Genomic DNA, 57,671 nt, shown 5'->3' on the forward strand with positions numbered 1-57,671 from the left:
TTATACATCAACGAATGTCATGATGAAGAAATTAAACCGGAACTGGGCGATTTCTTAACAGAATTCCTATTGGTTGAAGAGGATGAGTTTCAGGATGAATTCCATATCTATGAAGATCTGATCAGTAACCAGCAACTGGCAGAAAGCAGTATCGAAGATATCTGCAGCCATAAAAACATGGTAGACCTGGGAGAAGAAATAGAGGATATGTTTGTTCCTTTTATGGCTTTCTTCAATCAGCCTAAAGCTACAGCAGAAGCTTATGCAGAACTGGCAGAATTTAGTACCAACAAAGAATTTGAATCTGCTGTTTACGCGTTAGTTACCGCATTCCACGAAAAATATTAATTGCATAAATATGGAAACAACTACTGGAAATCCGTCCGTCCTTAAAGGAGAGGCAGTAAAAAATGGTCTGATCATGGCTGCTGTAAGTCTCGTCATTTTTTTAGTCACTAATTATGTAATGCCCGAATTATTAGGCAGTACTGCATTTTCCATATTGAGTATAGTAATTGGTTTGGGGCTTGCCGTATTTTTCAGTATAGATATGCGTAAAAAAGCCGGTGGCTACTGGACTTTCAGCGAAGCACTTTTGCATATCTTTATTATGTTCCTTGTTTCTGCTGGTGTGGTATATATATTTACTATTCTTTTCGGTAAATACATCGATACAACTTACCCGGAGCGAATGAAAGAGATGATCTCTGCAAAAACAGAAGATATCATTAATAAATTTGGGATGGGTGAAGCGCAAAAAGATGAGATGCTGGAAAAACAAGCCCAGCAATTGGAGCAGCAATTCAATCCCACCTTTTTTCAGGCAATTGTAGGTTTTGGTATTCAGGCCATCATGTATGGTATTGGTGCTTTAATTTTTGCCGCCATCTTCAAAAAAACAAAACCACTGTTTCCACAAAACGTGGACTAGGATAAAAACTCGTTAACGTGCAGGTTTTGTCATTTAAATTGACAAAATTTGCACGTTAATTTTTTAAGCTCATTTTACAATTCATGGATATTTCTGTTGTAGTTCCCTTACTTAATGAAGAAGAATCATTGCCCGAATTAACTTCCTGGATTGCCAGGGTAATGAAGGAAAACAACTTTACTTATGAACTGCTGTTTGTAGATGATGGTAGTACTGATGCTTCATGGCAGGTTATTGAACAGCTAAAAAGAGAATTTCCGGCAGTTAAAGGCATCAAGTTTCGCCGTAACTACGGGAAATCGGCAGCACTCAATGTGGCTTTCGAAGCCGCTCAGGGTGATGTAATTATAACCATGGATGCTGATCTTCAGGATAGTCCTGATGAAATCCCAGTACTTTTTAGCCGGATCAAGGACGAAAAATTTGATCTGATCTCTGGCTGGAAGAAAAAAAGATACGATCCAATTACTAAAACTATCCCTACAAAACTGTTCAATGCCGCTACACGTAAAATGTCTGGTATACAACTGAACGACTTTAACTGCGGACTCAAAGCTTACCGCAGCGATGTCATCAAGACAATCGAAGTATATGGCGAGATGCACAGATACATTCCTGTCATCGCAAAATGGGCCGGATTTAAACAGATAGGGGAGCAGGTCGTAGAACACAGGGCCAGGAAATACGGTGTCACGAAATTCGGACTCAGCCGTTTTATCAATGGCTTCCTCGATTTACTGTCTATATTTTTTGTCGGCAAATTCGGTAAACGCCCGATGCACTTTTTTGGATCTATGGGTGTACTGAGCTTTCTGATCGGTACTATCATGGCCTTATGGATTATTGGCGAAAAGCTTTACCATATTTCTATGAGCATCCCTTATAAAAGAGAAATAACCGATCAGCCTGGTTTTTATATTGCGCTGGTTGCTATTATCGTAGGATCCCAACTCTTTTTAACAGGATTTGTGGCAGAATTAGTTACCCGCAATGCGACGGAACGTAACCAGTACCTGATAGAAAAAGAAATCCTCTAAACATGTTTTTCTCGATTATTATTCCCCTTTACAACAGACCGCAGGAAATAGATGAACTGCTGGCTACACTTTGTCTGCAGACTTATATGCAGTTCGAGGTGTTGGTGATAGAAGATGGTTCTGTGCAATCGGCAAAGGACATCGTAAATGGTTATACTGACCGCCTGGATATTCATTATTTCTACAAAGAGAATGCAGGGCAGGGCTTTGCAAGAAATTATGGTTTCGAAAGGGCAAAAGGAGACTATTTTGTGATCTTTGATTCAGATTGTCTGATTCCCGAAGATTATCTCGAAACGGTAAAAGACTATTTGTATGATCATCATCTGGATGCTTATGGTGGTCCGGATGCTGCCCATCATAGTTTTACACCTGTTCAAAAAGCCATTAGCTATGGTATGACTTCACCGTTTACAACCGGTGGTATCAGGGGTAATAAAAATCATGTCGGCCAGTTCCATCCGCGGAGTTTCAACATGGGGGTTTCGCGTGAGGTGTGGGAGAAAATCGGCGGTTTTATTTTAACCCGGTTGGGCGAAGATATAGAATACAGCATTCGCATCCATGAAAATGGGTTTAAGATCGGGCTGATTCCCGGGGCAAAGGTATTTCATAAAAGGCGGACCAGTCTGCTGCAGTTTTACAAGCAAATTCACTTCTTCGGTCGCGCGCGAATAAATATTTATAAACATTTTCCTGCAGAGCTGAAATTAGTGCATTTCTTCCCTGCAGTGTTCACCATAGCGTTTATTGTGAATATATTATGTAATGTTTTCTGCAAGCCGCTGGCCTATTTAGGCAATACGGTCTTTGTAGTCTATTTTATGTTGATATTTTTTCATTCGCTAACCATCAATAAATCATTAAAAGTTGCACTTTTGAGCATAATATCCTCATTTATTCAATTAACTGCTTATGGCTTGGGATTTGTGCAGGATTTTATAAAAAGAATAGTACTGAAATGACAATGATAAATTTTTTAAAGGAGAGCACTTTTACTGTAAATGAAGTAATTGGGAAAGCGTGGCTGGTGACGAAGAGAAATTATTTTTCTATCGCTACTTTATGTTTTCTGATGTTTATTACTTCAAATGCCTCCGGATTAATGGCGTTTTTCTTAAAGGATGTGAATAAGGCGCTGAGTGTATTTATGGCCTTGCTTTTTGCATTTCTGTATTTCACATTAAATCTTTCATTGCTTAAATATATTTTCCATTTACTGGATGATGAGGAGCACGAAGTGAGTATAGTCAGTACCTTGCCTACCAGGCAGCAGATTATCCGTTTTGTGATTAGTATGTTTTATTTTATGCTGGTCATCGTTGGCGTTTACGCAGTAGTCATCCTCATTGCTTTCCCCTTCATTTATACGGGAATTAAAATTCAAATCGTTACCAATGTGGCTATAGCAGTGGGTATCGTTGCCATTTTCATCACCTGGGTGCGGATTTCATTCTTCCCATTTTTCATTATTGATAAAAACCAGCCACCTTTTGGCTCACTGAAATTCAGCCTGGCCATAACTAAAGGCAATTTTACCAAGATTCTGTTGTTATTATTGGTGCTGGGTGGGTTTTACATTGTAAATCTGTTTGTAAGCCTCTTACAATGGCCTGTGATGGCATTTTTCATCAATATCCTCAGTTCCTTTATCATTGTACCATTATCCAGTGTAGCATTAACTATTGCTTATAGAAAGATGATGGGAGAATACAATTCAGATCAGGAGCCTGATATTTTTCACAATATTGTTTAAAACCTGTATATGGGATTAAAAGCGGCATTAAGCAAACCATTTGCGGCCTTAGTGGTCAGCAATATAAATAGATGGAAAAAAAATGCACTAGCAGCACAGGAATCCACACTCAAACAGCTGATTGCTGCTGCGAAACATACCAGTTTTGGCAAAGACCATCAATTTTCTGCAATTAAAAATTACGAAGATTTCAAACGTCTGGTTCCTGTTCGTGATTATGAAGAACTCAGACCATATATTGACAGAGTTGTTGCTGGTGAGAAGGATGTACTCTGGAAAGGAAAACCTGCTTATTTCGCTAAAACTTCCGGTACCACTTCTGGTGCAAAATATATTCCCATCTCAAAGGAATCTATGCCTGAACATATCAAAGCGGCACGAAATGCATTGCTTACTTATGTACATGAAACCGGGAATACCAATTTTGTGAACGGTAAAATGATCTTCCTGCAGGGCAGCCCGGTGATGAGTACAAAAAACGGGATTAAAGTGGGCCGTTTATCGGGTATCGTTGCCAATCTGGTGCCTGCCTATCTGCAAAAAAACAGGTTACCTTCTTATGCGACCAATTGTATTGAGGACTGGGAAGAAAAAGTTGACGCTATTGTTGAAGAGACCTACCAGGAAGATATGACCCTGATCTCAGGAATTCCACCCTGGGTACAGATGTATTTCGATAAGCTAACAGAGAAAACCGGCGGCAGGCAAATCAAAGACATTTTTAAAAACTTTCAGCTGTTTGTGTATGGTGGCGTAAATTATGAACCTTACCGGGCAAAAATTGAAGCCAGTATCGGCCGTAAGGTAGACGCTATAGAAACTTATCCGGCTTCTGAAGGCTTTATCGCTTATCAGGACAGTCAGACAGATAAAAGTTTATTGCTGCTGGCCAAAGCAGGTATGTTTTACGAATTTATTCCTGCGGATGAGTATTACAATGAACATCCAACCCGTCTATGTCTGGAAGAAGTGGAACTGGAAAAAAACTATGCCCTTATTCTAAATACAAATGCAGGATTATGGGGATATAGCATAGGCGATACGGTGAAGTTCGTTTCTAAAAATCCTTATAAAATTTATGTAACGGGCAGGATCAAACATTTTATTTCCGCTTTCGGTGAGCATGTGATTGGCGAGGAAGTGGAGCAGGCATTGTTGTCCGTTGCCAATGAAGAAGGAGTAGGTATCACAGAATTTACTGTTGCTCCCCAGGTAAACCCTCCTGCTGGACAATTGCCTTATCATGAGTGGTTTGTTGAGTTTGCTACAGCTCCGGCCGACCTTCCTGCTTTTAGTAAAAAAGTAGATGAGGCCTTACAAAAGAAAAATATTTACTACTTTGACCTTATTGAAGGTAAAATCCTGCAGCCACTCATTATACGGTCGCTGCAAAAAGATGCTTTTGTAAACTATATGCGTGCAGAAGGTAAACTGGGTGGACAAAATAAGGTCCCGCGTTTGTCTAACGACAGAAAGATTGCAGAAGGCCTCATTAATTTGACTACATAAATTTGAAAAATATAGCTATACTGGGCTCCACAGGCTCTATCGGTACCCAGACCCTTGATGTAATCCGGGCAAATCCAGCACTGTACAATGTTATTGCTCTTACAGGCCATGCCAATGCAGAATTGCTGGTTAGTCAGGCACTGGAGTTTAATCCAAAGCTGGTCGTAATTGGTGATGAACAGTATTACGCTGCGGTAAAAGATGGTCTGTCGGGTACTTCAATTAAAGTTCTTGCTGGTGAGGCCGCTCTGTGCGAAGCTGCCAGTGTTCCGGAAGCGGATTTCGTGCTTACAGCATTAATGGGGGCTGTAGGTCTTCGTCCCACCATCGCTGCTATTAAAGCAAAAAAAACAATAGGATTGGCCAACAAAGAAACGCTGGTGGTTGCCGGCGATCTTGTTACCCGGCTTGCTGCTGAAAATGGGGTGAAGATACTGCCTGTAGATTCGGAACACTCGGCTATTTTCCAATGTCTTGCAGGAGAGGATTATGAATCTATTGAGAAGATTTATATTACTGCTTCGGGCGGACCATTCAGGGGTAAAGACCGTGATTTTTTGGCTAATGTGACTAAAGAACAGGCTTTAAAACATCCCAATTGGGTAATGGGAGCCAAGATTACAATCGATTCGGCTTCTTTAATGAATAAAGGACTGGAGGTAATCGAAGCAAAATGGCTGTTCAATCTTGCTATCGAACAAATCGATGTCATTGTCCATCCACAATCTATCATCCATTCTATCGTTCAGTTTAATGACGGATCTATGAAAGCACAGATGGGCTTAGCGGATATGAAACTGCCTATTCATTATGCTTTGGCTTACCCTGATCGGGTAAGTACTTCATATCCAAGATTTAACTTTATGGATTATCCCGAACTTACTTTCTCTAAACCCGATTTGGTGACTTTCCGCAATCTGGACCTGGCCTACGCGGCTTTAAGAAGTGGGGGTAATATGCCTTGTATTATCAATGCGGCAAATGAAATCGTAGTGAATGCCTTTTTACATCATCAGATCGGTTTTCTGGAGATGAGCGATGTAATTCAACAGTGCATGGCCGACTTACCTTTTATCCAGCATCCAAGCCTGAATAATTATTTAGAAACAGACGAGCATACACGTATATTTGCCCGTGAGCTTGTAACAAAAAAATATTTAGCTATCTAATTTAAAATTAAAACACACAAGAATAATATATGAACGGATTGATTATGGTTGCCCAGTTATTGCTGGGATTATCAATATTAGTAATCTTACACGAATTAGGACATTTTTTAGCTGCACGTGCATTTGGGATTAAAGTAGAGAAGTTTTACCTGTTCTTTGATGCCTGGGGCTTTAAATTGTTCAGCATCAAACGTGGAGATGTGGAATACGGCATAGGCTGGCTGCCACTTGGAGGTTATGTTAAAATCGCCGGAATGATAGATGAGTCGATGGATAAAGCGCAGATGGCTTTACCGCCGAAACCATGGGAATTTCGCAGTAAGCCGGCATGGCAACGGCTAATCGTGATGCTGGGTGGTGTTTTTGTAAATATCGTTGTTGGTATCTTCATCTTTTGGATGTTAACTTTCAAATTCGGTGAAACCTACATCGCAAACAGTTCCGTTAAAAGTGGAATCAATCCTGGTTCAATCGGAAAAGAAATAGGTCTTAAACAAGGGGACAGAGTAATAGCGGTAAATGGTAAAAAAGTAATCCGCTTTGATGAATTGTTAAGTTCTAAAGTTTTACTTGGCAATACAACACTTACGATCAGTCGTGAAGGTAAGGCCATAGATATTAAAATTCCTGATAATATACTCAACAAGGTGTCTGATCTTGGGATTGAAGAATTTATCAGTCGTACGCCCTTAATTACTTCTACAATTGATACGGTAGTGGCAGGAAGGCCTGCGTTCAAGACCGGTATGAAAAAAGGAGATAGAATCGTTGCTGTTAACGGTACTCTTGTAAAATACAATGTAGATGTGATTAAAGAGATGCGTAAGCTGAAAAGCAAAACTGTTAATGTGGAAGCAGACAGGGCAGGTCAGCGCATGACATTTATGGTGCCTACAGATACAGCTGGAACAATTGGTATCGGTTTCAATGTGAATGAAATCAAAGAAGAAACGATCAATTACGGATTCTTTCAGGCACTGCCAATTGGTGTGAACCAGGCATGGATCTCTTTCAGTGATAATGGTAAGGGAATATGGAAGGTGCTTACAGGTAAAATCAAGGCAAATAAAGCTTTCTCCGGTCCTGTAGCTATTGCGCAGAAGGTTTATGGTGGTGTTTGGATCTGGTCTCATTTCTGGGCTTCTACGGCATTAATCTCCATTGCACTTGCATTTATGAACTTATTACCAATTCCAGCATTGGATGGTGGTCATGTTGTCTTCCTGATTGTCGAAATGATCAAAGGAAAACCACTGGGCGATAAGTTTATGGAAGGCGCACAGATGGTAGGTTTCGTGATGCTGTTATGTTTGATGGTATTTGTATTGGGGAACGACATTTTTAAGGCCTTTATACAATAAAGGCATCCTTAAATTAATCATGAGCACAGATGTTTAATCTGTGTAAAAAATAAAGAAAACCGGGCATAGCTGTTCCGGTTTTTCTATTTTTGAACAAATCAATTTATATGAGCACATTATCCATTTTTAAAAAGGTAGCTATTGCTGAAGGTATTTCATATCTGGCTTTGCTCTTTATCGCTATGCCCCTGAGGAAATTTGCAGGAATGCCATTGGCAGTAAAATATACAGGCTGGGCACATGGGTTACTTTTTATACTCTATGTGATCCTCGTGATTATGTGCTGGATGGAGTATAAATGGAAAATAGGGAAAACTTTGCTGGTACTTGTATGCTCATTGTTACCTTTTGCACCCTTTATTGTAGAAAAACGTTTGCATGAAGGTGCTGATGATCAGGTAAAAGCATCTTAATCCTGTTTTATTTTCAATTCTTTTAAAATAACCTTTGGATATATAGTACTGAATATATAGATTTGCATCCCGCTTAACAAGCAATGCCCGGTTGGCGGAATTGGTAGACGCGCTGGTCTCAAACACCTGTGGGAAACCGTGCCGGTTCGACTCCGGCACCGGGTACTTGGCCGTAGTTAAATCTTATTTTAGATTTAACTACGGCTTTTTTCTTTTGTAACTTACTGTTTATTTGGTATATAAGTAGTGCTGCTAAATTCACTTTTCCGGTTCGATTGTAGTATTTATGGTAGAAGTGCAAAATCCGCCCATAGTGTGATGAGAAGTGTCTCCGGATTTCTGGAAGACAGTCTAAAGCTGAAGATGAACAGGAAAAGAGCAAAGTCAACAGGCAAAGCAAGAGTAGTCTACTCGGGTTCTCATTCTAAGGGAGCAACAAAGATTGGAAAATATGTGTTGCACCCAAATCCTTAAAGTCAATCAAGGTGAAAATCCGGGACATACAATGCGTAGCCAACCGACTCCACTGGCTGAACAAATATCAAAGCTTGGGGAGATTATCACTGGTTGGGTGAACTACTTCTCTATTGCAGAAGCAAAGAGACATATGGAAAAGCTATGAAATGATAAGAACCAGGCTACGTATTGTATTATGGAAACAGTGGAAAAGTATTACGGGCAGGGCACGTAATCTGATGAAATTGGGGCTTGTAAGGACACAAACCTATCGAGTGGCTAACGTCCGGAAAGGATACAGTAGGATAGCCCACAGTCCTAAAACTGGAAAACTTCTGTGGTGCTTTGTTTAACTAAATTAAGTAGATTAGCCCAAATGGAATGAACACACTAAATTGAATCAATGCTCAGTAATATTGAATACGTCATCTCTTCCTCTGAAGATATTGAGGAAATATTAATTGAATCGGTCAGGGATTACTTTCTTCGTGAAGTATCCGAAGATCCGGATATGGGGAACATCATCGGGGAGTTTTTGGATGGTTTCAGAGATGACCTTTATTTTGTAGTAGAATATCCTTATGTAGATAAGGTTTATCGGGACAGTTACTATCATTACTACGCTTCTAAGCATTCTGCCTACCAGCGGGATTGTATCCGGGTACTGATCTTTGAAAAGGAAGTAAAGATCACCGAATTTTCTAATCCAAAAAAATTCAAAAAGTTACAGGATGATTTTTTAGGGTATTTTGTGCTTAGGCCTCTTAGGACCATTATCGGCAGGTCTTTGATCAATCCTGCAGCATTTGAAGATAAAAATGTAAAAATCTGCCTTCAGAAAAGTGAGTGTCTAGTGTTAGGCATCAAGCTTACCGTCCAGGGATTTCCGCACAGTTCACAGGACAGTGAGACCATAACCTGCGCGGAAACTACCATTTGGTCGGCAATGGAGTATTTTGGTACTAGGTATTCAGATTATAAACCAGTGCTGCCCTCTACAATTATTAAAACAATGGAGCGGATAGCGGTTCAGCGCCAGTTGCCCAGCAATGGTCTGACAATGGAACAAATATCTTTCGCGCTAAAACAGTTCGGATTTGGAACACGTATTTATTCAAAGGAGCAATACGGTCAAGAACTTTTTGATATTATTGATACCTACATAGAATCTGGAATCCCGGTAATGACTGGTTTGGAATCTGATGAAGGTAGCTTGGGTCATGTCGTGGTACTAATTGGAAAGCAATATGAGAACGGAGTCGAGAAATTTAACAGAATTAAACAGAGAAAGCTGGCATTATCAGGCAAGTCGGTCTCATACCATGATATCGTGCAATTGCCTGGCAAGTATGTCGTTCAGGATGATAATCTCGCTCCTTATCAGGTGATAACACTTGATCGGCCTGGCGCGCATTATGACGATTCAGCATCTCAGGCTTATCAGATTGATAGTATCGTGGTGCCCTTGTATCCCAAAATCTACTTAGAAGCTTATGTCGCGAAAAATTTGATACTGCAAATATTGAAAGATTCGGTACTTGGATTCCAATTTAATAATGGGTTTGTGTTGAGGTGTTTCTTGGCTTCAAGTAGGTCTTTTAAGAACCATATTGCCAAATCAATGGCGATTGGTAAAGATATTAAAGGGACTATTCTGGTGTCAAAGATGCCGAAATTTATATGGGTAGCAGAGATTTACGATAAAAATGCATATGTTCCTTTCACGGGAGAAGCTAAAGGTCTTGTTGTTCTTGATGCTACTGAAGCCAATTCAACTAGTATTGATACACTTATTCTTGCTGCTTATCCTGATAGAGCTATTGCAATTGATCAAAATAAATTCATAACTTTGGAACAGAAGTTGCTGAACTATAATTATTACAGTAACTTACAATAAGAAAGATCATGAGTAAAAGGATAAAGTTTTCATTCAGTTCCGTTAATAGCGGTAAGATGACTGCTATTAAAGCAGAAGATATTGCTGCATCCAGTCAAAGGATCAAGGAGGAGATGAAGCCAGTAGTAAGAAGATATAAGAGAAACGAGACTGCTTCTGTTAAAGATGCCCGCAGGCTGGTACTCAATGCGTAGTAATCTTAAGTTTTATTATTTTTAGTGCATTGCTCAATTTATTCCTTACAGTTTTATCAAACACTTTCATTACAGCTGCGATTTCTTTGTTACTGAGGTTTTCAAGTTTACTCAATTCAAATATTCTTTTCATCTTTTTCGGGAGTCTTGCGATTGCTTTGTCGAGGGCAGGTTGTAACTCTTTTTCACGTATCTTTTTGTCTGCGGTAAAATTGCCTTGTTCGATGATGGTACTCAGTGAAGCAATGTATTTGTCTTGTGATTTCGATGCTCGATATAACTCAGTATTTTATGTCTGACTGCGGTATATACGTAAGGAGCGATTGGTGAATTGTCCCTGAGTTTATCGCTGTTCTCCCAGATATACTTCATGACTTTCTGAACAACATCTTTTGCGACATCTGGATCATTGAGTGTCTTCTTGTAGTATTGTACTTTAATTGTTTTATTAAAGATCAAGTTGAAATAGATATTAATTACGGAATTCCGTAATTAATATCTATTTGCTGTTTATATTTTTGTTTATATTAAATGAAAGTTTAGCTCATGAAAATAAAATTGTTAACGCTGTTATGTGCTTCTGTTCTGGTATTTATGTCCTGTGGGAATAATGCTAGTAGTACTGAATCAACAGATACTGCTTTGGTTGGTGGAGGAATTACTGACCAATCTGCGATTGTGAATACAGGTAAAAGTGCGGATGAAGCATATGAAATGCTGCATGTGGTATTTGAAGGTAATCCTGAAAAGGAGGCTTTGAAGAGGTTGATGTCTGCGGTGATGGCCAAGTATGATATTGTAGAGAATTATGAGAACCTGAACAGGTGTGGTTCTGCGTTGCTGAGTATGAAGAAATCCAGTGCAATTGGGGTGACTGAAATGCAGATTTTAAAGCACATGTACCAGTATGGTGATGCTACTCAGAATTTTCCGAACCAGGCTGCGATTTCTGCGGTGTTACTGGAACAAAATAATTAGGATGCTTAGTTTGTCGATTGATTTATAGGTATGAATGGAATGAGATTGCGTAAAAGCTTAATAGGTATTTGTTTAGTTTCTGGGATTGTATTTGTTTCCTGCGGTTCAGGTGTCGAGTCTAATAATACTGAGGATGAAGATATTTCGGTTTTCACGGCAAAGATCTATGGGATTGATGCAGAAGATGTAGCGATCAGAACCGGTCCTGGTAAGAAATTCGGAAAACTGGTCAATGAAAAAGCGACCGCTAATTTAGGAGAGCCGCATTATTGTGAAGTGGATTTCTCGACGAAGGTTGAAATACTGGAGGAAAAAGGGGAATGGGTAAGAATCAGAGTGGTTGATCCGGAGTGGCTGGCGGATACTTATATCGGCTGGATTCCCAGGAATGTGATTGTCTCTCCGATAGAACAACAGAAGCAGGAGTTGGGGCAGCCGGATCCGGGAGAGTACGAGATTCTTAGAACTGATCACAACCGGACGGTGCAGAATTTTGACGTACTGCTGAAAAGGAAAAAGTTTGACAAGACCTATGCTTACCAGTTCATAAAGGCCTTCCGAAAAGAACATTGTGAGGGCAACTGTAATGTGTGTTTATACGATAGTAAATCTATTATGTCTTTATTGGGAATTTATCCGTTGGAAGGCCAGGATTACTTAAAGATGGCTGACCATTTAATTTCATTGTCAACTTTTGATGCCACGGGAGTGAGGGACTGGTATCCATATCAGGACTTCCATTATCGCGAATTAGGCGGGAAGAACTGGAAGAAGAAACCTGTTAATTAGTATGATTTGTGAATTGGGTCAATGTTAGTCAATTTCCTTCTCAAAATAAATTGCCATATCAATAAGACTAAAAAATTGGTTTGTTGGGCTGAGGATATATTGGGTGGCTTTAGTGATTATTAGAAGATGCGCTAAGAATATAAGCGGTTCGACTCTGGCACCATTTGAACCCATACTCGAAAATGCAATACCAAGTATCGTTACTATCCTGATAAATGCTCGTGAAGAATTTTGGATTGAAACCTTGCTTTAGAAAGTCTTAACAGTCATAATGGAGTTGGCAATGCCAGTCATAATATTGTCCTCTCGAAAGCCTTAGAGAAATCTAAAGCTTTTGGTATTTAATTATTCGTGTTGATAACTACATACTTTCTAACATAAAGCTCTACCTCAGGGATGGAACAGAATAAAGGAGCGTGGTGATTTTTGTGATAATCCACAAATTCTTCAGAACTCAGATGTAGTAGTTTGTTTACTAAAAATGTAAATTTGATCATTGTCTATATGTATAATTTCAGACAAACTTATTTCATTACATACAATGCCGCAAGTACGCACAAATTTGTGCTTATTTGCTTTGACAATAGATTGACTAAGCGATGTACAAAAAGAAAATTCCTATTAGGACGGATTGTGGCCTGCACGTATTTAAGGAACTTTTGAATGGAAAGTGGAAACTGATGCTGATTTATTACATTTCAGACGGGGGTAAAAAGGCCAAGTGCATTGCAGAAGAAAATTGCCGCAGATAGGCGGGTAATGACTAGGCAACTGGATGAATTGGTGAAGGATGGGTTTGTCGATAAAATCTCTTTCGATACTAAAATTCCTAAAGTTGAATCTTATTTGATTAAGATTCACATCGATGTTTAGCTTTACAGCATAAGAGATGTCCTGGTTTTACAAGAAATCACTACGGTTGCTCATGACGATTTAGTCAAGTATTTTAAATCATTCCATGGATTCTTCCATATCATTTTTATATTTATCCCTTGTGGTGGCAACAGATCATCAAAATTATTCATGCCGAAATTCAACATCAGTATTGTCGACTATATTCCTTTTAAAAGAAAAAATCCTTTTAGGTATGATCTGATTGGTGCTACGGAGGCGTTTTCTCTTGAAAGCAGAATATTCCATTCTGTTAGTGTAGGGTTGATTATTCTGGCTGGTATCTATGCGCCGTATAACTTTTATGCGGGGCTCTATATCGGCTCCATTTCAGCTCTTCTGCTTGGCTCGTTTTTCTTTTACCAGTATTATTATTCCAGGTTTCATGGCAGAAAACATAATAGTACAGTATTCGCATTCACAGGGATACTCCTTTTTGGCTTTAATTATTTCGCCAATTCGGGTATAAATGGTTCCACGGATCTTATATGGCCCGCATATTTGTTGCTGGTGTTTGCAATTTCTCCCTACCGGGATCATGGTAAGTTGTTAATATTATATGTCTTATGCTTTCTTATTATTCACGTTATTGAATATTATTACCCTTCTCTGGTGCAATATCCTTTTACTGCTGGTAAAGGACAGTTTATTGATCGGATCACTGCGTTTCCTATGCCGGTGGTAGCTATTTACATTATTATCAAGTTCCTGAGACGAAGCTATGATAAAGAAAAGCAAGCCACGGAAGAAAAGACCATTGCCGTGGAGCAGAGTAAGGAGCAACTTTTGATACAGAAAGATTTGCTAGAACAGAGTAATTGTGAAAAGAACAAGCTGATGTCCATTATATCACATGATCTTCGGACGCCGCTGATGAATGTGCAGAACTACTTGGAATTATTGAATGATAATGCCGTAGATGGTTCCGAACGGCCGGTATTAGAAAAGGCTTTGCTCAATTCTACTAATAATGCCATGCAAATGCTTTCCAGTCTGCTGCATTGGACAAAGTCTCAAATGGAAGGACCCAATATCCAGCTGGCAGAGCTTAACCTTCTTGCCATTTTAGCAGGTACTTTGGAAATAGAGAAAATACATGCGTCGAAAAAAGACATCATGCTTAATTATCAGATTTCTCCGGAATTAGTGGTAATCGCGGATATAGACATGCTTCAGCTGGTTATCCGGAACCTGATCAGTAACGCGGTAAAATTTACCCCTCATGGCGGACAGATCAATGTGGAGGCAGAACTGATACCAAATGAATGCAGAATTACCGTTCGTGATAATGGAACAGGAATTCCGCCGGAAAAACAGGAAGGAGTCTTTTCTGTCAAAGCAGAACCGGCATTTGGAACCAACAATGAAAGAGGGGTTGGTCTTGGTTTGGTTTTGTGCAAAGAATATATCGAGAAACAGGGCGGTAGGATTGGCTTTGAAAGCACCCATGGCTCCGGTTCCAGCTTCTTTATTTTTATACCTTCCCCAGAACTGGAATAATCAGCTGAAAACTGGTCTAATCAGACAATCTTCACTCCATCTTTAATGGCTGATTAATGTAAATACCCAGGTAAGGATGAATTGTTTAAAAATTATGCAATCGGTTGCAATTATATGAAGTTAATTGTACTTTAGTAATTCAAAAGCAGAACATCATGTTCTAAATGCATATGCAAGATAAGGAAATAACGATATATGATCTAGCTAAGAGGTTAGATATCTCAGCTACCACAGTAAGCAGAGGCCTGCAGGATCATCCTGCAATAAATAAAAAAACCAAAAAAAGAATCTTTGATCTCGCAGCCGAGCTGGGCTATCGCTCCAATAAATTCGCAAGTAATCTCAGGACGCAGAAAACAAATACTATCGGAGTAATTGTTCCCCGGCTAAATAGCTTATTCATGTCTTCTGTCATCTCTGGTATTGAAAAAATAGTGAATAATGCCGGCTATAATCTCATCATCAGTCAATCTTTTGAGCAGGAGAAAAAAGAGAAAGCGAACACAACAACCATGTTCAACAGCAGGGTGGATGGTCTGATTGTCTCTCTTGCTTTGGATACAGAAGACCTGAGCCATTTTGATACCTTCATCAAGAAGAATATACCCATTATATTTTTTGACCGTGTAACTGAAGATATTGAGTCGACGAAGGTATTAATTGATAATTTTAAGGCAGGGTATAAAGCCACAGAACATTTGATTGAACAGGGCTGCAAAAAAATTCTGCACCTTACGGGTAGCACAGCCAGAAATGTATACAAGGATAGATTTGAGGGTTATAAAAAAGCACTGAGTGATCATCACCTTCCTTTTGATCCTGAATTATTCATTTCCAATGATCTTTCTGAACAGGCAGTACAGGACGCACTGGTGAATGATGTGTTAAAAAGGGATAAACTGCCGGACGGCCTGTTTATCACAAACGATTCTTCGGCAGCTTTTGCGCTGACCATACTTAAGGAAGCAGGACTAAGCATTCCTGAAGACATTGCTATCGTAGGATTCAACAATGACTTAATCTCGAGAGTAACCCAACCCGCAATCACTACTATAAACTACCCGGGTAATGAAATGGGAGAAAACATAGCCCGGATCCTGATTAACCACCTGGATGGTGAAGGCGACCTGAGTTTCACCAGTACAGTAATTCTCAATACAGAGTTAATGGTTAGAGGATCATCATTAAGACAAGTATAAATGAGCAGACAAATTGCTATAGTTACGGGTGGGGCAGCAGGATTAGGTTTTGCAATCACTAAAAAATTAGTCGCTGAAGGAGTTCAGGTAGTGATGATCGGAAGGAATGAGGACAAACTGAAAGCTGCAGCGGAGGAATTTGGTGAATTATCCAGCTACAGGAAATTTGATCTGCGGAATTTAAAAGATATACCTGCATTAATTGAAGATATTATAGTGGAATTCGGGAAGATTGATATTCTGGTGAATAATGCCGGGATTAATATGAAAAAACCTTTTGTAGAGGTAACTGATGAAGATTTTGCAAGTGTCATTCATAGTAACCTTTCTGCGGTCTTTGCCATCAGCAGAGAGGTGGTGAAAAAAATGATTGAAGTACAAACTGGCTGTATCGTTAATATCAGCTCCATGGCCGCACAATATGGTATACCGAAGGTGATTGCCTATTCAGCTGCTAAGACGGGTATTGAAGGGATAACAAGGGCGATGGCCACTGAACTTTCGCCACTTGGAATTCGCATTAACTGTATTGCGCCGGGATTTATAAAAACGGCTATGTCGGCAAAAGCACTGGATGCTGATCCTGAGCGAAAACATAAAGTCTTTTCCAGGACGCCAATGGGTAAAATGGGAGATCCGGAAGATGTAGCCGAAGCAGTTTATTTCCTTTGCTCTGATGGAGCAAAGTATATTACAGGTGTAGTGATGCCTGTTGATGGTGGAAACGCTATCGGATTTTAAATTTGAATTGAAGGTCATGCTAAATGGTTTGAGGTATAATCACTCCGCTATAAGCTACTCCTGCTTTTGAAATAATGAATAACCAGATATATGCCCGGGAATCCTGAATCGTCAGGTATGGAAGGATAATGGATAATTTTAATCCTGGTTTTTAGCCCTGCAGCATATTGATTACGTCAATTTAAAACCAAATATAATGAAGAAAATTGTCCTGTTCATTGTTCTGCTGATTAGCTTCAGGGCTGTCTGTTACGGCGCCGGCGCAGATCCATTTGTAGCGAAGGAATATAGCAAAGGAGGCTTTCCTGTGGCAGCAAAGGGAAAAGTCGCTGCAATTATGGTCGACCACCAGGAGTGGCCCGGGGTGAAGCTGGCGACCACAAATCTACAGATAGATCTGGAAAAGGTTACCGGAATCAGACCTGAACTGGCGACGGACAAGGTCTCCGGAATGGTCATCATTATCGGGACAATAGGCAAAAGCACACTCATCGATGGTCTGCTCCGTGACCATAAAATTAATGTCGGTGGCATAGCAGGAAATTGGGAAAGTACTTTAATTCAGGTGGTCAGCAATCCGCTTCCGGGTGTAGATTCCGCTTTGGTTATTGCAGGTAGTGATAAACGGGGAACGATCTATGGTATCTACGAACTATCGGCTCAAATAGGCGTCTCGCCCTGGTATTATTGGGCAGATGTGCCTGTCAGAAAAAGCAAGACACTATTCGTAATTCCAGGAAGGCACATAATTTCATCACCCGCGGTCAAATACAGGGGTATCTTCTTAAATGATGAAGCACCGGCTTTATCCGGCTGGAGCAAAAAAGAATTCGGGGGATTTAACAGCAAGTTTTACGTAAAGGTATTTGAACTCATTCTGCGTTTGAAAGGCAATTATTTATGGCCCGCCATGTGGGGAAGCGCGTTTAATGATGATGACAAAATGAACCCGGTACTGGCTGATGAATACGGGGTGGTGATCGGGACCTCACATCATGAACCTTTGTCCCGGGCACATGATGAATGGAAAAGGTATAAAGGGGGCAAATGGAATTATGACCAGAATCCGCAGCAATTAAGGGAATTCTGGGAAAGTGGTTTACAGCGCGTAGCGGATAAGGAACAGATCATAACAGTAGGTATGCGCGGCGATGGAGATGAACCCATGACTGAGGGGACAGCGACAGCTCTACTGGAAAAGATCGTCAGGGATCAAAGAACTATTATAGAAAAAGTGACTAAAAAACCTGCAGTAGAAACGCCGCAGCTTTGGGCCTTATATAAGGAAGTCCAGGCCTATTATGATCAGGGGATGAAAGTCCCGGAAGATATCACGCTGTTGTTATGTGACGACAATTGGGGGAATATCAGGAAGCTGCCTAAACTGGGTGAAACACCAAGAAAGGGTGGTTATGGTATTTATTACCATTTTGATTATGTGGGAGATCCCAGAAATTATAAATGGATCAACACCAATCCTATTCAAAAAGTATGGGAGCAGATGAACCTGGCTTATGCGTACAATGCTAATCAGATATGGATTGTGAATGTGGGCGATTTAAAACCAATGGAATTTCCGATCTCCTTCTTTCTGGATTATGCCTGGTCGCCGTCAGCAATCCCGGCAGAGAAATTGAAACAGTATATGATTGACTGGAGCGGCAGACAGTTTGGCGAAAACTATGCTGCTGAAATAGCAGATATCCTGGATCTGTATACTAAATATAATGGAAGGGTCAAGCCGGAGCTGCTCAATGCAAACACTTACAGCCTGATCAATTATAATGAGCTGGAAACTGTAGTGGGGGATTATAAAAAGCTGGAAGAGCGGGCAAGATACATTTACGGGAAAATTCCGGTCGAACAGCGCGCTGCTTATTATCAGCTGATCATGCATCCGGTAGAGGCCAGTTCTAATTTATACGAGATGTACTATAAAGTTGGCAAGAATAAATTATATGCTAAACAGGGTCGTTTTGGTGCAAATGCTTTAGTTGATACGGTCGGTCTTCTATTTAAAAAAGACCAGGAAATAACAAATTATTACAATAAAATATTGGCCGGAGGCAAGTGGGATCACATGATGGATCAAACGCATATCAGCTACACTTACTGGCAACAACCGGAAAAAGATTCTATTCCTGAAACCGAGGTCTTGGTATTTACCGGCAATCTGGATAAAGCAGAAATGGGCATCGCAATTGAAGGCAGTGATTCTTCCTGGAAAGGTAAAGAAAAAGTGAATGCTGCATTACCCGCTTTCGACTACTATACCTCTGGTGTGCATTATATCGAGCTTTTTAATAAACAAAAAGGAACATTCACTTATACGCTCAAAACGCCTGCTTTTATACAGGCCAGTTCCCTGAAAGGAAGTGTAGGTAGTCAACAGAAGATCTTTTTGAGGGTCGACTGGGCAAAAGCACCTGCAGGAAAATCATCTTCTTCTATTACCGTTTCAGGAAGTGATGGCGCCAGAATAACTCTCCCTTTGTTGCTGGATAACAGAAGGTTCAGGGATAAATTGATTAACGCCTTTTTACCACAAAGCGGTGTGATCAGTATGGAGGCACCAAATTATAGCAGGGCTCCTGGCAACCGGCCTGTACAATGGAAAACACTGCCCAATTATGGCAAAACACTTGGAGGGGTAATGCCGGTGCCTGTAACCTCAGCTGTTCAGCAGCTGGATACAAATGCTGCTCATCTGGAGTATGATCTTTATATTCATGATACAGGCACATTTGACCTAAACACGTTTATCTCGCCGACTATTGATTTTACCAATAGTGAGGGACTCAAATTTGCAGTTTCCATAGATGATCAACCACCGGTAACGGTAAACATCAGTACAGATTACAGCACCGAGACTGCCTGGAGGCAATCTGTTGCAGATAATATTAAGATCTTCAAAACACCATTGAAATTTCACAATCCAGGTAAACATACTTTAAAATACTGGATGATCAGTCCCGGTGTAGTGCTGCAGAAATTAGTCCTCGATCTTGGTGGTTTGAAACCCTCCTTTTTAGGACCACCGGAGACTTTTGTAAGCCGGACCCAATAACGCATAAGCCAAATAACCATTTATAAAACCAATTGAACCTATGAACAATTTTAAAAACTTATCAGGTATAGCACTAATAATGATGGTGGCTGCGGCAAGCGCCTGCCAGCAGAATACGAAAACTTCGGCGAAAGAGACTGCTACTACAAATGATAGCAGTAAAGTATCAAAATTCCTTTCTGAACCGCTGATCAGCAATATTTATACGGCAGATCCTTCTGCTCATGTTTTTGATGGAAAAATATATATTTATCCCTCACATGATGTCGAGTCCGGCACAAAGGAAAACGACAACGGGGATCACTTTGATATGAAAGATTACCATATCCTCAGCATGGATAGTATCAATGGAACAGTAAAGGATAATGGAATTGCCTTAAGTGTCAAAGATATTCCATGGGCGGGGCGTCAGCTCTGGGCACCGGATGTGGCAGTTAAGGGTGGAACATACTATCTGTATTTTCCCGTAAAGGATAAAAACGATGTTTTCCGCATTGGAGTGGCCACCTCAAAAAATCCTGCAGGGCCATTCAAATCTGAACCAAAGCCAATTGAGGGCAGCTTTAGTATTGATCCGGCCGTTTTTACGGATACGGATGGTAGTACGTATATGTATTTCGGTGGCATTTGGGGTGGCCAGTTGCAGCGCTGGAAAAATGGGAAATATGACGCAAACGGTTCCAAAACAGATTCCGGAAAAGAAAATGAACCGGCTCTGCCCGCTAAAGTGGCTAAGTTAACGCAAAACATGCTTGGCTTTGATGGCGCTGTTAAAGATGTGGTGATTCTGGATGAGACAGGTAAGCCATTACTAACTAAGGATCATGACAGGCGATTCTTTGAAGGTGCCTGGATGCATAAATTCAACGGAAAATATTATTTCACTTATTCTACCGGTGATACACATTTCCTGGCATCTGCCATCGGTAATACCCCATATGGCCCTTTTAAATACCAGGGTACATTTATGAATCCTGTAGAGGGCTGGACTACCCACCATTCTATTGTAGAGGTTAAAGGGAAATGGTATATATTCTACCACGATACGCAGCTTTCCGGTAAAACACATTTAAGAAATATAAAGGTAACTGAACTTACGCACCAGGCAGATGGCACCATTGCGCTGATAGAGCCGGTGAATAAATAATGAGTTTATCCTAAAGGATGTTACCTTCACACGCTAATCAAGATGAATAAAATTACTTCATTAATTACGCTGATGTATACGCTGCTCACTACATCAGCTATCGCTCAGCCTTATTTAAAGCAGCAGGGAAAGGTTAAACAGCTTTATGTGCATGACAAACCTTATTTAATTTTAGGTGGAGAGCTGGGCAACTCCAGCTCTTCCAGTACTGAATATATGCAGCCGGTCTGGTCAAAAGTAAAAGCACTAAATCTGAATACCATTCTGGCACCTGTTTACTGGGAACTCATAGAGCCTGAAGAGGGTAAGTTTAATTTTAAGCTGGTAGATGACCTGATCAGAGATGCCAGAAAAAATGATATTAAATTGGTCTTGCTCTGGTTTGGCGCTTGGAAAAACAGCATGTCCTGTTATGCACCGTACTGGGTTAAAAAAGATCAGGACAGATTTCCCCGTGCTTACAGTAAAAGTGGAGCCGGGCAAGAAATCCTGAGCCCTTTTAATGCAAATACCCTAAATGCCGATATCAAAGTATTCAAAGCATTGATGAGCCATATCAAAAGTATAGACGCTAAAGAGCAAACGGTTCTGATGATTCAGGTAGAAAATGAAATAGGTATGTTACCTGATGCCAGGGACCATAGTCCTTCCGCTAGGGTAGCTTTTAACAAACCCATCCCGGCAGCATTCTTCAGTTATCTCAACAGCAATAAAGAAAAGCTGATGCCGGAGTTTAAAGCGGTATGGGCTAAAAATGGCTACAGGTCTACAGGAAACTGGGAAGTTGTTTTTGGGAAGGGGCTGGCGACCGATGAAATATTTATGGCCTGGTATTATGCGGACTTCATCAATAAACTGACAAAAGCGGGCAAAGAAGGATATGATATACCCATGTACCTGAACGCTGCATTGAACTATAAAAAAACAGCGAAACCGGGTGAGTATCCAAGTGCGGGACCTCTGCCGCATATCATAGATGTGTGGAAAGCCGGTGCGCCGACTATAGATTTACTAGCTCCGGATTTTTATAACCCTGATTTTAAATACTGGAATGATCTCTATGTAAGAGGGAACAGCACTTTATTTATACCTGAAATCAAATTTGAACAGGGAGTGGGCGGCAAGGCATTTAATGCAATAGGGCACTACCATGCTATTGGTTTCTCCCCATTCTCCATAGAAAATGGAGATGAAAAAATGAATGCGGAGATCTCCGGGACTTACCAGGTGCTGAATCAGATCGGTCCTCTGATTTTGCAGCATCAGGGGAGCGCGACTATCAATGGAGTATTATTTGATAAAACGGATGAAAAGCAGGAATTGCGGATGGGAGATTATATCCTCACCTTCTCACACGACTTATCACTGGGCTGGTCTCCAAAAGCCAAAGATGAAACCTGGCCTATTACCGGAGCTACTGTAATTCAGCTTGCCAAGGATGAGTTTATTGTCGCAGGTACCGGAGTAGTGGCCACTTTTAAGCCCCTTAACGAAAAATTCAATGCAGGAATAGCGAGTATTGATGAAGGTGTATTCAAGGATGGTAAATGGATCCCCGGGCTAAGACTGAATGGCGATCAAAGTCACCAGGGCAGACATCTGAGAATTCCCGAAGGCAGTTACAGTATTCAAAAAGTGAAGTTGTATTCCTATAAATAACACCGATATGAAATCTAAATTACTATGCTTCTTTTTGATGGTGACCGGCTTTAGTGTTACCGCACAAATCAGGTTTCCCAGGTTGATTAGCGATGGTATGATTTTGCAGCGTGGAGATACCATAAAAATATGGGGATGGGCGGGCGCAAAGGAATACATCGGGCTAAAATTCGGTCATAAATCTTATTCCACACAAGCTAATACGAAGGGCGAATGGGAACTAAAATTACCTCCTCATAAAGCTGGAGGTCCTTATGAAATGGTATTTACAGGCACCAATACAGTAACAGTCAAAGATATCCTGTTCGGTGATGTCTGGCTCTGCAGCGGACAATCCAATATGGAATTACCGATGAGCAGAGTAATCGATAAATATCCCGGAGTAATTGCTGCGGCAAACAATAAAAATATCAGACAGTTTCTTGTACCTGATGAATACGATTTTAAAACTCAGTGTAAAGATTTTTCTTCAGGGACATGGGCATCTGCCAGTCCGGAAAGCGTGCTCGATTTCTCTGCGGTAGCGTATTTTTTTGCGCTGGATATATACCAGAAGCAACAGGTTCCGATAGGGATCATCAATGCCGCCTTAGGGGGTTCTCCTGCACAATCCTGGATGAGCGAAAATGCAATCAGGAGTTTTGATGACTTGTATAAAGAAACGCAGCGTTTTAAAAATGATGACCTGATCAGGCAGATAGAAGCAGCTGATCAGGAAGCTTCAGAGAATTGGCGTAAAACAGTAAACAGCAATGATGAAGGCTTAAAGAATAACTGGAGAGCAACCAAAGCTGATCACACCTGGTTAAGTATGAATGTGCCCGGTTATTGGTCGAACGAATCCCTGGGCAAGCTGAATGGTGTAGTATGGTTTAAAAAAGAAATTGACGTGCCGTCAGCAATGGTTGGTCAGCCGGCAAAACTACTTTTAGGAAGAATAGTTGATGCAGATTCGGTCTTTATCAACGGATATTTTGTCGGGTCCACAAGTTATCAATATCCTCCCAGAAGATATCTTTTCAAGGAAGGTATACTTAAAAAAGGTAAAAATGAGCTCACCGTCAGAGTAATTAATAGTGGAGGCAATGGCGGTTTCGTAACGGATAAAAACTATGAACTGATTGCAGGAAAGGATACGCTTAACCTGGCAGGTAAATGGAAATATAAACCAGGTACAAAAATGGAACCCGCACCATCCCAGACCTTTATCCGATGGAAACCTGTAGGTTTGTACAATGCGATGATCGCTCCTTTGCAGCATTATCAGATTAAAGGCGTGTTATGGTATCAGGGAGAAGCAAATACTTATAATCCGGAAGAGTATGGCCAATTGATGCAGGGCCTGATTGCGGATTGGCGTAACACATGGAAGAAAAGTAAACTGCCTTTTCTCCTGGTTCAGTTACCGGAATATATGGAAGCCAGAGATACACCCTCCGAAAGCAAATGGGCAGAACTCAGGGCTGTTCAGCAAGCGCTGGCTAAGCTTCCTGATGTAGCCATGGCAGTTACATTAGGATTGGGGGAATGGAACGATATCCATCCATTAGACAAAGCCAATGTTGGTCACCGCTTAGCTTTACAGGCAGAACGTTTAGTGTATGACCACACCAGGATAGTTTCTTCCGGTCCTGTATTCAGATCTGTTACAACAGACAAAGGAAAATTGATCCTTAGTTTTGATGATACCGGGTCCGGACTTGTTGCGAAAGACGGTCAGGAACTAAATTACTTTGCAATTGCTGGCGCAGATAAAAAATATAGCTGGGCCAAAGCCAGTATCAATGGTAAAAAAGTTATTGTCTGGAACAGTACCATTGCAAATCCAAAATATGTACGTTATGCCTGGGCGGATAATCCTGAAGGCGCAAATCTTTTCAATCGTGAAGGTCTTCCTGCATCACCATTTGAAGCAGAAATTAAATAATAGTATTGCATTAAAAAGCCATTCCAATGATAAAACAGGAATGGCTTTTTGTTTTTGATTTCTTTGAATTTCTTACTGACCTTTCAATGCCTGCAGCACGGCTGCAAATGCAGATTTCTTCGCATAGTTGCCATTGAACAATAATGGTGCATCATTCTTGGCAAGACTTGTGGTAATCCAGCTGTCGGTATCGGCAACACCCCATATGGTAATTCCGCCGCGCTGTGCTTCAGGTACATACTTCAGATAAGCTTTAACAACATAATGATACATCGCTGCCTGCAAATTGAGTAAGGTAGGCGAGGTGGCCACACTACCAACTTTTTCTGAGGGATTTAAACGTACGTCGAGTTCTGAAATCCGCACTTTTAAACCCGTTGCAGCCAGTTTCTGAAACATGTTGTTGATCTGGTTGTAAGAAGTATTGATATTACAATGCATTTGCGTACCAACACCTGTAATGCCTGTATTTGCCGACTTTAATTCTGTTGCTAAAGCAATAAAAGCATCCAGCTTCGCCACGCTTGACTCCAGATTATATTCATTCATATACAAATCTGCACTCGCATCTGCAGCCCTTGCATAAGCAAAAGCTTTAGCCGCATATCCTCTTCCAAGGTAGTTTTGCCAAACAAAAACAGATACTTTTGTCAGGTCCGTAGTAGGTGTATTGGTATTGTTGCGCAATTCTCCTGCATCACTGAAAGGCTCATTCAGCACATCCCAGGCCGTTATCTTTCCTGCATACCGGCTAACGACTGTCTGAATATGTTTTTTCATTTCATGATCAACTATCGTTGTCAATGCATCACCAGAAGGCGGCGCAACAACAGCTGCATCGGTAATACTCACATCATCCAGATACAGCGTATTTAAAGTCCCCCCAAGATCAAATGCCAGCTGTAGAGCTGTTACGCCAGCCGGAACAGCGTAATCATAAGAGACCTTCGCATAATTCGTTGTCACGGGTTTACCGCCCTGGTAATTTACTGAACCTGCTGCAGCTCCTGAATAGGGTCTGATTTCAAACTGGATATTCTGAGCAGCAGCGCCCTTGATATAATAGGAAATAGTATAGGTTTTACCCGCTACCACAGGAACCTGAGCTTTTGTGATCAGCTGGGTATTGTAATTCTGCCCTCCTGCAGGCACATTGACCTGTAATGCTTTGGCACCGGTGTTTGTATTGCTCGTGGTGCTCACAAATTGTCCGGCACCGTTCAATACCTGCCATCCATCTGCAGGTTCGGCGGTAGTCGCAACTGTAGTCGTTTCAAATCCCGGATTCACGGCCAGGTTTGTGATTGCAGGACCATTTCCTGTATTACCAATCAGGCTGTTGTAATAGTTGGCTCTTTGCTGTGAGTGCCAGACCAGCGTATGGCCGAAAACCTTAATTCCGGCAGCATTAGCCAGCTCATAAAACCGGTCTGCAGTACTGAAATCATAAGAGCCATCTGCTTTAACGACGGCATTGTTTTTTAGTTCGTTGCCAAAGGTAATCCAGCCGGCTTCGCGTTTTACGATCGACCAGTAAGTAGTGTTCCCGGAGGATAGGGGATATTCCACTGCCAGACCTACGGGGAAAGAAACTGTAGATTTCAGGGTGCCGGTACTATCGGTGAATTGTGCATCTACAGTACTATCCGCACCATTGTATATGTTTTTTTTGCAAGAATACACTCCCATCGTTGTGATGAGTAACATACCTGATATGATTATTTTCTTCATGTCTTTTGTTTTAATTGCTGGCTAGTAATAACCTGGATTCTGGTATTTATTTCTGTTCGGATCACCAGCGGGATCAACCACACTGTTAATCTGATCTTGTGGAATAGGGCGCAGCAGATGAAAATCTTTTATGTTCGGTGCCCCATCCGGATTATGCAGCCGAACTCTTTCCTGTAGTTTCTTACGCACGGCAAGATCGGGCCAGCGCAGGCTTTCGCCACAGAGCTCCCTGATTCTCTCATCAAGGATAAAGTCCAGGTTAATCTGGGCTAAATTAATAGTCATGACCGCTTTCCTTGCCGCAAGCTGACCGGCTGTTAAACCAGCACGGTATGCAGCACGTTCTCTCAGCACATTCATCAGTGGAACCGCATCTGCCGGATGACCATCCTGTAAAGCAGCTTCGGCCGCCATCAGGTATACTTCTGAAAGTTTGGCCACAATGAAAGGGCGACCAGAGACATCCTGGAAATTATTACGCACACTGTCATCATACTTTTTCAGGTTCGGGTAAAGCTGATTCGTTTTGTTTTGATTGGTATAATATTCTGAGGGACCGATAACTTTATATTTTTTTCCTGCCGCTTTCAGCTGACTGGCTCTTGCATCAGTAGGGGCCAGGTAAATCGCTGTATCACCCAAAGCGAAGCCAACGCCGGCAAGTTTGGTCTTAAAGGTCTCCAGTTCTGCACCTGTACGTAAAGTAGCTACGCGCCATAATACCCTGAAAGTACAGTCAAAACGACTATCGTTTACCTTATCTGCAAATACGGTATTATAAACAAATGGTGTTGGTGCCAGCTGCCTCAAGGGACGACCATACTGCAGGGGTCTGTCGTCAATCAGGGAAACACCTCCTACAGTAGCCGCGTTCTGGTAATTCGCATTGAACAGATTATTGGCAAGGTTCACCTTGTTGGCAAAATCAGTTCCCGGACTTGGCGTTTCGTTGTTGGTGTTATTTAACGGCAGTCGCTCTACCGAATACAGAATCTCTTTATTGTAATCATTGCCCTGTTTATGAACAAGACTATAGTCGGGCAGCAGATCTGTACCATATTTAACCTTGTTAGTGATCAATTCCATCGCTGTTTTATAAGCGTTATTGAAATCAGTTGATTCTTTTACATCAGAATAACCACGATAGAGGTATACTTTGGCCAGCAAATGGAGAGCTGCAGCCTGGGAAAGCCTGAAAGCATTTGTCGGTCTCGCTACAGGAAGGTTCTGACTGGCAAAACTCAGGTCGTCAATCATTGCCTGGTAGTCTTTCTTCAGGATATCATTAAAGGGTAAGCGGTTAAAACCATAATAAGCCACATCTGTAAATACCAGGTCGCCCGAACCCAGGTCAAGCGGCACGGCGCCAAACTGTTCAACGAGTAACAGGTAATAGTGTGCACGCAGATAACGCGCTTCCGCCATAATTACATTTCTTGCGGGATCACCCATACTCACATCGGGTGCAAATTTCAGTATGGCATTACAGAGGTTGATATTGGAATAATTTCTGTTCCAGGGCGTAAGTATGGAGCCATTTGTAGGGGGAATCTGGTAAGTGCCAAGCTCCAGCGTCTGTCCGGAGTTACCCTGGTCACCAAAGGTAAATTCATCTGTGCCCATATTTGCCAGTAAAACTGCGCCGATCGGACCATAATCATACCGCATTCCAGCATAAACAGAATTGATGGCCGCCTGGAGTCCTTCCGCAGTCTTAAAATAATCTGTGGTGAAGGTAGTGTAGGGGTGCTCCTCTAAAGCTTTTTTACATCCTCCCAAAACGAGGAGTAGTGAGAGTATAATGAATGGAGTAAAGTATCTTGTTTTCATTTGTTTAAATTTTGTTTTTTATGGTGATGAAGCTATCATAATCTCATCATTCGAATTGTGATTTTTAAAAGATCAGGAGGGTTCCATATCAAAAAAATGATGAACAATTAGAAAGTAACATTTAAGCCTGCCAAAAATGACCTCGTTGCAGGTAAGGTCGCACCGATAGTCAGTGCCCTGTTAGAGATATTACCCGGGTCGGCCACCCCCTGGTTACCTGTGCCTGTCGCCTCAGGATCTAAACCCCCGGCTTTAACATAGGGTGAATACAGGATGAAGGGGTTTTGTGCGGCTATATAAACCTTTATTTTCTGTGCACCTAGTTTTTCAGTCAGCTTGCTGGTAAAAGAGTAGCCAAAATTGATACTTCTTACTTTGATGAAACTGGCGTCATAATACCCCAGCGTAGACCAGGCATCGCTCGTTAAGGGGGAGGCAATCAGACCTCCTGCTACATTTGGTGAAGGAAACGCATTGGTAGGATTAGTGGGTGTCCAGTAATCGACAGCGAGCTGGTTCCTTCTGCCATCATTAATGGTCAGATAACCGGCTAATGGCTGGTGAACCTGGCTGATCAGCGTGCCGCCGAAACGTGCATAAACCACAAAGGAGAAGTCGAACCCTTTATAACTAAAACGGTTGGTCATACCACCCTGAATTTTAGCCTGTGCATTCCCGATCACATATTTATCATCAACACTTATTTTACCGTCACCATTGTGGTCTTCCAGTTTCAGCTGTCCCGGTACAGAACCATAACTGGCAGCTTCTCCGGCCTCTTCTGTTTGCCAGATACCCAGCTTTTTATAATCAAATATCGCTGTGAGCGGCTGCCCTACAAATAACTGGGCGTTTGTAACCTGCGTCGTATTTCCGTTCAGGGCCACCAGTTTGTTCCTGTTAAAATAAAAGTTCAGGTCCGTTCCCCAGGAAAAGCCACCTGCAGTGGTGATGTTCTGACTTGATAGTGCTACCTCCAGGCCTTTGTTATTTACATTGCCAATATTTGTTAAGTAGGGCTCCGAAATTCCTGAAGTAGGGGGCAGGGGCACGCCATAAAGTAATTTATCGGTTTTAGCAGTGTACCAGTCAATGCTGCCGGATATCCGGTTATTCAGGATACCAAAATCCAGACCCAGATTGGTAGTCCTGGTATATTCCCAATCCAGTTTTGGATCCACAATTTTAGTTACGTAATAACCAATCTGAGAAGAGGGACCGTAATTATAGCGTACGCCATTGGATGCTACTCCGCCCAGCGTACTGTATGCGGGTACTGCCTGATTGGAAGTCACACCGAAACCGGCTCTTAATTTCAGGTTCGAAATCACTTTGAGTTCCTTCATGAATTCCTCATTCGTAATACTCCATCCTGCAGAAACAGCGGGATATTCTTTCCATTTATTTCCTTCCCCTAATCTTGAAGAACCATCACGGCGACCCGTCAGGGTCAGCATATACTTATCATTATAGATATAATTTGCTCTCAGCATCATCGACATTAATGTGGCAGATGATTCACCGCCACCAAGTATGGCTACCGGGCCTACCGCAGATTGACCTAAATTATACCACTGTACAAAATCAGCAGTAATAGAATCTTTGCTTACAGTAGTATTGTGATACTGCTCGCGCTCAAATCCAAACAATGCGGTAACAGATACCCTGTGTTTCTTCGCAAAAGTTTTGTCGTATGTCAATATATTATCTAAGGAATACTTTGTTCCCGTACCGTTATTCACTGCTGCTGTATTTCCAAGCGCAGGTCTGAAATAACTGTCCGTTCCCCTGAACTGGGCACCTTCTTCCTGATTGAAATCAAGCCCGACATTTAATCTGTATTTTAAGCCTTCTAAAATTTGTACTTCCCCATAGATACTATTGAAAGTACGGAAGCGGCGTACCCTGTCTACCCATTGATTGTTGTTGGTCAGCAACATCAGCGGACTGTAAGTCGTGTTCAGGTCGTCAAGGTTACCTGCCGGTTTTTTATTCACGCTGCCGTCAGGATTATAGGGCGAGCTGAGCGGACTAAGTGTTAAGAGCGGAAACACATTCAAACCAAATTGTGAACCGTTGGTGATGCTGTAATTCGTTAAGTTGTTAAAACCCGCTTTAACATATTTCCCGATCTTGAAATCACCGGTGGCTTTCATGGAAGCGCGGGTAAAATCCTGACCGGGCAAAGATGATGTTTGTTTAAAATAACCACCACCCACAGAGAATTGACTCTGCTCGCTACCACCAGAAATAGTCAGGTTATTGTCGGTCATATACCCGTCTTTATACATCAGGTCCTGCCAGTCTGTATTTCTGCCTTCTGTAATCCCCTGTTTCTCATCTGCAAGATAATCCTGATTAAAAATGGAATAATCGCGCAGTGCTTTGTATTGATCAGCATCATATACATTATATTTCCGTGTAATTTTACTTACACCATAGTAAGAATTAAAGGCCACACGTGTATCACCGGCAATTCCGCGTTTGGTTGTAATCAGCACCACACCATTTGCACCACGTGATCCGTAGATGGCAGTAGCAGATGCATCCTTTAATACATCAAGACTGGCAATATCATCAGGATTGATATCATTCAGTGTACCCCCGTATGGAATGCCGTCCACCACAAATAAAGGATCATTAGATGCATTGATAGACCGTTCACCACGGATCCTGATCTGTGCTCCGGCACCGGGCCGGGTACCTACAGACTGAACCTCAACACCCGCCATTCTGCCTTGTAAGGCCTGCTGGATGTTGGCTACAGGAACCTCCTTAATAGCCGAACCACTCAGGGAAACAACGGATCCGGTCACATCGCGCCGTTTTTGCGTGCCGTAACCTATTACCACTACTTCATTCAGGTTTTTGGAATCCTGATTCAGTGTGATATTGTATACCGTAACACCGGCTTTAATGTCTATCTCTTGTGAAGGATAGCCGATAAAGGATACAATCAGTGTCTTCTCATTCGCGGGAGCACTAATGCTAAAACTTCCATCGTCCGTTGTGACGGTAGATTTGCCGGATAGTTTCAGTTTAATACCAGCCCCGGGTAAGGGAAGGTTTTTCTCGTCCAGTACTTTCCCTTTCAGGAGGTTCTGTGCGAAAAGTAATGTAGGTGATATTGCCAGCAGGAGGATGAGCAACAATACACCTTTTGACAATTTTTTTTGTCCAGGTTTGTTCATATAGGTTTATTTATTTGCAGTTTAGGTACTGCAGTTAAAATTATCTCAAGTTGCTGCTGAATGATTAGTAGTATACGCAACACCCTTAAGGATATTTGGTTATGATAAATGTAGAAATTAAAATCCAATTTGCAACCGATTGCATTAAATTTTTTTAATGTTGTACTTTTTTGTAATATTGAATCGATAAAGACTGATAAATGAGCATTAATCGATTGCATTCTACTAAATAGATATATGATGAATATGATTCAGACAATGCGGTGGTACGGTACTGAGGATATCGTGAGTTTAGCTGACATTGCGCAGGCTGGATGCACAGGAGTGGTAACTGCCCTACATCAGATTCCTGTTGGAGAAATCTGGACAGTAGCCGAAATTCAAAAGAGGAAAAAGGACATTGAACAGGCTGGACTGATATGGAGCGTGGTAGAAAGCCTGCCTGTACATGAAGATATCAAAAAAAGGTCGGGCGACTATGCGCTTTATATTAATAATTATAAAATCAGTCTGGCAAATCTGGCCAGCTGCGGAATTAAGGTCGTTACTTATAATTTTATGCCTGTGGTCGACTGGATGCGGACGGATCTAAAATACCCGACAAAAACCGGTGCGCTCGCGCTTAGATTTGAAAAGGCTGCCTTTATTGCATTCGATTTGTTTCTGTTGAAAAGACCCAATGCCGCAGCAGATTATACAGCAGTGGAAATAGCAAAGGCAACCAGTCATTTTGCAAATCTGGTTGAAGAGGAAAAAGCGGAGCTGATGAATACCTGTTTACAAGGCTTGCCCGGCAGTAAAGACCGCTTCAGACCTGAGCAGGTATTAACCTTGCTGGATGGCTACAAAAACATCAGCTCAACTATTTTAAGGGAAAACCTGTGCTTGTTTTTGTCGGATATTACGCCAACCGCAGATCATTATGAAATGGAGTTAGCTATACACCCGGACGATCCGCCATACGCTATTTTAGGTTTGCCAAGGATTATGAGTACTGAATATGATGCGCATTATATACTGGATAAAGTGCCGGCAAAGTCCAACGGTCTCTGTTTCTGCAGCGGTTCCTATGGGGCAAGAGCGGATAATGATCTGCCCGGAATGATCAGGAGGCTCGGTTCAAGAATATACTTTTTACATCTGAGAAGTACTGAGAGAGACGAAGAAGGAAACTTTTTTGAAGCAAACCACCTGGAAGGTGATGCCGACATGTATGCACTGGTAAAAGCGTCAGTAGAATTAATGCACAGAGAAAACAGAAGGATTCCAATGCGGCCGGATCACGGACATTTGATGATGGATGATCTGGTTAAGAAGCCATATCCGGGATATTCAGCTATTGGCAGGTTGAAGGCACTCGCCGAAATTCGCGGTCTGGAAATGGGAATCAGTGGCAAATTGCGCTTGGGCTAAAGTAGTTGATCCGGGGGAAACCATACAAATAAATTTTTTGAAACAATTTACCTTCTTTTTTGACAAATAATTATGTTAACTTATTAACTTTGAAGACCCGAATAAAAGCTTATTATTAGCATCATTCAGCGTATAAAAACAAAAAATAGTAACCTTTATTGATATGAACGCGCCAAAAACTAATCCCGCTCCAGCATTAGTAAAAATATTTGTCGGGGGCTTTCCTCTTGACATGACAGAACTTGAATTGGTTCAGCTGGTGAGTTTACATGGTAACGTCAGTACAATAAAAATTGTCAGGGATAAAAAAACCGGTATATGTAAAGGTTATGCTTTCCTAGAAATGAAAAATAGGGAAGAAGCAAAAAAAGTGGTGTCGGCTTTGAATGGCGAACCCCTGGGAGACCGCACCTTGTCGGTAAAGATCAATATAGATAATGCAGCAACTGCCGCGGCTAAAAAGCCAGGGCAGAGACCAGCGTCCAAACCAACTTATGTAAAGGTAAGTAGTCCTTCCGATGGATTGAGAGATAAACGGCAGAGAAAATAGGGCTGAAGTTAAGCCGGACCTACCTTATTTTGCTGCTGCTGTAACATAATGGCGAGTAAAAAGCCTGTAAATACCATTCCCATGCTAAAAGGGAAAATATAGCCCATTCCAAAACGACTTGCTATCCCGCCTACCAGGGGGCCTGTTATACCGAGAGACAGATCAATAAATAATCCATATCCGCCCAGGGCTGCACCTTTATTTGATGCAGGAACTAGTTTCACTGCTTCAACACCTAAGGCAGGAAAGATCAATGAGAATCCCAGACCGGTAATCCCTGCACCAATCAATGCTACATGAGGAACATTTGCCAGCCATAAAATGAGGAGTCCCGCTGTTTCCAATGCAAGACAGTATACAGCTGTTTTCATACCGCCATGTAATTCTATTGAACGGCCAAAAATAACCCTTCCAAGAATAAACAGGATACTAAAAACAGACAGGCATAATACGGCACCTGTCCAGTTTAAAGAAGCATAATATAAAGTGATAAAAGTAGAGATGGTACCGAATCCTAATCCTCCAAGTGCAAGGCAGATTCCATAGGGAGACACCGTTTTCAGTACTTTGAGAAAAGGCTGTCTGGCTACATCGCTATTTCCTTTTAATCCTGTCTTGCTTTTTGCATAAAAGAAGCCAATGGCACCAACGACCATAATCAACAGGCCAATGCTGCCAATTCCAAAGCTATTGTGCAGAATAACCCCTAATGGGGCTCCGGCCGCAAGTGCTCCATAACTAGCGATGCCATTAAATGAAATAGCTTTTCCTGTATGTTCATCCCCTACGGCCAGTATGGCCCAGTTAACCGGACTTGCCCCAATCAGTCCTTCGGCAAAACCGGTCATTAAGCGTGTCACAACCAGTAAAGCCAGACTTAATCCGTGCATATCCCTAAATAGATAAGCGCAGAAAAGTAATATCCCGCTGCATATAAAACCAAGCATCCCCATCAATACTGCTGGCTTTGGTCCCTTTTTATCTACTATACTTCCTGCATAACCACGGGAGAGAAAAGTGGTCACATATTGTATGCTAATTACAATACCGGCTATCATCGTGCTGTATCCCAGATCCTGGTGAATAAAAACAGGCAATACAGCCAAGGCTAAACCTATGGTGAAATAGCCGATAAAGGTAAAGGTGACGAAACTTGTTATGGTCAGCCGCAGTTTGGAACCTGCGCCGGCCGTTACTTCTGGTGGCATATCTTTAGAAAATCTGATAAGTCCGCAATTTAAAGAGATTCAAAGCGCCGGCTCAATTTACAGGCGATAAAAACAACTCTTTACTTTATAATAACATTTAATAGCTATTAGAAGAAAAACTTGGTGTGTTTGTTCTTCTGTAATTAGATAAGGGTAAGTTATGAATAATATAATATTTATTTATGTAATCGTTTAATTATGAAAAAATTATCATATATCTTTATTATAATCATCCTGATTATGACAACAAATAAAGATATACTACATTCCGTTTGGGATAAAATGGATGTGGTAATAACTACTAAAGCTATTTTTTCAGAAGAAATTCTGATTGATGAACTGCTGTCGAATATGCTTTGCACGGGACCTCATTATTATTATATCGTAGACTTTTACGACCGGCAGATTAAATATATGAGTCATTCGGTATTGTCTGTGCTGGGCCTGGCTCCCGAATCAGTAACCTTTGATGATATCATTAACAGAATCCATCCGGATGACATCGATTATGTAGCTAAAGCCGAAAGCACGGTGCTGGATTATTTGTATAACCACATAGGCTGCAGTCGCGTGAAAGAATTTAAAAACAGTTATTGCTTCCGGATGAAAATGCCTGATCACAGCTATCAGTTATTTCAGCATCAGTCGGTTATTCTTACCACAGATCAGTACGGCGGTTTTGCCAGGGCGCTAAACATCCATACCAATATCAGTCATCTCACTAAGGTCAATAACTATCAGGCCATTGTGGCATCTATTACGGGTGAACAGCAATATGTTTATCTCGATGTGCTAAACAATGAGAAGCCGCCCGCCCGGTCTATTGTGCTTAGTCGCCGGGAAAAGGAAATTGTCTGTCAGATTGCCCGTGGACTGGCAAGTAAGGAGATTGCCTCCAAACTCTGCGTCTCTATCCATACCGTAAATACACACCGCAGAAATATCCTGCAGAAAGCAGGGGTGAAGAGCAGCGGGGAATTGGTTTCCAGATGTGTGAGTGAAGGATTAATCTGATCTTATTTATAAATGAAATGGCCTGCTAATTAAATCAGCAGGCCATTTCATTTATGCTAATGCTAAAGTTAAAAGGTATAAGCAATCTTACCATATACATAACGACCACTAAAACCAAACTGACTTACCGCTCTTGGATACAAAAACCGTCCATTTGAAGTATTATCCAGGGAACCGGAATAAGTCTGGCCGGCAATGCCGCTTAAATTATCCTCATTGTTTCTCGGACTGATATATAACTCATCAGGATACACATCAAAAATATTATTGGCGCCAACCGTTACTGTCAGGCTCTTATTTGCTGCATAACTCACAGAAAAATCTGATACCCATTTAGGCGTAAAAGTCTGATCCATTTCAACCGGAAGATTATTTGCCGGAATGGTAGGGTCAACCGCATTCAGGTAAGTCACTTCACCAAAACGTACCGTTCTCGCTACAAAACTGAGCTTATCTAAAGTGAGGTTAGCAGTAAGGTTAAGTTTGTTTTTTGGTACTGAACTTTCGAAACGTGAACGCTCTAAACGATCGAATAACTTAGCTTTTAAGGTAGCATTCCCCTCTATAGCCGGAGAACCTTTCACTTCCCTGACTACAGTTTTATTTAAATTACCGGCAACGCTCAACAGTAAATTGCTTTTAGTGCCTAAGGTAAATCTGTTGGTTAACACTACATCAAGACCTGCAGTGTTCGTTTTGATGGCGTTCGTGAAAAACTGCACACTATTTACCTGTGCGTTAGGATCCACTGTATTCAGGATGTCATTTACCGGTCCCGCTATTAAAGCGCCTGCGCTGTTACGCTCTCTTGCATACTGGCTGGAGAAAACGATCCTGTCTTTAATATCGATGTTGTAAGCATCTATAGTAAAGGTGAATGTTTTGATCCTGCCGGCCAGGCCCAAACTGCCCGACTTAGAAATTTCCGGTTTTAGAGAGCCTACGCCAAACTGCGAAACAATTGGATTGTCATTGTTTACGGTTAATACTTGTGTAGGTAAGCTGGCTACGAATTGCGTACTTTCATTGTTGAAATAACGTTGGTGTAATGATGGAGCCCTGAAGCCTGTTGCATAGGCACCACGTAAAGAGATATCGCCGAATAATTTCACCTTACCGGTAAATTTATAAGAGAAATTAGAACCAAAATCACTGTAGTTCTCATAACGTCCCGCAGCTTCAAGTAAAACTCTCGGACCAAACTCTGCTTCGAAATCTGCGTAAAGACTTTTGTTGTTGCGAGATTCATTGATTGCATTATTAGGATTAAAACCCGGAAATACCTGTGCTCCTGCAGCAGTGATTGCTGTACCTGCCAATCTTCCCGGAATACCTCTTGAAGGCTGACCAAAAGAATAAGAAAGTTCTTCACCCGGTCTGATCTGGTAGTTATCAACTCTGAACTCCCCGCCAAATGCAGTATTCAATGAAGTTAAGAAACCCCCATCAATATCATATTTTTTGTTCAGGTCCAGATTGGTGGTATTTTGTCTGAACAATAATTCACCCGCATAAAAGGAAGTGGGACTTGTGCCAATCGGTAAAGAGGCATTCACCGTATTATTGATGTCAAATTTGATATTATTCTCCCCGCTCGTATTACTCAGATCATAATTCCATGTGCCGATTTTGCCTCTCAGACCGGCAGAAAATGAAAGGTCGTTGATTTTGGTGTCGATTAAAGGCAGAAATCCATTAGGATACAGGCTCAGGTCAATCTGGGTGGTCTGCGTAGGTAAACGGTAAAAACCCGCCGCACTACCTGTTTTATGGGTATAGCCTGCAGCGAAGTACAGCTCTGTATTTTTCGTGAAATTGTATTGGCCGTTCAAAAATGCACCTCCATTTTTGGAATCGGAGTTTCCTACACGCATATTGTTTCTGTCCAGTCCGTTCGCTGCTGCTCTTGCATCATCAGCGGCTTTCAGACTCGCAAATCTTGCCTGATAAGCAGCTTCCGTTTCCGTAGCACCTTTTGTCGGGCTGCCCGAATATAAAAGCGGACGTGTATCTAAACCGCCGCGGTTGGTAAAATCGCGCTTGATATACTGACCAGCAAAATTGATAAAACCTTTATCATTTTTAAAAGCCCAGCCCTTACTGAAGTCCGCCTGAAAGGTACGTCCATCGCTAAATTCGCGGCCTAGAGTTTTAGAGTCTGATTGTCCGAAGGAAGTAGAGAAGCTATAAGGCGTTACTTTTTTGAGGACAATGTTGATTACCCCTGCAATTGCATCAGAGCCGTATTGTGCTGCTGCACCGTCACGTAAAACTTCGATGCGCTCTATGGCGGCTACCGGAATAGAGTTTAAGTCTGTTCCTACGGATCCGCGACCGAAAGTACCATTAATGTTAACCAGTGCTGTAGTATGCCGGCGTTTACCATTTACCAATACCAGCACCTGATCCGGCCCCAGCCCTCTCAGTGAGGCAGGGTCAATATGGTCCGTTCCATCAGATACCGTTTGCCTGTTAGAACTAAAAGACGGCGCCACATAATTCAGGATTTGTGTCAGATCTACCTGCGCAAAACTTTTTACATCTTTGGTCGTGATCAGATCTACCGGAACAGGACTTTGTATGTTCGTTCTCGGTACCGAAGATCTGGATCCGATTACTACCACGTTATCCAGGGTGGTCTTGGCATCCTGCAGCGTGAAATCCTGCGTTCTCGTAGCGTTGTCAATCTGCACATCAGTTTCTATGCTTTGGGATCCCGTAAAAGAGACCCTTAGTTTAAAGCTGCCCGCATTCGGGAATTTCAGGGCATACGCACCATTAGCATCTGTTGATGTGCCTATTTTCAGGCCTATCACCTGTAATGTGGCGCCGGGAATTGCCATTCCGGCCGTGTCAGTAACCTTTCCTTTCAAAACCTGAGCAATCAGGTTATTTGAAAACAGTAAGGCCAGGATAAATGTGGTTCTGAGTAGAATTTTGGTCATATTAGAGTTGATTAGACAGCAATATAATGAAATTCTACAATTTTGGTATATATTTTACCTCTAAATATCCATTTGATTTACAGTTGTTTATAATTTGTTGCCTTTTTCAGCAATTGTCCGCATATAAGCTGCAATTTTTAAATTTATTTAAAAATCACAGGAACTGTTAAGTTCTCCCAGGAAATTGTAAATCCATTTTTGGCAATACTGTAAACCAAACGCTCATTCATTTTGGCAGATTTAACTGGTTTAGCAATTACAGTTAATACATCTTTCGTCGCATCGTCAGTAGTTTCACCTGTACGTTTGATACCCCATTGACCTGTTTCCGAATTGAAGATGATCTTCCATTCTTTTTCTCCCGGAACTACATATAAACTGTATTTGCCAGCAGGCAGTGTTTTTCCCTGTATCTTAAGTGCTTTGTCGGTCGTAATAGTGGTTGCTTCATTAGCCCCGGCTCTCCATGTTTTATTGTAAGGAACAAGATCCCCCCATATTTTCCTCCCTTTAACAGCCGGACTGCCATAATTTATAGTCACTGCTGCACCATTGATAGTGCCTTTGGCCACTGTAGCCGGACTAACCCTTTGTTCTTTATTGCCCTGAGCCAAAACTGTGATCGACATCATTAAACTGCATAAGATCAGCAGATATGATTTTTTTAATGTTTTAGTATTCATATGGTTATCTTTTTTGTTTATTAAAATTAGCTAACTCATCAGGATAAAGCTAATTTAAATGAAAATTTAATCATGGTATCAAAACCATAAACTTATGAGTGCAATCAAAGATATATACTGTCAATCGTTTTATAACAAGTTTGCGAATTCAATGAGCGCTGTGTTTCCTTCCTTTGAAAAACAAAAGTTTATCAGTCTCATCTATGATGATCAGTTCGAGGCACGGGAGTGGAAGGAGCGGATGAAACACACCACAAGAACCTTTCATGCATTTATGCCTGCCAGATTCTCTGAAGCAGCAATATTGATTGAAAAACTGATCACCGGATTAAGAGCTGATGGTTTTGGCGAGGATGGATTGGCCATGATTTTTCTGGCTGATTATGTCGAAATTTATGGAATAGATGATTTCGAAAATGCAGTTAAGGCTCTTGAAATCGTTACTCAGTTCGTGAGCTGTGAGTTTGCAGTAAGGCCATTTATTCTGAAGTATGGCGATCAGATGATTGCCCGGATGACCATTTGGTCTACCCATGAAAATTCAAAGGTACGTCGCTTAGCCAGTGAAGGCAGCAGACCACGCCTGCCATGGGCAATGGCCATTCCCGCGCTTAAAAAAAATCCTGCCCCAATTCTTCCGATACTGGAAAATTTAAAAAATGATCCCTCAGCATCAGTGAGGAGAAGTGTAGCCAATAGTCTGAATGATATTGCCAAGGATAATCCGGACATTGTAATTGCTATCGCCTCCAGATGGAAGGGGGACAATAAACAAACTGATGCCATTGTGAAACATGGTCTGAGAACACTTTTAAAACAGGGTCATCCTTTAGTACTCCAGCAATATGGTTTGGAAAGTAAACAGATCACGCTCCTGGACTTTAAAATACTAAGCCCGGTAGTCAGGATAGCGGAGAGTGTCGAATTTACCTTTGCGATTAGAAATGATAATCCGGCGGCGCATTTGGTGAGGCTGGAGTATGGATTGTATTACAGGAAAGCTAAAGGTCACCTGGCAAGAAAGGTCTTTAAGATTAGTGAGCGACTCCTCCAGCAGGACGAACAATTGCGGATACATAGAAAACAGTCATTTAAGCTCATTACCACCAGAAAATTCCACACAGGCATTCATCAGCTTTCTGTTATCATCAACGGAGAAGAGAAAGGTATCCAAGATTTTGAACTCGTTTAAAATTTTATTTACCAATTTCTACTCTTCTGGCGTTTTGATACCTGATATGCTGTTTTGAGATAGGAGATGTTGAAAGGGGAAATACCTTGTTCAAAAGCGGTTTTATTGATAGCTTTTGAATTATATAAAAATAATTATTAACCTCTATATTAATATTTATTAATAATGTGTATTTTGTGTTTGAAATTCCTTCATTAAAACAAAAAATATGCGTGATCCCATTCATCTACTCCTCTCACAATTGCACGATGTGGCCGAAACAATGAAAGTTATAGCTGCTTCTGAAAACCAGAGCGCAAAACTGGATAGTGTTGTAGCAAATTTTGCAGAACTGGCCGAAGCCCTCAACCGTCTGAAGTTTCAAATTTTTGAAGTCATAAAGGATCCTAAAAAAGTTCCTGCGACGAGTGAGGTTTTGCTGGATGATGTGGAGACGCAGAAGTATACAGGTGCTTTCTGGAGAAAACCTACTTTAGAGGAACTGGATGCTTTAGCGACATATATGGCCGAAGATGTTCTCCGTTATAATGATATATGTGACGTCGATTTATCTGATCCCGATGTTTTTCACTTCAACTATGACGACGAAAAGGCGCTGGCTTTTGAAGAAATTAAAGAAATGGCAATGGTAGTGGAACTGCCTTCGCTGGAGTGGAAAATATTTTATAAATCTTCATTGGCAATAGATCAATCCCACCACTCCAATGCTATCCATTTACATCATTCAATTAACAGCTATCTGCAGGAAGCTGACGGAAGTTTTACGTGCATCGATTTGACAGACTATCTGGATATTTACTAAAGCCTATAGCTGATCATAATTCAGGCTATTATAATCAGCTACAAATTATTTTTTAAAAGGTCCTGTCATAGCGATGCCTTGAGCCTTGTTCCTCGAAAATTCAACATAACTTTCGTCTGCGATAAAAACAACGGTCTTCTCATTCACCGCCTTGTCTTTAATCAGTTCCAGCAGGCTGGCTTCAACTATACCCAGTTCAGCTTTTCTGTCCTCAATCAATGTATCCTGAATTTTAACCTCCTTATTTAATCCTTTGATCTCCAGTTGTAAATCGAATGTTTGTTCATCCTGTGCCAGATCACTAATTAATTTATGTACAAGGAGTAAATTGCTTTCCTGTTCTGTAAGTCTTAATTTAGAATGATGAAAAGCCTTCGCTAATTCTGTGATTTCCATTTATTTATTGTTTTCTGTCAATGTAGTCATTATTTAAATGCTTATTGCTGTTGATACCCGCCGATTTTGACATAACACTGAATCGTTAATATGACGTTTTTCAGAAAGAAAAAATAAGCTATCTTGCATTTAAAATTTAAACCCGGTACATGTTATTGATTCGTTATAGAAGATTGTTCTCTGTTTTCTTTATGCTCCTGTTGTTTTCCGGCACTTTATCCGGGCAGGTTGGATCTATTCATCTTAAAGGAATTGTTTACGATGCAGAAAATAAAGCTATTGATGGTGCTTCAGTATTTTTGCTGGATGCAGCAGATCAGGTAATCCAGCAGGGGATGTCCGCATCGGACGGTAGTTTTGATCTACCGGCAAATCCTGGCAAATATCATCTGCTGGTCAGTTACATCGGTTATACACAGTATAAAAGTGAACTTTTAAATCTGACCAGGGATGAGCATTTACAGCAAATAATACTACACAATCTTGGTCATAAACTGGCGGAAGTAGCCATAAAAGGAGAGAAGGCAAAAGACCTGATCCAGGCAGATGGCAGGAAGCTGATCTATAATGTAGCGAAAAGTATCAACGCACAGGGGACGAATGCACTGGAAGTATTGAGGAAAACACCGGGAGTGATGATGGTTGGCAGAGAAAATACCCTAACGTTAAATGGAATGAATGGTGCGCTGGTGTTGATTAACGGAAAACAGACCTATTTACAGTCGCAGGAACTGGTAGAATTCCTGAAGTCCATCCCTTCATCCGGACTTAAATCCATAGAAATCATTAAAAATCCTTCCTCGGAATATGATGCCTCGGGAACGGGCGGGATCATTAATATTGTATTGCAAAAATCTGCACTTACCGGTTTCAGCGGGGCTATCAATAACGGTGTGGCTTATGGTGTTACTTTAAAACAGAATACTGACCTTAATTTTAATTACAGAAAGGATAAACTAAATGTTTTCGGAAGTTATAACCACGCATTCGGACATTTTGGTTATCAGTATAATAACGATAGAAAACAGGATGGTAAGACCTATATCAGCCCGACTGACGATGTGGACAAGCGTAAGACTATGGGTTCAACTTTTGGCGCAGATTACGATCTTGATGATCGGCAGAGTCTCGGGATGGTTTTCAATGGAGGTTTTATCTATGGCGGGGGACTCACCAATACGACTACATCTATTACTGACGATGCTTCAGGGAATTTACTGCAGACGCTGAAAGGCACAAATGATTATTACCAGCAAAACAGTAATCGCTATAATGCAAATTTCAATTACAAGTATAAGGATACGCTGGGCAGGATTTTTAGTTTTGATGCCGACTACGGTTACTTTGATGCGGGCTCAAAAAATCTGCAGCCAAATATTTATTATGGCCCAGATGGTGCACTCACGTCGCAAAGTACCTACCGGACCCTGAATGGCAGAAATATAAATCTGTATGCAATCAGTGCGAATTATCAGACAAACCTGTGGAAGGGCAAAATTTATGCAGGGGCAAAGTTTTCGGCGGTTTCTGCGGATAATGATTTCAATTTCTACCAGGTTCTTAATACCGACCTGCTGGATATTAACAGCTCTAATTTTTTTAAATATAAGGAGCAGATTGCTGCGGGATATTTGAAGTATGAGGGCGCAATCACCAAAAAATTGAGTTATGATGTTGGTCTGCGTACAGAAAATACCCATGCTGCCGGAAACCTGATCCCTGTCACCGGGAGCAGTCAGTCCCCAAGTAATATTGTCCGCAATTACCTGGATTTCTTTCCTTCGGCAGCGCTAACCTACAAATCTGCTCAAAGCGGCACATTTAACCTTACTTATGCTAAAAGGATTGACCGGCCGGCCTACAAGGATCTTAATCCTTTTGAGACCATGCTGGATGAGTTGTCATACTGGAAGGGAAATCCTTTTTTACAGCCTCAATATTCGCATAGCCTGTCTCTGCAGTACAGCTATAAAAAAACAACCGGAAATTTATCCTATACCTATGTGGATGACCTGCGCCAGCAGATTACAGAGGTCAGGGATGGTAATCAGATCATCATGATACCGCGTAATCTTGGAACCCAGCGTAACCTGAGTTTCAGTTTATCCAGGCAGTTGACTATCAACCGATGGTGGGAAGTCAGCCTCTTCGGTTTGGTATCGCAGTTGCATAATAAGATCAACACAAATCAGTTTGGTTCATACGATCTCAAACGTGTTTCGGGAACAATCAACGCACAGCAGAGTTTTAAGCTGCCCTTGAAGGTCAGTGCTGAAATAGCCAGTATTTTTAACTCAAAAAGCCTTTTTGGTCCAAACGGTATTATGGAGGCAAATTCGCAGGTAGATGTGGGACTGCAAAAAAATATCCTGAAAGATAAAGGAAGTCTGCGCCTGGCAGTTACAGATATCTATAATGGTCAGCAATGGAATATGGATATCAATTATAATGGCTTTTATCAGAGAAGTACATTCAGAGGAGAGTTCAGACAGGTAAAACTCAATTTCGTATATCGCTTTGATCATAAAAATACAAATCCAAAGAAGGAACATCATTCTGGCTTAAGCAATGAGAACCAGCGTCTTTAATCATGGCAGACAAAATGATATGAATGATTTCAGGTGTGTTTTTTTAAATTACAATTTACAAAAGCACTAATGAACGTAATAAATGTCCATTAGTGCTGATTGTCACAATGCATATTTAATAAAAACAGATGTATATCTAATGTCAATTAGAATATAGTAATTCCAACACTGAGGGAATTATTTTTTGTTAACTACAACTCCTATCCATTCGCTGTTATCTTAATAATGATTTTTTTTTGATTGTCATATAATTAATTATTGATTTTTATGACAATACTCTACCTGATTTTAAGCTGATAATTCGACTGGACGGCCAGATCGTTATTGAGAGCGAGAGTTTGAGAGAGCATTATCTATAGTTGCAATTTAGCATTTTCATTAAATAATTTTGTATTTTATTTAAATATATATTTATATATGAAATAAAATGTTTAAACAGACAATATTCTGATCAGCGAGTTTTTTTCGTTTACGCTCGATTATTAAGCGAAATTTTGCAGTTCTTTTTTTGTAGTTGCATTTTAGTAAGATAATTTAATATTACTTCTAATTGATTGAGAAGACAGGCGTATCGATATAAATGATCACTTATCGTATAACCTATTTTTTTGAGCGGCCAACTTTACATGTTTTATAAACAATTCCCCTGTCAGACAGTTATAGCTTAAAAATCTACCTAAACAACAAGATGATGGAAAACGAAAATAAACTGCCTGCAGAAAATACCAGCTCTAAAAAATATCACGAAGAATTGAAAGGGAGTGATGCAGATTATGCAGCAACTGGTCAGGATGATCAGCAATCAGATCCCGCAGAACAATTAAAAGGGAGTGATGCTGATTTTGCAGATGCGGGAGCGCTGGATGATCATTCAGCAGCAAACGATACTCCGGCAGAGAATGATTCAGCGGAGGAAAAAAGTTCAGCGGATTAATAATTTCATTGATGAAAAAGAGACTCACACTCTTATTATTGATTATTTCGGGACTGACTAATGCACAAGTCGCTATAACGGAAAAAGATGTGGATTTTAATGTGCGTATCGTCACAGATAAACTCAGTGATCCCTGGTCGATCGCAATTGCACCGGATCATCATATTTGGGCCACGGAAGCAAAAGGGTATAAAGTGCTCCGGATAGATCCTGCTTCCGGCAAAAAACAAGTGTTGCTGGATCTCAATGCGATGAAAAACTTTCCGCGATATGATCAGATTCCTGACAGTGTGGATCACGCTAAACCATGGCCGCAGGGCGGCTTAATGGGCATGGCAGTTCATCCTGCACTGCTCACCGGAAAGCCTTATGTATTCCTCGCTTATGTTTATCATTTTGATGGTGCAGTAAGTAATAATGACGGTGGTTTGCCGGATGCCAAAGGATATCATTTTCAAATCAGACTAGTCAGATATACTTATGACCAGCTGGCGGCGAAATTGCTTAGTCCGGTAGTTATGTGCGACAGTATACCGGGGAGTAGCGACCATAATGGAGGGCGACTAATGATTGCGCCACATGGGGATAAAGATTATTTATTCTATAGTGCGGGAGATATGGGAGCCGGGCAGTTTGCGAATGGTGGCCGAACCAATAAAGCACAGGATGTCTATAGTTATGAGGGGAAGATCCTGCGATTTAATGTGGAACCTGACGCTGACCCAACGATGTATGATAAATGGATACCAAATGATAATCCCTTTAATGCTCAGCGGCAGAATGCAGTTTGGTCTGTCGGCCACAGAAATCCACAAGGACTGGCTGCCGCTGTCATTAGTGGTCAGCAAAGGCTCTATTCTACAGAACATGGCCCCTATTCTGATGATGAGATTAATCTGATTGAGAAAGGTCATAACTATGGTCATCCTTTAGTAATAGGTTATGACGATGGTAACTATGATGGTCTTGCGGCTTCAGTGTCAGCAAACAAAGCACTGCCCGGACGGTGGCATACTACCTATCCATTGATTGATAGTGAGCAACAAAATGCTAAAGCAATGGGAGAAAAATACCGTAATCCTATGGTGAGCCTTGATCCCACTGCGAAAATTATACTGGAACGACTTTTTCAGTCTGTCATCAAACCCGACAAGAAGAACCAGGAGTGGCACTCCTACGCACCATCGGCAATAGCCGTATATACCTCAACCGCTATTCCCGGATGGAAAAATTCTTTACTGATTCCTACACTGAAAGGAGGAGCGCTGCTTAGAATTAAGCTGGATACGAGCGGAAAAAAAGCGGTCAGCAATATTTATACGTATATCAAAGGAAATGTGCGTTACAGGGATATTGCTGTTAGTACTGACGGGGCGAAGATTTACCTGGCAGTTGATAGTTCTGCAGTTACCTCCGGACCATCAAAAGAAAATCCGCAAAAGATATCGTACCGGGGATGCATCATAGAATTAGCTTATAAAGGAATATTTAAAGAGCCAGCAAAAACAGAAGAATAATGACCACTATACTGATATTTCCATTTGATCTTCTTTCCCATTACCTGAGATGCCTGGTATTGGCAGATACCTACGACAAAACCACGCACCGAATTATATTCCTGACTTCTGAGCGGTATAGTCAATATGTACATCAGCATGGCTATCAAACATTTTCATGTAAACAGTTTGACTCCGCTTATGTCATGAAATGTGCAGGGAATTTTGATTTCTCCTGGTTAAATTATGAGGACCTGGAAGAGGTCATGCTGGATCAGGTGTCGGCCATTCAATCATTCAGGGCCGATATCGTGATCGGAGATATGGCGCCAACATTAAGGATGTCGGCAGAATACTGTAAAGTCACCTATCTCTCACTGATGAATGGTTATATGACCCGGCATTATGCCTCGACCCGAAAGATTCCGAGTACACATAAAGCATCCAAGCTGTTCAGCATCCTCCCCGAATCAATTTCCGATCTGCTGACGGATTTTGCAGAAAAGAGAACCTTCATTAAAATGCATGAGCCTTTTGCAAGAATCAGGGCAAAATATCAGCTGCAACCTATTCTGGATTATCTCTCAGAAATGGAAGGGGACCAGAACCTGATTTGTGATCTGCCGGATCTTTTCCCGCAAAAGCAGTTGCCGGTTAATTATACCTTTACAGGACCGCTTATCTACAACTACCAGCAGGAAGAAGAAGAATGGCTGAGTCAGTTGAATAAAGAACGTCCGGTAATCGTGGTAACGATGGGGAGTTCCGGAGAATGGACGCATTTATCTTTCCTGAACTCACCTTATTATTCAAAGTATATCATCATCACCGCCGGGGATAATGCTCATGTGCTTTTTGCACCGCATATCATACCTAAACGATTTGTTAATCTATCAGCGGTACTGCAAAAAGCTGACCTGATGATTTGCCACGGTGGCAACGGAACAATTTATTCAGGTATATCAAATAAGGTTTTCATGTTATGCCTGTCCAGCCATTTTGAGCAGGAATGGAATATCGCCGCACTCGAAAAAAACGGATATGGGAAGTCCGCCAGAAATTTCGATGAGACACTCTGGAAGAAGCACATCAGCGAAGCGCTTGAGCCTGCTTTTGAACACGCTTAACTGATCATATTAACGCCGGCAAAAATATCCGGATGGATGATGACAATCTCAAAACATAATTCCACGTTATAGGTTTACTAAATATAGTATCAACCAAATGTTTGAACGCGACAAAGAAATTATCATTATAGGTGCCGGACTTTCCGGGTTAACTGCTGCAAGGGTATTGAAATCAGCCGGAAGAAAGGTAAAACTCATTGAGGCATCGGACGGGATAGGAGGAAGGGTAAGGACCGACGAAATTGATGGATATCTGCTCGACCGTGGCTTTCAGGTCCTGTTGACGGCCTATCCTGAAACAAAACGCTTCCTGGATTACAAATCGCTCAATCTCAGGTCTTTTTTGCCGGGCGCCATGATCTTAAATGAAAAGGGCTGTAGCGAAATTGGTGACCCTTTAAGAAATCCTTCCCTGTTATTTAAAACCATTACTTCACCTGCCGGTACCTTCGCTGATAAAATGCGGATGATGTCGCTCAAATTAAAATTGTCGGCCACCAGCATTGATAAGATTTTCAATAAATCAGAAACGACTACCATTGCGTATCTGCATCACCTGGGTTTCAGCCAGAAGATCATCGACCAGTTTTTTAAGCCTTTCATGAGTGGCATCTTCCTGGAGAATCAATTGCATACTTCGAGCCGTATGTTCGAATATGTATTTAAATTATTCAGTGAAGATGATACCGCTGTACCCGCCAGAGGAATGGGGATGATTCCAAAACAGTTAGCGCAGGTATTGGAGGATGATGAAATCATACTCAATGAAAAGGTAGTGCATATAGACGGGACGAATGTAATCACAAATTCAGGAAGAGCTTATGAGGCCGACCAGGTGCTGATTGCTACGGAGGCTACCCATATGCCAATGCCTTTTCATCGCCCGGCTGCGCCTAAAAATTCAGTGACCAATATCTATTTCACTGCTGATAAAGCACCATTTACCAAACCTTTTATTGCGCTGAATGCCATTCCGAACCAACTGGTTAATAATGTTGCCGTGATGAACCAGATTTCTCCCTATTATGCTCCGGAAGACAAAGCATTGATTTCGGTTTCCATCATACGTGATGTGAACGGACTCCGCAGTGCTGAACTGATCAGCAAGGTAATGGCGGAATTACAGCAATGGTTTCCTGACTGTATCTCCTGGAAACATTTGAAGACATATTATATCCCTTACGCTTTGCCAAAGGATGAACATGTTGAAAATGATATCGCTGCTGCGGCCTTAAAATTAAGAGATAACGTGTTCATCTGCGGAGATCATTTATTAAACGGTTCAATCAATGCAGCGATGAGAAGCGGGAGACTTGCTGCGGAAGCAATACTGAGTCAGTAACTTAACTGAACGCATTCTGCAAGCACTTGCTTATTTTCCCGAAAAGGAGAAATTATAAGTAAGCCTCAGGCCAGCAACTCCGGCAGCTTCACCTTCAGTGGTAAATGTGTCACCATGAAGGTTGAGGTCAAGTATATGTTTCCTCGAAGAGACAAGTTCGTAACCAAGGGCCGCGCTGCCGCCAATGCCCTGATCGCCTGTATCAAGAGAGGCTATATTGGCCAGTATACCAAGCATCCCGTAAAAGCGGGGCTGAAAGTAGTATTTGCCCGAAATTCCAGCATAAGCAAAATAAGGAACTTCCAATCCGATTGCCGGTACAATGGCTATCTTTCTATTGATTTTTATCTCTCCCTGCAGTCTTGCGCCGATACCCATGCCTTCACCGCTAACATTTACTGCGGGACCAAATCCAAGCGCATTTTTTGCCTGAGCTTGAGCTCTGTTCAGGCTTAGCGCAATAGTAAAAATAAAAAGAATCAGCTTTAAGGTATTTAGTTTAGCAGTCATAGTTGATATGAATGCAAATTAATAATAATATAATCTGATTTCAGAGATATGCGCTCTTTTTTTAAGATAAAATAGGATTACACAGAAAATAAAAGCAACTTTGTGGCGGAATTTAATATGATTGTAATCAAACGTCAAGCTTCCTGTTTAATCGCCTGCATCCTGCTGCTGATCTTTTCGGTAACGCAATTTGCGGAAGTGCTGCATCACCATGTGGACGAACAGGAACATGCGCAGGTATCCGCAATCAAAAAACTCAATACTTCTAAACAGGGGATCAAACTGGTATCGGCATGTAAATTATGTAAGGACCTCAGCCACCTGCAACTGCACTATTTTGATATGGGCGAAATGGCTTACAGCTATATTCCGGCAGCTGTATTGATGCCTGTTCAGCCGGATACGGCACAGCAGTTATTTGATACTGCAGTCAATTTATGGACCAATAAAGGTCCGCCCTCTTCTCTGTCTTTTATTGCATTAGGTCCGGCCGCTTAGGCTGACCCTGTACAGACATGTCGCTTTTGCTTTAACAGCAAAGGCCAAATTACCAATTTATTTTATTTATGGATATCGTATTAGCAGCTGCAGAGCTGAGTAAAAACTATGGGGATAAACATGCGCTTCAGTCCCTTAATCTTGAATTGCGCAAAGGAGAAATATTTAGTCTTCTCGGACCAAATGGTGCGGGTAAATCTACAACGATCAACCTCTTTCTTGGTTTTATACAGCCCACATCTGGTACCGCCTGTATCAATGGGACGGATGTAGCAAAAGATCCGGTAGGGATTAAAAAACACCTGGCTTATATTCCTGAACAGGTGATGTTATACCAGAACCTGACAGGTATAGAAAACCTGGCATTGCTGACTGCACTGGCGGGTTTTAACTACAGTAAAGCCGAACTGGTGAATTACCTAGAGCGGGCGGGACTACAAACTGATGCGATCATTAAAAGGGTAGGCGCTTATTCCAAAGGGATGCGCCAAAAGGTAGGCATCGCAGCGGCAGTAGCTAAAAATGCGAAGATCTTATTGCTGGATGAGCCGACTTCCGGGCTTGACCCGAAGGCAAGTAACGAATTTTCGGAGCTGCTTATTCAGCTGAGCGGACAAGGTACGGCAGTATTTATGGCTACACATGATATTTTCCGTGCAAGGGAAGTCAGCTCCAGAATAGGGATAATGAAAAACGGAAAGCTGATCGATATGCTGGATGGATCCCGGCTAAATGCGGGAGAAATTGAGCAATTGTATTTAGACTATATGAAGAATTAAAATGATCAGAACAATAGCGCAAAAAGAATTTACTACCGCATTGCGGGACCGGCGGTTTCTGCTGCTGGGAAGTATTATTCTGTTATTATTACTCACTGCCGCACTAACAGGTTTCAGCAGTTATCAATTGATAGAAGGACAGCAAAAAGCCGCACAGGAATCGGCCAATGAAAGTTTTCATGAGCAACCAGACAGGCATCCGCATAGGGTAGCGCATTATGGCTCTTATGCATTCAGACCCAAACCGGTATTAAGTTTCCTGGATTTTGGATTGGATTCTTTCACCGGATCGATGGTTTATATGGAAGCGCACCAGCAAAACAGTGCTAATTTCAGTCAGGCGCAACAGTCGGGTTCCCTCACGCGTTTCGGAGAAATGACAGTAGCCTTTGTGATGCAATGGTTGATACCTATACTGATCATTTTTCTATGTTTCAACGCGTTTACCCAGGAAAAAGAAGAGGATATGCTTAAAGTATTGTTAAGTCAGGGAGTATCTTTAAGGCAGGTCGCAACGGCGAAAATAGCGGGTTACAGCAAAGTGCTGGCACTGATTGTTGTTCCATCCATTACCCTTGCGGCTGTATTTCTTTTCAAGCTGAACAATTTTAGCTGGAATACGGATCTGATCCTTCGCATCACTGTTTTTATCATTTCCTATATTTTGTATTTCTTCATCTTTATCACGGGATCGGTACTGATCTCTGCACTAAGCAAACACTCCCGTACCGCTTTAATCACCTTGCTGGGCATCTGGATTTTTACCTGTGTGTTATTGCCAAAAGCTGCGGCTAATTTAGGCAGTTCTTTGTATGCCACACCTTCAAAGGCAGAGATGGATGCTGAAGTACATCATGAAGCAAAAGAGGGAATGAACGGGCATGATCCGCTTGATAAGCGAACGGCGGATTTTAAAAAGGCATTGCTGCTCAAATATAAAGTGGATTCACTCAGTCAGCTTCCCGTAAATGCAGACGGACTGGTGATGGCTGAAGGTGAAGCCTTCAGCAGTAAAGTGTATCAGCAACATTTTGAGGCGCTCGTTGCCACCTATCATAAACAAGATCAGATCGCTGTTTGGGCAGGATTTATTGATCCTTACCTGGCTGTAAGAAATTTGTCGATGGGGATGGCAGGATCCGACTTCGCACATTATGTAGATTTCCTGAACGCCGCAGAAAAATACAGGTATGCACTTGCACAGTTTTTAAATGGGCAGCAGGCTACAAAAATGCATTATAAGGATAAAGAAACAAGGTTGAGTAGGGAGGTCTGGAAAAAGTATCCTGACTTCACTTATGAGATGCCCGGAATATCATGGGCCTTGAACAACCAGGTAATAGCGGTGACAGCATTACTGTGCTGGACAATCCTGATTTATTTCCTTTCTATTTTCCTGATTGGCAACCTTAAAAACGTTTAACAGATGAAGCAGATACGAATTCTTTTTTACTACGAATGGCTCCACTTCAGTGCTGAAAAAAGCCTGCTCTTATTTACCTTGCTGATGCTGGCCTGCGGTTTTTATGGGATTTTCTCAGGTACGGCAGCGATAGATACGCAGCGGCAGAAAATCGAAAACCTTAATGGCTTGTATAGCGAAAACATTGCAGAAATGAAGACCAAATATCCTGGCCGCGCAGATGCAGGCGATATAGGTTATTACCATTCTGCATTCTCGAAAAATAACCCCGGCAGCTGGGCAGCGCTTGCGATCGGGCAGCGGGATGTGAACGCACCTTATCTTAAGATCAGGCTGCTTGCCGTGCAGGCACAATTGTACAATTCGGAAAATACAAATCCAAATAAACTGGCAGCGGGAAGTTTTGACCTGTCTTTTGTTTTCGTCTTTCTCCTGCCCTTGTTTATCATTGCGATCAGTTTCAATATATTATCCGCGGAGAAGGAAAAAGGCACTTTACGACTACTGCTGGCACAACCTTTACCATTATCCAGGATTTTACTGGCAAAACTGCTGTTTCGTTTCACGCTAATCCTTGGCTTAATACTCATTCTTTCCCTGATTGGAATAGTATGGAGCCATGCAGAGCCAGATCTGCGTGTTTTGTTATGGCTGCTATCGGTCATTTTGTACAGCATTTTCTGGCTGGGGATAGTTTGCTGTATTGCCGTACTCCACAAAAGCTCGTCCTTTAACGCTATTACCTTATTGGGCATCTGGCTGTTACTTACCATTGTTTTTCCTGTGCTGATTAATGTATTTGCAGAAGTGAAAAAGCCTGTAGCAGAAGGGTTACAGCTGAGTTTGAAACAACGTGATGAAGTTCATGCCGGATGGGACAGACCAAAGGCAGAAACGATGAAACGCTTTTTTATACGTTATCCACAGTTCAGCCAAACTACTTCAGTAGAAGGGAAATTCAAATGGAAATGGTATTTCGCTTTTCAGGAACTGGGAGACCAGTCGGTAGAACAGCTTTACCAGGACTATATGCGTAAAATGGTAGAACGACAGGACTTCAGCACATCATTAAGTATCGGGAGTGCACCTGCGGTATTGCAGCAAATCCTGACAGCTATGGCAGGTACAGATCTCAAACAGCAACTGGCATTCGTCGACAGTACAAAGGCCTATCATGACAGGCTGAAGGATTTTTATTATCCTTTTTTGTACGGGGACAAACCTTTCACCCACGCTGATTTCGATCAGGAACCTCAGCATTCTTTTACGGCAAAACCCGACTGGCAGCGGATAAATTCCGGATTGCTGGTTTTACTGATCAGCAATATCATCGTACTCAGCGCCGCCTTAATTATTTATCAATCTGCTAAAAAAAAGATTTACTAAACATACATGAAAACGCTTCAAAAAAATAGTTTTTACATCGCTGTCATTTTCAGCATCTGGACGTTATTGACCAGTGCCGATCTCTATGGACAATCCTCCGCTACCTTCTCTGGCAAAGTAAGCGACCAGCAGGGTAAACCGCTGGCGGGCATTAACATCAGCATCGTGGGAGAAAATGCGCAACTGTCAACCGATTTATCCGGAGAATTCAAGCTCGTCAATCTGCAACCGGGTAAATTGAAAATCCTCTTGTCAGGTACCGGCTATGAACGTCAGGTGCAGACGCTTACCATTGTTGCCGGACAAAACCAAAAGAGCAACTTTCAGTTGTTAGCCGCTGATGAAAATCTGCAGCAGGTGGAGATTACCGGGCGTAAAAGCACTTCTTATAAAAGTGATTATACTTTTGGCGCTACCAAAACCGCAACTTACCTGAAGGATATCCCTCAGGCAGTGAGCATCGTGACTAAGGAACTGATCGCCGACAGGCAAATTGAGCGTGCCTGGGATGCTACTAAAATGATGAGCGGCGTAAACAGGTACTCCAACTATAATGATATCGTTATCCGCGGATTCCGGACAGGAGAAAATCAACCGCGACTCATCAACGGACTAAGAGCAGCATTCGGTTATTTTGATCAGCCGGTCACAGCAAACCTGGAGCGGATAGAAGTCATCAAAGGTCCGGCATCGGCCCTTTTCGGAAATGCCATGCCGGGTGGAACGATCAATTTTGTCACTAAAAAACCTTTGCAGGAAAAACGTTATGGAATGAGTTTTACCAGTGGCAGTTTTAATACCATCAGGGCATCAGCGGATATAACCGGTCCGATTGCAGACAGTACCCTGCTTTTCAGGATAAATACAGCTTATAGTAATGCCGATAGCTTCCGTGCTTTACAGTTTAGTGAAAATTATATGGTTGCACCTTCTTTCAGTTTCTTTCCTTCTAAAAATACTTCCATCAATGTAGATCTTGTTTACAACAGCAGCAATAGCAGGATCGACCGCGGTCAGCCGATCTACGGTGCAAGTTCCAGCAATGATATCTTTGCTACGCCAATCAGCCTGGCTATTGGGGCGCCGAACGATTTCTACAAGGTGAAGAATTTGCAGCTCAGTGCAAACATGACGCATGCTTTTACTGACAATTTCTCTGCGAATATTTCTTATATGAAATTTAGCTGGGATGAAAAATTGCTGGAACACCGTACCAGCAATGGTTATGGCGTAGATGGGGCAGGAAATGAACTTCCCGGTAAAGTGGCAATGCAGGTATTTGACCGGCTTCAGAAACTATCTTCTGATAACATCAATCTATTTTTCCGCTGGAAGGTGGAACATGGACCTGTAAAACATACTATCCTGCTGGGATATGACAACATCCAGCAAACGCGGCCCGAAGGTGGCAGTCAGAATGTGGCACGTGGTTACCGCAATGCAGCAAATACCGGTATAATTGCCAGTTATAACCCATTGAAAAGTGCAGATTATCTACTGGATACCAAAGGAAATCCGGTGCCCAACGTACCCTTTTTCGATATTGAAAATGTAACCTATCCAATCAGAAGCACTGCTGGTTACCTCTTCACACCCACCATTTACAGTCCCAGTAAATATATGATCAATGCTGCTTACCTGCAGGATCAGGTTACTATTGGCAAGTGGCAACTGTTGCTGGGATTCAGGCAGGAATATTATACGGATTACACTAACCACGGGCAGGCTGCAGAAAGTAAAGTCGTTCAGCATGCATTCATTCCAAGAGCAGGACTGCTCTATGCGCTGAACCCGCAAATCGATCTTTACGGAACTTATACCGAAGGATATCAGCCCCAGAGTCCCTCTACTTTCAGCAATCCTAATAATGGGGGACCATTCGATCCTTCAAAAAGTAATATGATAGAGGGTGGTGCTAAGGGTAGTTTCTTCAGCGATCGCTTAGCACTGAATCTCTCGGTTTATCAGATTCAGCAAAAAAATGTACTTGTAAATGCGAATGATCCGGTCAACACAGACTTGTTAAGACAAAGAGGAGAGGAGCAATCCAGAGGTTTTGAAGTGGAGGCAATTGGTAATATCCTCCCTAATTTATCAGTCAATATGAATTATGCCTATAACCGGGCAATTGTTAAAGAAGGGCTGGCCGCAGAAATTGGTATGCAGAAAGCCAATGCACCTAAACACCTGGCCAATATCTGGGCAAAATACAGTTTGCTTAATGGTATGTTTTCCGGCCTGGGCATTGGCGGTGGATTAAATTATAATTCCCGCAGAAACACAGAGCTGACTACCTTGCAGCTGCCTTCATTTGCGACTGTGGACATGGCTGCGTATTATACCTTTAATCAAATCAGGTTATCAGTGAACGTCAATAATCTCCTCAATCAGAAATACTGGATTGCAGGATATAATTATACGCGCATCTTTCCCGGAGAACCCAGGAATATAATGCTCAACATGTCCAAATTATTCTAATTTTTAGCTGAGGGTGAATCTGGTTGATGTGACCCCAAAATTTGGACAGATTATAAAATCATTTTTTTGTGCGGGAGCCCGGTATTCCGGCGGGCTCTTCCCATTTAACCTGTTTCTTCTTTTTATCCTTGCTGAAACAAAAAAACAGGTCTGTACGTTCATGATATAAAGACGATAATGAGCAATAAATTTACTGCACTTTTTACACTCGGTATCACCGTATTGTTCTTCGCTTCCTGCGGAAATCAGGCCGGAATGACCGGCAAAGGTATTTTATTTAAAGATGTTACACTTATAGACGGTAACAGTGGAACACCGCTGGAGCATACAGATCTGCTGATACAAGCAGATACGATCGCTTCAACAGGCAAAAATCTGGATACGACAGGTTTAACGGTGATTAACCTGAGTGGCAGAACGATTATGCCTGCCCTCATCAGTACGCATGTACATGTGGGAACGCTGAAAGGCACAACGACTATCCCGGCTAATTATACACGTGAAAATATACTGCGCCAGTTAAAGCAATACCAGAATTATGGCGTTGGAACAGTGGTAGCTATGGGTACCGACCGGCCAATACTCTTTAGCAGTGGCTTACGTGATTCTTCAATGAAGGGTTTATTACCGGGGGCAAGGTTATATTCTGCAGGATACGGATTTGGTGTACCACAGGGAGCTCCTCCGCTGCCTATGGCGATGGACAATGTATACCGTCCAACCACCACCGCGCAGGCGAAGGCACAAATTGACAGTCTCGCGCTGCTAAAACCAACCTTTGTAAAGATGTGGGTTGATGATTTTGGAGGAAAGTTCAAAAAGATGGATCCGGCGATTTATAAAAGTATCATCACAGCTGCACACCAGCATGATTTACGCGTAGTCGCACATGCTTATTACCTGTCAGATGCACGCCGGCTGGTAGCGGATGGTGTAGATGTTATTGGGCATAGCATTCGCGACAGTGTGATTGATGATCAGCTGATTGTGCAGATGAAAGCTAAGAAGGTAACTTATATCCCTACGCTATCATTGGATGAGTTTGCCTATATCTATGCCCGTAAACCGGAATGGATGGACGATGATTTTTTCAAAAAATCACTTGAACCTGGTGTTTATGAAATGATCAGCTCAGCAAAATATCAGAACGAGCTGAAAAACTCGCCTGCTTATGCGAAAAATGTTGCTGCTTTCCAGACGGCATTAAAGAATTTGAAGAAGTTATATGATGCTGGCGTTTTTGTTTCTATGGGAACAGACTCTGGTGCTATGCCATTACGTGCCCAGGGTTTCTCTGAACATCTGGAAATGGAATTGATGGTGCAGGCAGGTTTAACGCCGTTGCAGGCTATCGGGATCGCGACTAAAAACGGGGCACAGCTGCTTAAAACTGATCAGAAATACGGCACGCTCGAAAAAGGAAAAATTGCTGATTTTATTATTCTGAGTGACAATCCTCTAAATGATATCAGGAATACCCGTAAAATACAGGCCGTGTATAAAGCAGGGAAAGAGGTGAGCAAGGGGCCTTTAC

The 57,671-nt window shown here is 41.7% G+C and carries 50 protein-coding genes and 1 tRNA gene (2 of these 51 running past the window's edge); 40 read left to right on the top strand and 11 right to left on the bottom strand.

The window, feature by feature from the left end; translation table 11 throughout:
- The 14 genes from OQX62_RS11695 to OQX62_RS11755 all read left to right on the top strand — a co-directional run.
- Window positions 1-348: the 3' portion of a hypothetical protein gene (locus OQX62_RS11695; protein ID WP_265831718.1), read on the top strand. It extends 327 nt beyond the left edge of the window; only the last 348 of its 675 coding nucleotides appear in the window; its start codon lies beyond the left edge, outside the window; it ends in the stop codon at window positions 346-348.
- 10 nt (window positions 349-358) lie between these two features.
- Window positions 359-931, top strand: coding sequence for a DUF4199 domain-containing protein (locus OQX62_RS11700; protein ID WP_265831719.1), 573 nt, complete (start codon window positions 359-361; stop codon window positions 929-931).
- 83 nt (window positions 932-1,014) lie between these two features.
- The gene (locus tag OQX62_RS11705) at window positions 1,015-1,968 is read left to right on the top strand and encodes a glycosyltransferase family 2 protein (RefSeq protein WP_265831720.1); all 954 of its coding nucleotides are present in this window, start codon (window positions 1,015-1,017) and stop codon (window positions 1,966-1,968) included.
- A 2-nt stretch (window positions 1,969-1,970) separates the two neighbouring features.
- Entirely contained in the window at window positions 1,971-2,933 is a 963-nt protein-coding gene (locus tag OQX62_RS11710; RefSeq protein WP_265831721.1) for a glycosyltransferase, read from the top strand.
- Window positions 2,934-2,935: 2 nt separating this feature from the next.
- Window positions 2,936-3,724 (top strand): hypothetical protein, encoded by a 789-nt coding sequence (locus tag OQX62_RS11715; RefSeq protein ID WP_265831722.1) that lies wholly within the window; start codon window positions 2,936-2,938, stop codon window positions 3,722-3,724.
- A 9-nt stretch (window positions 3,725-3,733) separates the two neighbouring features.
- Complete coding sequence (locus OQX62_RS11720) at window positions 3,734-5,233, top strand: GH3 auxin-responsive promoter family protein (protein ID WP_265831723.1); 1,500 nt, start codon at window positions 3,734-3,736, stop codon at window positions 5,231-5,233.
- 2 nt (window positions 5,234-5,235) lie between these two features.
- Complete coding sequence (locus OQX62_RS11725) at window positions 5,236-6,402, top strand: 1-deoxy-D-xylulose-5-phosphate reductoisomerase (protein ID WP_265831724.1); 1,167 nt, start codon at window positions 5,236-5,238, stop codon at window positions 6,400-6,402.
- A 29-nt stretch (window positions 6,403-6,431) separates the two neighbouring features.
- Window positions 6,432-7,763 (top strand): RIP metalloprotease RseP, encoded by a 1,332-nt coding sequence (gene rseP / locus OQX62_RS11730; RefSeq protein ID WP_265831725.1) that lies wholly within the window; start codon window positions 6,432-6,434, stop codon window positions 7,761-7,763.
- Between the two features lie 107 nt (window positions 7,764-7,870).
- Window positions 7,871-8,176: a DUF3817 domain-containing protein gene (locus tag OQX62_RS11735; protein WP_265831726.1), complete on the top strand. Its 306-nt coding sequence runs from the start codon at window positions 7,871-7,873 to the stop codon at window positions 8,174-8,176.
- An 85-nt stretch (window positions 8,177-8,261) separates the two neighbouring features.
- A tRNA-Leu gene (locus tag OQX62_RS11740) sits at window positions 8,262-8,341 on the top strand.
- A gap of 153 nt (window positions 8,342-8,494) precedes the next feature.
- Window positions 8,495-8,650: a hypothetical protein gene (locus tag OQX62_RS11745; RefSeq protein WP_265831727.1), complete on the top strand. Its 156-nt coding sequence runs from the start codon at window positions 8,495-8,497 to the stop codon at window positions 8,648-8,650.
- A gap of 31 nt (window positions 8,651-8,681) precedes the next feature.
- Window positions 8,682-8,798 (top strand): group II intron maturase-specific domain-containing protein, encoded by a 117-nt coding sequence (locus OQX62_RS25150; RefSeq protein ID WP_416276564.1) that lies wholly within the window; start codon window positions 8,682-8,684, stop codon window positions 8,796-8,798.
- Window positions 8,799-9,035: 237 nt separating this feature from the next.
- A complete protein-coding gene (locus OQX62_RS11750; RefSeq protein ID WP_265831728.1) occupies window positions 9,036-10,529 on the top strand; it encodes a papain-like cysteine protease family protein in 1,494 nt (497 codons plus the stop codon).
- An 8-nt stretch (window positions 10,530-10,537) separates the two neighbouring features.
- Complete coding sequence (locus OQX62_RS11755) at window positions 10,538-10,723, top strand: hypothetical protein (protein ID WP_265831729.1); 186 nt, start codon at window positions 10,538-10,540, stop codon at window positions 10,721-10,723.
- On the opposite strand, the gene OQX62_RS25155 is transcribed toward OQX62_RS11755, so the two are convergent.
- Together OQX62_RS25155 and OQX62_RS25160 are read right to left on the bottom strand one after the other, a co-directional pair.
- Window positions 10,713-10,970: a sigma factor-like helix-turn-helix DNA-binding protein gene (locus OQX62_RS25155; RefSeq protein ID WP_416276570.1), complete on the bottom strand. Its 258-nt coding sequence runs from the start codon at window positions 10,968-10,970 to the stop codon at window positions 10,713-10,715. The two genes, OQX62_RS11755 and OQX62_RS25155, sit on opposite strands and share 11 nt — an antisense overlap.
- Window positions 10,958-11,182 (bottom strand): sigma factor, encoded by a 225-nt coding sequence (locus tag OQX62_RS25160; RefSeq protein WP_416276565.1) that lies wholly within the window; start codon window positions 11,180-11,182, stop codon window positions 10,958-10,960. The genes OQX62_RS25155 and OQX62_RS25160 overlap by 13 nt, the downstream gene beginning before the upstream one ends.
- 87 nt (window positions 11,183-11,269) lie before the next feature.
- Between OQX62_RS25160 and OQX62_RS11760 the strand changes: the two genes are divergently transcribed.
- Together OQX62_RS11760 and OQX62_RS11765 are read left to right on the top strand one after the other, a co-directional pair.
- The gene (locus OQX62_RS11760) at window positions 11,270-11,701 is read left to right on the top strand and encodes a hypothetical protein (protein WP_265831730.1); all 432 of its coding nucleotides are present in this window, start codon (window positions 11,270-11,272) and stop codon (window positions 11,699-11,701) included.
- Between the two features lie 39 nt (window positions 11,702-11,740).
- Window positions 11,741-12,490, top strand: coding sequence for a hypothetical protein (locus OQX62_RS11765; RefSeq protein ID WP_265831731.1), 750 nt, complete (start codon window positions 11,741-11,743; stop codon window positions 12,488-12,490).
- Between the two features lie 341 nt (window positions 12,491-12,831).
- On the opposite strand, the gene OQX62_RS25105 is transcribed toward OQX62_RS11765, so the two are convergent.
- Window positions 12,832-12,987: an EthD domain-containing protein gene (locus OQX62_RS25105; protein ID WP_265831732.1), complete on the bottom strand. Its 156-nt coding sequence runs from the start codon at window positions 12,985-12,987 to the stop codon at window positions 12,832-12,834.
- 229 nt (window positions 12,988-13,216) lie between these two features.
- Here OQX62_RS25105 and OQX62_RS25165 point away from each other — a divergent pair, with 229 nt between their 5' ends.
- The 8 genes from OQX62_RS25165 (at window position 13,217) to OQX62_RS11805 (ending at window position 24,621) form a co-directional block, all read left to right on the top strand.
- Window positions 13,217-13,363, top strand: coding sequence for a hypothetical protein (locus tag OQX62_RS25165; protein ID WP_416276566.1), 147 nt, complete (start codon window positions 13,217-13,219; stop codon window positions 13,361-13,363).
- A 150-nt stretch (window positions 13,364-13,513) separates the two neighbouring features.
- Window positions 13,514-14,881 carry a sensor histidine kinase gene (locus OQX62_RS11775; RefSeq protein WP_265831733.1) on the top strand — a complete coding sequence of 456 codons (1,368 nt, stop codon included), beginning with the start codon at window positions 13,514-13,516 and terminating at the stop codon, window positions 14,879-14,881.
- Between the two features lie 170 nt (window positions 14,882-15,051).
- The gene (locus OQX62_RS11780; protein ID WP_265831734.1) at window positions 15,052-16,080 is read left to right on the top strand and encodes a LacI family DNA-binding transcriptional regulator; all 1,029 of its coding nucleotides are present in this window, start codon (window positions 15,052-15,054) and stop codon (window positions 16,078-16,080) included.
- A complete protein-coding gene (locus OQX62_RS11785; RefSeq protein WP_265831735.1) occupies window positions 16,081-16,821 on the top strand; it encodes an SDR family NAD(P)-dependent oxidoreductase in 741 nt (246 codons plus the stop codon).
- Between the two features lie 196 nt (window positions 16,822-17,017).
- Window positions 17,018-19,888, top strand: a complete 2,871-nt coding sequence (locus OQX62_RS11790) for a glycosyl hydrolase 115 family protein (protein WP_265831736.1) — start codon at window positions 17,018-17,020, stop codon at window positions 19,886-19,888.
- 40 nt (window positions 19,889-19,928) lie between these two features.
- Complete coding sequence (locus OQX62_RS11795) at window positions 19,929-21,035, top strand: glycoside hydrolase family 43 protein (RefSeq protein WP_265831737.1); 1,107 nt, start codon at window positions 19,929-19,931, stop codon at window positions 21,033-21,035.
- A gap of 42 nt (window positions 21,036-21,077) precedes the next feature.
- Window positions 21,078-22,694, top strand: a complete 1,617-nt coding sequence (locus OQX62_RS11800) for a DUF5597 domain-containing protein (RefSeq protein ID WP_265831738.1) — start codon at window positions 21,078-21,080, stop codon at window positions 22,692-22,694.
- Between the two features lie 7 nt (window positions 22,695-22,701).
- Window positions 22,702-24,621 carry a sialate O-acetylesterase gene (locus tag OQX62_RS11805; protein WP_265831739.1) on the top strand — a complete coding sequence of 640 codons (1,920 nt, stop codon included), beginning with the start codon at window positions 22,702-22,704 and terminating at the stop codon, window positions 24,619-24,621.
- Window positions 24,622-24,693: 72 nt separating this feature from the next.
- On the opposite strand, the gene OQX62_RS11810 is transcribed toward OQX62_RS11805, so the two are convergent.
- The 3 genes from OQX62_RS11810 to OQX62_RS11820 all read right to left on the bottom strand — a co-directional run bounded on the left by OQX62_RS11810 (window position 24,694) and on the right by OQX62_RS11820 (window position 31,373).
- Complete coding sequence (locus tag OQX62_RS11810; protein ID WP_265831740.1) at window positions 24,694-26,352, bottom strand: endo-1,4-beta-xylanase; 1,659 nt, start codon at window positions 26,350-26,352, stop codon at window positions 24,694-24,696.
- A gap of 21 nt (window positions 26,353-26,373) precedes the next feature.
- The gene (locus tag OQX62_RS11815) at window positions 26,374-28,182 is read right to left on the bottom strand and encodes a RagB/SusD family nutrient uptake outer membrane protein (RefSeq protein ID WP_265831741.1); all 1,809 of its coding nucleotides are present in this window, start codon (window positions 28,180-28,182) and stop codon (window positions 26,374-26,376) included.
- Between the two features lie 107 nt (window positions 28,183-28,289).
- Window positions 28,290-31,373 carry a SusC/RagA family TonB-linked outer membrane protein gene (locus OQX62_RS11820; RefSeq protein WP_265831742.1) on the bottom strand — a complete coding sequence of 1,028 codons (3,084 nt, stop codon included), beginning with the start codon at window positions 31,371-31,373 and terminating at the stop codon, window positions 28,290-28,292.
- A gap of 237 nt (window positions 31,374-31,610) precedes the next feature.
- Here OQX62_RS11820 and uxuA point away from each other — a divergent pair, with 237 nt between their 5' ends.
- Together uxuA and OQX62_RS11830 are read left to right on the top strand one after the other, a co-directional pair.
- The gene (gene uxuA, locus OQX62_RS11825; protein WP_322973749.1) at window positions 31,611-32,786 is read left to right on the top strand and encodes a mannonate dehydratase; all 1,176 of its coding nucleotides are present in this window, start codon (window positions 31,611-31,613) and stop codon (window positions 32,784-32,786) included.
- 163 nt (window positions 32,787-32,949) lie between these two features.
- Complete coding sequence (locus OQX62_RS11830; RefSeq protein ID WP_265831743.1) at window positions 32,950-33,336, top strand: RNA recognition motif domain-containing protein; 387 nt, start codon at window positions 32,950-32,952, stop codon at window positions 33,334-33,336.
- An 8-nt stretch (window positions 33,337-33,344) separates the two neighbouring features.
- Here OQX62_RS11830 and OQX62_RS11835 read toward each other — a convergent pair whose 3' ends face one another.
- On the bottom strand, window positions 33,345-34,544 hold the full coding sequence (locus OQX62_RS11835) for an MFS transporter (protein ID WP_265831744.1): 1,200 nt from the start codon (window positions 34,542-34,544) through the stop codon (window positions 33,345-33,347).
- 240 nt (window positions 34,545-34,784) lie between these two features.
- On the opposite strand from OQX62_RS11835, the gene OQX62_RS11840 reads away from it, so the two are divergent.
- Window positions 34,785-35,558 (top strand): LuxR C-terminal-related transcriptional regulator, encoded by a 774-nt coding sequence (locus tag OQX62_RS11840; protein ID WP_265831745.1) that lies wholly within the window; start codon window positions 34,785-34,787, stop codon window positions 35,556-35,558.
- 68 nt (window positions 35,559-35,626) lie between these two features.
- On the opposite strand, the gene OQX62_RS11845 is transcribed toward OQX62_RS11840, so the two are convergent.
- Window positions 35,627-38,503 carry a TonB-dependent receptor gene (locus tag OQX62_RS11845; RefSeq protein WP_265831746.1) on the bottom strand — a complete coding sequence of 959 codons (2,877 nt, stop codon included), beginning with the start codon at window positions 38,501-38,503 and terminating at the stop codon, window positions 35,627-35,629.
- Between the two features lie 143 nt (window positions 38,504-38,646).
- Window positions 38,647-39,186, bottom strand: coding sequence for a DUF2911 domain-containing protein (locus OQX62_RS11850; protein WP_265831747.1), 540 nt, complete (start codon window positions 39,184-39,186; stop codon window positions 38,647-38,649).
- 94 nt (window positions 39,187-39,280) lie between these two features.
- Here OQX62_RS11850 and OQX62_RS11855 point away from each other — a divergent pair, with 94 nt between their 5' ends.
- Together OQX62_RS11855 and OQX62_RS11860 are read left to right on the top strand one after the other, a co-directional pair.
- Window positions 39,281-40,378, top strand: a complete 1,098-nt coding sequence (locus OQX62_RS11855; protein ID WP_265831748.1) for a DNA alkylation repair protein — start codon at window positions 39,281-39,283, stop codon at window positions 40,376-40,378.
- A gap of 208 nt (window positions 40,379-40,586) precedes the next feature.
- The gene (locus OQX62_RS11860) at window positions 40,587-41,180 is read left to right on the top strand and encodes a hypothetical protein (RefSeq protein ID WP_265831749.1); all 594 of its coding nucleotides are present in this window, start codon (window positions 40,587-40,589) and stop codon (window positions 41,178-41,180) included.
- Between the two features lie 45 nt (window positions 41,181-41,225).
- Here OQX62_RS11860 and OQX62_RS11865 read toward each other — a convergent pair whose 3' ends face one another.
- Window positions 41,226-41,576, bottom strand: coding sequence for a hypothetical protein (locus OQX62_RS11865; RefSeq protein ID WP_265831750.1), 351 nt, complete (start codon window positions 41,574-41,576; stop codon window positions 41,226-41,228).
- A gap of 149 nt (window positions 41,577-41,725) precedes the next feature.
- Between OQX62_RS11865 and OQX62_RS11870 the strand changes: the two genes are divergently transcribed.
- The 5 genes from OQX62_RS11870 (at window position 41,726) to OQX62_RS11890 (ending at window position 49,063) form a co-directional block, all read left to right on the top strand.
- Window positions 41,726-44,164: a TonB-dependent receptor domain-containing protein gene (locus OQX62_RS11870; protein ID WP_265831751.1), complete on the top strand. Its 2,439-nt coding sequence runs from the start codon at window positions 41,726-41,728 to the stop codon at window positions 44,162-44,164.
- A gap of 688 nt (window positions 44,165-44,852) precedes the next feature.
- On the top strand, window positions 44,853-45,098 hold the full coding sequence (locus tag OQX62_RS11875; protein ID WP_265831752.1) for a hypothetical protein: 246 nt from the start codon (window positions 44,853-44,855) through the stop codon (window positions 45,096-45,098).
- Between the two features lie 11 nt (window positions 45,099-45,109).
- On the top strand, window positions 45,110-46,615 hold the full coding sequence (locus tag OQX62_RS11880) for a PQQ-dependent sugar dehydrogenase (RefSeq protein ID WP_265831753.1): 1,506 nt from the start codon (window positions 45,110-45,112) through the stop codon (window positions 46,613-46,615).
- The gene (locus OQX62_RS11885; RefSeq protein ID WP_265831754.1) at window positions 46,615-47,721 is read left to right on the top strand and encodes a glycosyltransferase; all 1,107 of its coding nucleotides are present in this window, start codon (window positions 46,615-46,617) and stop codon (window positions 47,719-47,721) included. Before OQX62_RS11880 ends, OQX62_RS11885 begins: the two co-directional genes overlap by 1 nt.
- Window positions 47,722-47,818: 97 nt before the next feature.
- Window positions 47,819-49,063, top strand: coding sequence for an NAD(P)/FAD-dependent oxidoreductase (locus tag OQX62_RS11890; RefSeq protein WP_265831755.1), 1,245 nt, complete (start codon window positions 47,819-47,821; stop codon window positions 49,061-49,063).
- 30 nt (window positions 49,064-49,093) lie between these two features.
- On the opposite strand, the gene OQX62_RS11895 is transcribed toward OQX62_RS11890, so the two are convergent.
- Window positions 49,094-49,573: a hypothetical protein gene (locus tag OQX62_RS11895; RefSeq protein WP_265831756.1), complete on the bottom strand. Its 480-nt coding sequence runs from the start codon at window positions 49,571-49,573 to the stop codon at window positions 49,094-49,096.
- Window positions 49,574-49,690: 117 nt separating this feature from the next.
- Between OQX62_RS11895 and OQX62_RS11900 the strand changes: the two genes are divergently transcribed.
- The 6 genes from OQX62_RS11900 to OQX62_RS11925 form a co-directional block, all read left to right on the top strand.
- Entirely contained in the window at window positions 49,691-50,071 is a 381-nt protein-coding gene (locus OQX62_RS11900) for a hypothetical protein (protein ID WP_265831757.1), read from the top strand.
- A gap of 68 nt (window positions 50,072-50,139) precedes the next feature.
- The gene (locus OQX62_RS11905; protein ID WP_265831758.1) at window positions 50,140-50,850 is read left to right on the top strand and encodes an ABC transporter ATP-binding protein; all 711 of its coding nucleotides are present in this window, start codon (window positions 50,140-50,142) and stop codon (window positions 50,848-50,850) included.
- Between the two features lies 1 nt (window position 50,851).
- Entirely contained in the window at window positions 50,852-52,273 is a 1,422-nt protein-coding gene (locus OQX62_RS11910) for an ABC transporter permease (protein ID WP_265831759.1), read from the top strand.
- 3 nt (window positions 52,274-52,276) lie between these two features.
- The gene (locus OQX62_RS11915; protein WP_265831760.1) at window positions 52,277-53,659 is read left to right on the top strand and encodes an ABC transporter permease; all 1,383 of its coding nucleotides are present in this window, start codon (window positions 52,277-52,279) and stop codon (window positions 53,657-53,659) included.
- Window positions 53,660-53,665: 6 nt separating this feature from the next.
- The gene (locus OQX62_RS11920; protein WP_265831761.1) at window positions 53,666-56,137 is read left to right on the top strand and encodes a TonB-dependent receptor; all 2,472 of its coding nucleotides are present in this window, start codon (window positions 53,666-53,668) and stop codon (window positions 56,135-56,137) included.
- A 177-nt stretch (window positions 56,138-56,314) separates the two neighbouring features.
- On the top strand, window positions 56,315-57,671 hold the 5' portion of the coding sequence (locus tag OQX62_RS11925) for an amidohydrolase family protein (protein WP_265831762.1). The gene runs 5 nt beyond the window's last position; only the first 1,357 of its 1,362 coding nucleotides appear in the window; it begins with the start codon at window positions 56,315-56,317; the stop codon falls past the right edge of the window.

The sequence above is a fragment of the Pedobacter sp. MR2016-24 genome (assembly GCF_026239655.1).
Lineage (GTDB): Bacteria > Bacteroidota > Bacteroidia > Sphingobacteriales > Sphingobacteriaceae > Pedobacter.

Excerpts from the sequence above, each read along its gene's own strand:
- OQX62_RS11700 (WP_265831719.1), top strand. The coding sequence starts at position 359 with ATGGAAACAACTACTGGAAATCCGTCCGTCCTTAAAGGAGAGGCAGTA.
- OQX62_RS11705 (WP_265831720.1), top strand. The coding sequence starts at position 1,015 with ATGGATATTTCTGTTGTAGTTCCCTTACTTAATGAAGAAGAATCATTG.
- OQX62_RS11710 (WP_265831721.1), top strand. The coding sequence starts at position 1,971 with ATGTTTTTCTCGATTATTATTCCCCTTTACAACAGACCGCAGGAAATA.
- OQX62_RS11715 (WP_265831722.1), top strand. The coding sequence starts at position 2,936 with ATGATAAATTTTTTAAAGGAGAGCACTTTTACTGTAAATGAAGTAATT.
- OQX62_RS11720 (WP_265831723.1), top strand. The coding sequence starts at position 3,734 with ATGGGATTAAAAGCGGCATTAAGCAAACCATTTGCGGCCTTAGTGGTC.
- rseP (WP_265831725.1), top strand. The coding sequence starts at position 6,432 with ATGAACGGATTGATTATGGTTGCCCAGTTATTGCTGGGATTATCAATA.
- OQX62_RS11735 (WP_265831726.1), top strand. The coding sequence starts at position 7,871 with ATGAGCACATTATCCATTTTTAAAAAGGTAGCTATTGCTGAAGGTATT.
- OQX62_RS11745 (WP_265831727.1), top strand. The coding sequence starts at position 8,495 with ATGAGAAGTGTCTCCGGATTTCTGGAAGACAGTCTAAAGCTGAAGATG.
- OQX62_RS25150 (WP_416276564.1), top strand. The coding sequence starts at position 8,682 with ATGCGTAGCCAACCGACTCCACTGGCTGAACAAATATCAAAGCTTGGG.
- OQX62_RS11750 (WP_265831728.1), top strand. The coding sequence starts at position 9,036 with ATGCTCAGTAATATTGAATACGTCATCTCTTCCTCTGAAGATATTGAG.
- OQX62_RS11755 (WP_265831729.1), top strand. The coding sequence starts at position 10,538 with ATGAGTAAAAGGATAAAGTTTTCATTCAGTTCCGTTAATAGCGGTAAG.
- OQX62_RS11760 (WP_265831730.1), top strand. The coding sequence starts at position 11,270 with ATGAAAATAAAATTGTTAACGCTGTTATGTGCTTCTGTTCTGGTATTT.
- OQX62_RS11765 (WP_265831731.1), top strand. The coding sequence starts at position 11,741 with ATGAGATTGCGTAAAAGCTTAATAGGTATTTGTTTAGTTTCTGGGATT.
- OQX62_RS25105 (WP_265831732.1), bottom strand. The coding sequence starts at position 12,987 with ATGATCAAATTTACATTTTTAGTAAACAAACTACTACATCTGAGTTCT.
- OQX62_RS11775 (WP_265831733.1), top strand. The coding sequence starts at position 13,514 with ATGCCGAAATTCAACATCAGTATTGTCGACTATATTCCTTTTAAAAGA.
- OQX62_RS11780 (WP_265831734.1), top strand. The coding sequence starts at position 15,052 with ATGCAAGATAAGGAAATAACGATATATGATCTAGCTAAGAGGTTAGAT.
- OQX62_RS11785 (WP_265831735.1), top strand. The coding sequence starts at position 16,081 with ATGAGCAGACAAATTGCTATAGTTACGGGTGGGGCAGCAGGATTAGGT.
- OQX62_RS11790 (WP_265831736.1), top strand. The coding sequence starts at position 17,018 with ATGAAGAAAATTGTCCTGTTCATTGTTCTGCTGATTAGCTTCAGGGCT.
- OQX62_RS11795 (WP_265831737.1), top strand. The coding sequence starts at position 19,929 with ATGAACAATTTTAAAAACTTATCAGGTATAGCACTAATAATGATGGTG.
- OQX62_RS11800 (WP_265831738.1), top strand. The coding sequence starts at position 21,078 with ATGAATAAAATTACTTCATTAATTACGCTGATGTATACGCTGCTCACT.
- OQX62_RS11805 (WP_265831739.1), top strand. The coding sequence starts at position 22,702 with ATGAAATCTAAATTACTATGCTTCTTTTTGATGGTGACCGGCTTTAGT.
- OQX62_RS11810 (WP_265831740.1), bottom strand. The coding sequence starts at position 26,352 with ATGAAGAAAATAATCATATCAGGTATGTTACTCATCACAACGATGGGA.
- OQX62_RS11815 (WP_265831741.1), bottom strand. The coding sequence starts at position 28,182 with ATGAAAACAAGATACTTTACTCCATTCATTATACTCTCACTACTCCTC.
- OQX62_RS11820 (WP_265831742.1), bottom strand. The coding sequence starts at position 31,373 with ATGAACAAACCTGGACAAAAAAAATTGTCAAAAGGTGTATTGTTGCTC.
- uxuA (WP_322973749.1), top strand. The coding sequence starts at position 31,611 with ATGATGAATATGATTCAGACAATGCGGTGGTACGGTACTGAGGATATC.
- OQX62_RS11830 (WP_265831743.1), top strand. The coding sequence starts at position 32,950 with ATGAACGCGCCAAAAACTAATCCCGCTCCAGCATTAGTAAAAATATTT.
- OQX62_RS11835 (WP_265831744.1), bottom strand. The coding sequence starts at position 34,544 with ATGCCACCAGAAGTAACGGCCGGCGCAGGTTCCAAACTGCGGCTGACC.
- OQX62_RS11840 (WP_265831745.1), top strand. The coding sequence starts at position 34,785 with ATGACAACAAATAAAGATATACTACATTCCGTTTGGGATAAAATGGAT.
- OQX62_RS11845 (WP_265831746.1), bottom strand. The coding sequence starts at position 38,503 with ATGACCAAAATTCTACTCAGAACCACATTTATCCTGGCCTTACTGTTT.
- OQX62_RS11850 (WP_265831747.1), bottom strand. The coding sequence starts at position 39,186 with ATGAATACTAAAACATTAAAAAAATCATATCTGCTGATCTTATGCAGT.
- OQX62_RS11855 (WP_265831748.1), top strand. The coding sequence starts at position 39,281 with ATGAGTGCAATCAAAGATATATACTGTCAATCGTTTTATAACAAGTTT.
- OQX62_RS11860 (WP_265831749.1), top strand. The coding sequence starts at position 40,587 with ATGCGTGATCCCATTCATCTACTCCTCTCACAATTGCACGATGTGGCC.
- OQX62_RS11865 (WP_265831750.1), bottom strand. The coding sequence starts at position 41,576 with ATGGAAATCACAGAATTAGCGAAGGCTTTTCATCATTCTAAATTAAGA.
- OQX62_RS11870 (WP_265831751.1), top strand. The coding sequence starts at position 41,726 with ATGTTATTGATTCGTTATAGAAGATTGTTCTCTGTTTTCTTTATGCTC.
- OQX62_RS11875 (WP_265831752.1), top strand. The coding sequence starts at position 44,853 with ATGATGGAAAACGAAAATAAACTGCCTGCAGAAAATACCAGCTCTAAA.
- OQX62_RS11880 (WP_265831753.1), top strand. The coding sequence starts at position 45,110 with ATGAAAAAGAGACTCACACTCTTATTATTGATTATTTCGGGACTGACT.
- OQX62_RS11885 (WP_265831754.1), top strand. The coding sequence starts at position 46,615 with ATGACCACTATACTGATATTTCCATTTGATCTTCTTTCCCATTACCTG.
- OQX62_RS11890 (WP_265831755.1), top strand. The coding sequence starts at position 47,819 with ATGTTTGAACGCGACAAAGAAATTATCATTATAGGTGCCGGACTTTCC.
- OQX62_RS11895 (WP_265831756.1), bottom strand. The coding sequence starts at position 49,573 with ATGACTGCTAAACTAAATACCTTAAAGCTGATTCTTTTTATTTTTACT.
- OQX62_RS11900 (WP_265831757.1), top strand. The coding sequence starts at position 49,691 with ATGATTGTAATCAAACGTCAAGCTTCCTGTTTAATCGCCTGCATCCTG.
- OQX62_RS11905 (WP_265831758.1), top strand. The coding sequence starts at position 50,140 with ATGGATATCGTATTAGCAGCTGCAGAGCTGAGTAAAAACTATGGGGAT.
- OQX62_RS11910 (WP_265831759.1), top strand. The coding sequence starts at position 50,852 with ATGATCAGAACAATAGCGCAAAAAGAATTTACTACCGCATTGCGGGAC.
- OQX62_RS11915 (WP_265831760.1), top strand. The coding sequence starts at position 52,277 with ATGAAGCAGATACGAATTCTTTTTTACTACGAATGGCTCCACTTCAGT.
- OQX62_RS11920 (WP_265831761.1), top strand. The coding sequence starts at position 53,666 with ATGAAAACGCTTCAAAAAAATAGTTTTTACATCGCTGTCATTTTCAGC.